The 56,622-nt window shown below is 67.9% G+C and carries 56 protein-coding genes and 2 pseudogenes (2 of these 58 only partly in view); 25 read left to right on the top strand and 33 right to left on the bottom strand.

All coding sequences use genetic code 11. The features are described 5' to 3' along the window. The 3 genes from ACWDUN_RS13825 to ACWDUN_RS13815 form a co-directional block, all read right to left on the bottom strand. Positions 1-78, bottom strand: the 5' portion of a protein-coding gene (locus tag ACWDUN_RS13825; protein ID WP_449929434.1) for a DUF3159 domain-containing protein. The gene continues 537 nt to the left of window position 1, outside the view; the window shows 78 of its 615 coding nt (coding positions 1-78); the start codon lies at positions 76-78; the stop codon falls past the left edge of the window. Between the two features lie 33 nt (positions 79-111). Further along, positions 112-462 carry a hypothetical protein gene (locus tag ACWDUN_RS13820; RefSeq protein WP_449929432.1) on the bottom strand — a complete coding sequence of 117 codons (351 nt, stop codon included), beginning with the start codon at positions 460-462 and terminating at the stop codon, positions 112-114. 82 nt (positions 463-544) lie between these two features. Next, on the bottom strand, positions 545-970 hold the full coding sequence (locus ACWDUN_RS13815; protein ID WP_449929430.1) for a hypothetical protein: 426 nt from the start codon (positions 968-970) through the stop codon (positions 545-547). A gap of 291 nt (positions 971-1,261) precedes the next feature. Between ACWDUN_RS13815 and ACWDUN_RS13810 the strand changes: the two genes are divergently transcribed. The 4 genes from ACWDUN_RS13810 to ACWDUN_RS13795 all read left to right on the top strand — a co-directional run bounded on the left by ACWDUN_RS13810 (position 1,262) and on the right by ACWDUN_RS13795 (position 6,325). Next, positions 1,262-2,281: a magnesium transporter CorA family protein gene (locus tag ACWDUN_RS13810; RefSeq protein ID WP_449929428.1), complete on the top strand. Its 1,020-nt coding sequence runs from the start codon at positions 1,262-1,264 to the stop codon at positions 2,279-2,281. A 135-nt stretch (positions 2,282-2,416) separates the two neighbouring features. Further along, entirely contained in the window at positions 2,417-3,940 is a 1,524-nt protein-coding gene (locus tag ACWDUN_RS13805) for a Re/Si-specific NAD(P)(+) transhydrogenase subunit alpha (RefSeq protein WP_449929426.1), read from the top strand. Positions 3,941-3,981: 41 nt separating this feature from the next. After that, complete coding sequence (pntB, locus tag ACWDUN_RS13800; RefSeq protein ID WP_449929424.1) at positions 3,982-5,403, top strand: Re/Si-specific NAD(P)(+) transhydrogenase subunit beta; 1,422 nt, start codon at positions 3,982-3,984, stop codon at positions 5,401-5,403. A gap of 70 nt (positions 5,404-5,473) precedes the next feature. Further along, positions 5,474-6,325, top strand: coding sequence for an EamA family transporter (locus ACWDUN_RS13795; protein WP_449929422.1), 852 nt, complete (start codon positions 5,474-5,476; stop codon positions 6,323-6,325). On the opposite strand, the gene ACWDUN_RS13790 is transcribed toward ACWDUN_RS13795, so the two are convergent. Then, positions 6,322-6,906 (bottom strand): TetR/AcrR family transcriptional regulator, encoded by a 585-nt coding sequence (locus ACWDUN_RS13790; RefSeq protein WP_449929420.1) that lies wholly within the window; start codon positions 6,904-6,906, stop codon positions 6,322-6,324. The two genes, ACWDUN_RS13795 and ACWDUN_RS13790, sit on opposite strands and share 4 nt — an antisense overlap. 89 nt (positions 6,907-6,995) lie before the next feature. Between ACWDUN_RS13790 and ACWDUN_RS13785 the strand changes: the two genes are divergently transcribed. The 3 genes from ACWDUN_RS13785 (at position 6,996) to ACWDUN_RS13775 (ending at position 10,586) form a co-directional block, all read left to right on the top strand. Continuing rightward, a complete protein-coding gene (locus tag ACWDUN_RS13785) occupies positions 6,996-8,135 on the top strand; it encodes an acyl-CoA dehydrogenase family protein (protein WP_449929418.1) in 1,140 nt (379 codons plus the stop codon). A gap of 272 nt (positions 8,136-8,407) precedes the next feature. Further along, entirely contained in the window at positions 8,408-9,289 is an 882-nt protein-coding gene (locus ACWDUN_RS13780; RefSeq protein WP_449929416.1) for a LysR family transcriptional regulator, read from the top strand. Positions 9,290-9,335: 46 nt separating this feature from the next. After that, positions 9,336-10,586, top strand: coding sequence for an MFS transporter (locus ACWDUN_RS13775; protein ID WP_449929414.1), 1,251 nt, complete (start codon positions 9,336-9,338; stop codon positions 10,584-10,586). Here ACWDUN_RS13775 and ACWDUN_RS13770 read toward each other — a convergent pair. Continuing rightward, positions 10,513-10,974 (bottom strand): nuclear transport factor 2 family protein, encoded by a 462-nt coding sequence (locus ACWDUN_RS13770; protein WP_449929412.1) that lies wholly within the window; start codon positions 10,972-10,974, stop codon positions 10,513-10,515. The genes ACWDUN_RS13775 and ACWDUN_RS13770 overlap by 74 nt on opposite strands. A gap of 101 nt (positions 10,975-11,075) precedes the next feature. Here ACWDUN_RS13770 and ACWDUN_RS13765 point away from each other — a divergent pair, with 101 nt between their 5' ends. Both ACWDUN_RS13765 and ACWDUN_RS13760 read left to right on the top strand, forming a co-directional pair. Next, positions 11,076-12,290, top strand: a complete 1,215-nt coding sequence (locus ACWDUN_RS13765; RefSeq protein ID WP_449929554.1) for an acyl-CoA dehydrogenase family protein — start codon at positions 11,076-11,078, stop codon at positions 12,288-12,290. Positions 12,291-12,295: 5 nt separating this feature from the next. Next, positions 12,296-13,081, top strand: a complete 786-nt coding sequence (locus ACWDUN_RS13760) for a tyrosine-protein phosphatase (protein WP_449929410.1) — start codon at positions 12,296-12,298, stop codon at positions 13,079-13,081. Between the two features lie 13 nt (positions 13,082-13,094). Here the strand turns inward: ACWDUN_RS13760 and ACWDUN_RS13755 are convergent, their stop codons facing one another. Then, positions 13,095-13,331, bottom strand: coding sequence for a hypothetical protein (locus tag ACWDUN_RS13755; protein ID WP_449929564.1), 237 nt, complete (start codon positions 13,329-13,331; stop codon positions 13,095-13,097). Between ACWDUN_RS13755 and ACWDUN_RS13750 the strand changes: the two are divergent. Next, positions 13,261-13,506, top strand: a pseudogene (locus ACWDUN_RS13750) (hypothetical protein); the annotation flags it as partial. The gene ACWDUN_RS13755 and the pseudogene ACWDUN_RS13750 sit on opposite strands and share 71 nt — an antisense overlap. Here the strand turns inward: ACWDUN_RS13750 and ACWDUN_RS13745 are convergent. From ACWDUN_RS13745 to ACWDUN_RS13710, 8 genes and pseudogenes are all read right to left on the bottom strand, one after another. After that, positions 13,407-14,303, bottom strand: a pseudogene (locus ACWDUN_RS13745) (cation-translocating P-type ATPase); the annotation flags it as partial. The pseudogenes ACWDUN_RS13750 and ACWDUN_RS13745 overlap by 100 nt on opposite strands. Positions 14,304-14,513: 210 nt before the next feature. After that, positions 14,514-14,996, bottom strand: a complete 483-nt coding sequence (locus tag ACWDUN_RS13740; RefSeq protein ID WP_449929408.1) for a DUF456 domain-containing protein — start codon at positions 14,994-14,996, stop codon at positions 14,514-14,516. 123 nt (positions 14,997-15,119) lie between these two features. Beyond that, positions 15,120-16,082, bottom strand: coding sequence for an NADPH:quinone oxidoreductase family protein (locus ACWDUN_RS13735; protein ID WP_449929407.1), 963 nt, complete (start codon positions 16,080-16,082; stop codon positions 15,120-15,122). Continuing rightward, positions 16,079-16,942: an SDR family oxidoreductase gene (locus ACWDUN_RS13730; protein ID WP_449929405.1), complete on the bottom strand. Its 864-nt coding sequence runs from the start codon at positions 16,940-16,942 to the stop codon at positions 16,079-16,081. The genes ACWDUN_RS13735 and ACWDUN_RS13730 overlap by 4 nt, the downstream gene beginning before the upstream one ends. 97 nt (positions 16,943-17,039) lie before the next feature. Next, complete coding sequence (locus ACWDUN_RS13725; protein ID WP_449929403.1) at positions 17,040-18,443, bottom strand: aldehyde dehydrogenase family protein; 1,404 nt, start codon at positions 18,441-18,443, stop codon at positions 17,040-17,042. 91 nt (positions 18,444-18,534) lie between these two features. Further along, entirely contained in the window at positions 18,535-19,476 is a 942-nt protein-coding gene (locus ACWDUN_RS13720) for a class I SAM-dependent methyltransferase (protein WP_449929401.1), read from the bottom strand. A 61-nt stretch (positions 19,477-19,537) separates the two neighbouring features. Beyond that, positions 19,538-20,173: a TetR/AcrR family transcriptional regulator gene (locus ACWDUN_RS13715; protein ID WP_449929399.1), complete on the bottom strand. Its 636-nt coding sequence runs from the start codon at positions 20,171-20,173 to the stop codon at positions 19,538-19,540. Positions 20,174-20,255: 82 nt separating this feature from the next. After that, positions 20,256-21,227, bottom strand: a complete 972-nt coding sequence (locus ACWDUN_RS13710) for a pirin family protein (protein WP_449929397.1) — start codon at positions 21,225-21,227, stop codon at positions 20,256-20,258. A gap of 105 nt (positions 21,228-21,332) precedes the next feature. On the opposite strand from ACWDUN_RS13710, the gene ACWDUN_RS13705 reads away from it, so the two are divergent. Further along, positions 21,333-21,500: a hypothetical protein gene (locus ACWDUN_RS13705; protein ID WP_449929562.1), complete on the top strand. Its 168-nt coding sequence runs from the start codon at positions 21,333-21,335 to the stop codon at positions 21,498-21,500. A gap of 64 nt (positions 21,501-21,564) precedes the next feature. Here the strand turns inward: ACWDUN_RS13705 and ACWDUN_RS13700 are convergent, their stop codons facing one another. Further along, positions 21,565-23,307, bottom strand: a complete 1,743-nt coding sequence (locus ACWDUN_RS13700) for a phosphoenolpyruvate--protein phosphotransferase (RefSeq protein WP_449929395.1) — start codon at positions 23,305-23,307, stop codon at positions 21,565-21,567. 36 nt (positions 23,308-23,343) lie between these two features. Here ACWDUN_RS13700 and ACWDUN_RS13695 point away from each other — a divergent pair, with 36 nt between their 5' ends. From ACWDUN_RS13695 to ACWDUN_RS13660, 8 genes are all read left to right on the top strand, one after another. Beyond that, on the top strand, positions 23,344-24,123 hold the full coding sequence (locus ACWDUN_RS13695) for a DeoR/GlpR family DNA-binding transcription regulator (protein ID WP_449929393.1): 780 nt from the start codon (positions 23,344-23,346) through the stop codon (positions 24,121-24,123). Beyond that, positions 24,120-25,097 carry a 1-phosphofructokinase family hexose kinase gene (locus ACWDUN_RS13690; protein WP_449929391.1) on the top strand — a complete coding sequence of 326 codons (978 nt, stop codon included), beginning with the start codon at positions 24,120-24,122 and terminating at the stop codon, positions 25,095-25,097. Before ACWDUN_RS13695 ends, ACWDUN_RS13690 begins: the two co-directional genes overlap by 4 nt. Positions 25,098-25,118: 21 nt before the next feature. Next, positions 25,119-27,095, top strand: coding sequence for a PTS fructose transporter subunit IIABC (locus tag ACWDUN_RS13685; RefSeq protein WP_449929389.1), 1,977 nt, complete (start codon positions 25,119-25,121; stop codon positions 27,093-27,095). A gap of 37 nt (positions 27,096-27,132) precedes the next feature. Beyond that, entirely contained in the window at positions 27,133-27,390 is a 258-nt protein-coding gene (locus ACWDUN_RS13680) for an HPr family phosphocarrier protein (RefSeq protein ID WP_449929387.1), read from the top strand. Between the two features lie 171 nt (positions 27,391-27,561). Then, positions 27,562-28,935, top strand: coding sequence for a type VII secretion-associated serine protease mycosin (gene mycP, locus ACWDUN_RS13675; protein ID WP_449929386.1), 1,374 nt, complete (start codon positions 27,562-27,564; stop codon positions 28,933-28,935). Further along, the gene (gene eccE / locus ACWDUN_RS13670; protein WP_449929384.1) at positions 28,932-30,335 is read left to right on the top strand and encodes a type VII secretion protein EccE; all 1,404 of its coding nucleotides are present in this window, start codon (positions 28,932-28,934) and stop codon (positions 30,333-30,335) included. The genes mycP and eccE overlap by 4 nt, the downstream gene beginning before the upstream one ends. Next, positions 30,332-31,936 (top strand): PPE domain-containing protein, encoded by a 1,605-nt coding sequence (locus ACWDUN_RS13665; RefSeq protein WP_449929382.1) that lies wholly within the window; start codon positions 30,332-30,334, stop codon positions 31,934-31,936. The genes eccE and ACWDUN_RS13665 overlap by 4 nt, the downstream gene beginning before the upstream one ends. After that, entirely contained in the window at positions 31,933-32,256 is a 324-nt protein-coding gene (locus ACWDUN_RS13660; protein ID WP_449929380.1) for a YbaB/EbfC family nucleoid-associated protein, read from the top strand. Before ACWDUN_RS13665 ends, ACWDUN_RS13660 begins: the two co-directional genes overlap by 4 nt. Here ACWDUN_RS13660 and eccD read toward each other — a convergent pair. From eccD to ACWDUN_RS13600, 12 genes are all read right to left on the bottom strand, one after another. Beyond that, positions 32,253-33,791: a type VII secretion integral membrane protein EccD gene (gene eccD, locus ACWDUN_RS13655; protein WP_449929378.1), complete on the bottom strand. Its 1,539-nt coding sequence runs from the start codon at positions 33,789-33,791 to the stop codon at positions 32,253-32,255. The genes ACWDUN_RS13660 and eccD overlap by 4 nt on opposite strands. Beyond that, positions 33,788-35,212, bottom strand: coding sequence for a MinD/ParA family ATP-binding protein (locus ACWDUN_RS13650; protein WP_449929376.1), 1,425 nt, complete (start codon positions 35,210-35,212; stop codon positions 33,788-33,790). Before ACWDUN_RS13650 ends, eccD begins: the two co-directional genes overlap by 4 nt. An 89-nt stretch (positions 35,213-35,301) precedes the next feature. Further along, a complete protein-coding gene (locus ACWDUN_RS13645) occupies positions 35,302-35,589 on the bottom strand; it encodes a WXG100 family type VII secretion target (protein WP_449929374.1) in 288 nt (95 codons plus the stop codon). A gap of 29 nt (positions 35,590-35,618) precedes the next feature. After that, the gene (locus ACWDUN_RS13640) at positions 35,619-35,921 is read right to left on the bottom strand and encodes a WXG100 family type VII secretion target (protein ID WP_019512279.1); all 303 of its coding nucleotides are present in this window, start codon (positions 35,919-35,921) and stop codon (positions 35,619-35,621) included. A gap of 92 nt (positions 35,922-36,013) precedes the next feature. After that, complete coding sequence (locus tag ACWDUN_RS13635) at positions 36,014-37,354, bottom strand: PPE family protein (protein WP_449929371.1); 1,341 nt, start codon at positions 37,352-37,354, stop codon at positions 36,014-36,016. Positions 37,355-37,400: 46 nt separating this feature from the next. Then, entirely contained in the window at positions 37,401-37,688 is a 288-nt protein-coding gene (locus ACWDUN_RS13630) for a PE domain-containing protein (protein ID WP_449929369.1), read from the bottom strand. Between the two features lie 157 nt (positions 37,689-37,845). Then, positions 37,846-39,627: a type VII secretion protein EccCb gene (gene eccCb, locus ACWDUN_RS13625; RefSeq protein WP_449929367.1), complete on the bottom strand. Its 1,782-nt coding sequence runs from the start codon at positions 39,625-39,627 to the stop codon at positions 37,846-37,848. Continuing rightward, positions 39,624-41,858 carry a type VII secretion protein EccCa gene (eccCa, locus tag ACWDUN_RS13620; protein ID WP_449929365.1) on the bottom strand — a complete coding sequence of 745 codons (2,235 nt, stop codon included), beginning with the start codon at positions 41,856-41,858 and terminating at the stop codon, positions 39,624-39,626. Before eccCa ends, eccCb begins: the two co-directional genes overlap by 4 nt. Next, a complete protein-coding gene (gene eccB, locus ACWDUN_RS13615; RefSeq protein WP_449929363.1) occupies positions 41,855-43,399 on the bottom strand; it encodes a type VII secretion protein EccB in 1,545 nt (514 codons plus the stop codon). The genes eccCa and eccB overlap by 4 nt, the downstream gene beginning before the upstream one ends. Positions 43,400-43,412: 13 nt before the next feature. Beyond that, complete coding sequence (gene eccA, locus ACWDUN_RS13610) at positions 43,413-45,134, bottom strand: type VII secretion AAA-ATPase EccA (RefSeq protein WP_449929361.1); 1,722 nt, start codon at positions 45,132-45,134, stop codon at positions 43,413-43,415. Next, on the bottom strand, positions 45,127-45,630 hold the full coding sequence (locus ACWDUN_RS13605; RefSeq protein WP_449929360.1) for a hypothetical protein: 504 nt from the start codon (positions 45,628-45,630) through the stop codon (positions 45,127-45,129). The genes eccA and ACWDUN_RS13605 overlap by 8 nt, the downstream gene beginning before the upstream one ends. Positions 45,631-45,638: 8 nt before the next feature. Then, positions 45,639-46,493 (bottom strand): ESX secretion-associated protein EspG, encoded by an 855-nt coding sequence (locus tag ACWDUN_RS13600; RefSeq protein WP_449929358.1) that lies wholly within the window; start codon positions 46,491-46,493, stop codon positions 45,639-45,641. A 213-nt stretch (positions 46,494-46,706) separates the two neighbouring features. On the opposite strand from ACWDUN_RS13600, the gene ACWDUN_RS13595 reads away from it, so the two are divergent. Next, complete coding sequence (locus ACWDUN_RS13595) at positions 46,707-47,954, top strand: MinD/ParA family ATP-binding protein (protein WP_449929356.1); 1,248 nt, start codon at positions 46,707-46,709, stop codon at positions 47,952-47,954. A gap of 6 nt (positions 47,955-47,960) precedes the next feature. Here ACWDUN_RS13595 and ACWDUN_RS13590 read toward each other — a convergent pair whose 3' ends face one another. Further along, positions 47,961-48,647: a transcriptional regulator gene (locus ACWDUN_RS13590; RefSeq protein ID WP_449929552.1), complete on the bottom strand. Its 687-nt coding sequence runs from the start codon at positions 48,645-48,647 to the stop codon at positions 47,961-47,963. Between the two features lie 351 nt (positions 48,648-48,998). Between ACWDUN_RS13590 and ACWDUN_RS13585 the strand changes: the two genes are divergently transcribed. Beyond that, a complete protein-coding gene (locus tag ACWDUN_RS13585) occupies positions 48,999-49,289 on the top strand; it encodes a WhiB family transcriptional regulator (RefSeq protein WP_449929354.1) in 291 nt (96 codons plus the stop codon). A gap of 73 nt (positions 49,290-49,362) precedes the next feature. On the opposite strand, the gene ACWDUN_RS13580 is transcribed toward ACWDUN_RS13585, so the two are convergent. Then, positions 49,363-49,833, bottom strand: coding sequence for a hypothetical protein (locus ACWDUN_RS13580; protein WP_449929352.1), 471 nt, complete (start codon positions 49,831-49,833; stop codon positions 49,363-49,365). Between the two features lie 245 nt (positions 49,834-50,078). Here ACWDUN_RS13580 and ACWDUN_RS13575 point away from each other — a divergent pair, with 245 nt between their 5' ends. Next, positions 50,079-51,038, top strand: coding sequence for a pirin family protein (locus ACWDUN_RS13575; RefSeq protein ID WP_449929350.1), 960 nt, complete (start codon positions 50,079-50,081; stop codon positions 51,036-51,038). After that, the gene (locus ACWDUN_RS13570; protein ID WP_449929348.1) at positions 51,028-51,294 is read left to right on the top strand and encodes a GNAT family N-acetyltransferase; all 267 of its coding nucleotides are present in this window, start codon (positions 51,028-51,030) and stop codon (positions 51,292-51,294) included. The genes ACWDUN_RS13575 and ACWDUN_RS13570 overlap by 11 nt, the downstream gene beginning before the upstream one ends. Before the next feature lie 69 nt (positions 51,295-51,363). Here ACWDUN_RS13570 and ACWDUN_RS13565 read toward each other — a convergent pair whose 3' ends face one another. Continuing rightward, positions 51,364-51,864 (bottom strand): pyridoxamine 5'-phosphate oxidase family protein, encoded by a 501-nt coding sequence (locus tag ACWDUN_RS13565; protein WP_449929346.1) that lies wholly within the window; start codon positions 51,862-51,864, stop codon positions 51,364-51,366. Positions 51,865-51,876: 12 nt separating this feature from the next. After that, positions 51,877-54,111, bottom strand: a complete 2,235-nt coding sequence (locus tag ACWDUN_RS13560) for a molybdopterin-dependent oxidoreductase (protein ID WP_449929344.1) — start codon at positions 54,109-54,111, stop codon at positions 51,877-51,879. A gap of 131 nt (positions 54,112-54,242) precedes the next feature. Here ACWDUN_RS13560 and ACWDUN_RS13555 point away from each other — a divergent pair, with 131 nt between their 5' ends. Then, entirely contained in the window at positions 54,243-54,767 is a 525-nt protein-coding gene (locus tag ACWDUN_RS13555; RefSeq protein WP_449929342.1) for a helix-turn-helix domain-containing protein, read from the top strand. Here the strand turns inward: ACWDUN_RS13555 and ACWDUN_RS13550 are convergent. Together ACWDUN_RS13550 and ACWDUN_RS13545 are read right to left on the bottom strand one after the other, a co-directional pair. Beyond that, the gene (locus ACWDUN_RS13550; protein WP_449929340.1) at positions 54,742-55,410 is read right to left on the bottom strand and encodes an enoyl-CoA hydratase-related protein; all 669 of its coding nucleotides are present in this window, start codon (positions 55,408-55,410) and stop codon (positions 54,742-54,744) included. The two genes, ACWDUN_RS13555 and ACWDUN_RS13550, sit on opposite strands and share 26 nt — an antisense overlap. Beyond that, a complete protein-coding gene (locus ACWDUN_RS13545; protein WP_449929338.1) occupies positions 55,410-56,015 on the bottom strand; it encodes a TetR/AcrR family transcriptional regulator in 606 nt (201 codons plus the stop codon). Before ACWDUN_RS13545 ends, ACWDUN_RS13550 begins: the two co-directional genes overlap by 1 nt. A 93-nt stretch (positions 56,016-56,108) precedes the next feature. On the opposite strand from ACWDUN_RS13545, the gene ACWDUN_RS13540 reads away from it, so the two are divergent. Continuing rightward, on the top strand, positions 56,109-56,622 hold the 5' portion of the coding sequence (locus ACWDUN_RS13540) for a DUF808 domain-containing protein (RefSeq protein ID WP_449929336.1). It continues 422 nt past the right edge of the window; only the first 514 of its 936 coding nucleotides appear in the window; its start codon is at positions 56,109-56,111; its stop codon lies off the right edge, out of view.

Here is a 56,622-nt window from a genome sequence, read left to right as displayed (position 1 = left end):
GACCGGCAGCCCCGAATAGATCAATCCGCGGACGCCACCCGCGCGAGCCAGCAGACCATCGAGCGGAGCATCCGTCATGCCCGCCGAGGGTACCGAACGAAAACGCCCCGATCAGACGACGGATTCGGCCGGGGCGGCATCCCGGCGCCGCGCCCGCAGCCCCTGCCAAGCCCCGGCCGCCGAGCCCGACAGCGCCAGCGACCGTGCTCGGGCGGCCGCCATACCGGCCCGCAGCCGTTCTGACAATGGCACTCCCGGCTGCCTTTCGACGGGCACCCAGTCGTCGACGAGGACGGGCAGATTCGGCGCTGCCACGCCGAGCTTCTCGCGGTATCGCTGTCCGCAACCGTCGCAGTGCACCTCATAGCGCACCAGATCGCGTTCCCGTTCGATGAAGCGGTAGTCGGCCACGGCCACACAGAAGGGGCACCGAGCCTTGCCGCGTTCGATCACCATCTCCATGCAGAACATGGTCGGTCCGTCCGACACCTCAGGGGACCCGTCGTCCCATGTCGATACGTGTTCGCTGCGCAACCGAGACCGCCTAACGAGGGTTCTCGACGCGTCGGGGCGGCTCGTTGATCACCTGCCGGTCGGGCTCGTCATCACCTCGATCGCGCTTGCGCGTCTTGACGTCCGGGTCGATGCGGTCGATGTGTTGGCGGCGCTTGTCGAGATCCTCCTGGTGCTCGGCCACCGTCTGCTGATGCGAGGTGGCCCGCTCGGCGAGGCGACGCGCCTCGGCCGCCTTGGCCTCCGCCTCGGCGGCCGCCGCCCGCGCACGGGCGTCGGTCTCGTCGGCCAGCGCCTGCCGCTTGGCGACTTGTTCGCGCTCGCCTTCCAGCTCGGTCCGCATCTTCTGCGCCTCGACCCGGCGCCGCTTCTTGCGCGCGACGAGGGCCAGGCCCACGACGATCGCGGCGACGACCACCACCGCGATGATGATCCATAGTGTGCTGGTGTCAGACATCTTCGCTCCTTGCTGAGAACGGATCCACGCTTATCGACGCGTGCGCTAATTGCGAGTTCCCAGCCGAACGGAGACCGAAACCCCCAGGCTCAGCGGCGGTACCTGTCGCGCCCCTTGGGCGCTGTCGCGATCAATGTCACGACGACCGCGACGGCAACAAGCGCCGCGATGATGACGACCATGGTCTCGATATCGGACATGCCACTCCTTCGTCAGGCGTGTACCCCGAAATCATGTGACATCAGCCTGTCTGTTTCCTGAAGGCCGCCTGCCCGGGTGAATGATGGCCGGGTGACCAAGGTGACCGGCCGGCTGTGGCGCAACGGCGAACCCCGCGACGACGAGTTCACCTTCGACGGCATCTCGGAGTGTCTGGCCGCCGACGACCAGTTGGTCTGGGCCGATATCTACGATCCCGACCACGACGCGCTCAAGGCGCTGGCCGCCGAGCTGCATCTCGATATCTGGGCCGTCGAGGACGCGGTGGCGCCGATGGAGCGGACCAAGGCGACCGTGTACCGCACCCACACCTTCTTCACCGTATACGCGGTCGACATCCTGGGGTCCGCACAGGACGACGCGCTGGCCTCGACGCTGGTGAAGCACCGCATCTCGGCCTTCGTGTTACCGCGCGGGCTGATCACCGTGCGGCTGCCCTCGGTCAGCAGTGTCCGCAACGGCACCCACTTCGACATCGGTACCGTCTCGGAGCGCTTCGATGAGCTCGGCGGCCAGCAGCACGGCGTCGGCGCGCTGGTGCACGCCCTGCTCGACGTGGTCGTCGACGGGCATTTCGACGCGGTGCAGACACTCGACGACTCGATCGAGGACCTGGAGGACGAGCTGTTCGACGACCGCGGTCCACATAAGGGACTGCAGCGCAGGACATTCCGGCTGCGCAAGGAATTGGTCGAATTGCGCCGAGTGGTGCTGCCCATGCGTGAGGTCGTCGGCGCCATCCAGCATCGCAGGCTCGACGCCAGGACCTCTCCCGAGCTCGACCCGCTCTACGCCGACCTGTACGACCACGTACTCCGGGCCTCGGAATGGACCGAGTCGTTGCGCGACATGGTGACCACGGTGTTCGAGACGAACCTGTCGCTGCAGGACGCCCGGTTGAACGCTGTGATGAAGAAGCTGACCAGCTGGGCGGCGATCATCGCCGTACCGACCGCCATCACCGGCTTCTACGGCCAGAACGTGCTTTACCCGGGTATCGAGACCGCAGCCGGCTTCATCACCAGCACGGCGCTGATCGTCGTGCTGGTGGCCATCCTGTACGTGGTGTTCCGCCGTCGAGACTGGCTGTAGCGCCGCGAAGAGTGTGAGGTAGCGCACGCAGCGACGCCGATTCTCGTGTGTTTCCCGACGTTGGGCGATGTAAGCAGACCGCTCACCGTCCGAGGGGCACGCACACAATTTCCGGGCAAATGCGAGACTCTTCCGATGATCATCGGGATTCCGCGCGAAACTCACGCGGGCGAGACGCGGGTGGCGGCCACGCCGGCGACCGTCGGCCAAATCATCAAGCTGGGCTATTCAGTCGTCGTCGAATCCGGCGCCGGCGAGGCCTCCAGCTTCTCGGATACCGCCTATGTAGAAGCCGGCGCACAGATAGGTGCTCCCTGGTCGGCCGACGTGGTACTCAAGGTCAACGCCCCTGATGACACCGAGATCGCCGCGCTGAAAGACGGCGCGACGCTGGTCAGCCTGATCTCCCCGGCGCTGAAGCCCGAACTGGTCGAGAAGCTGTCCGCCCGGCCGATCACCGTGCTGGCCATGGATGCGGTACCGCGTATCTCGCGGGCCCAGTCACTGGACGTGCTGTCCTCGATGGCCAATATCGCCGGCTACCGCGCCGTGGTCGAGGCCGCGCACAGCTTCGGTCGGTTCTTCACCGGCCAGGTCACCGCGGCGGGCAAGGTGCCCCCGGCCAAGGTGCTCGTCGTCGGCGCCGGTGTGGCGGGGCTGGCCGCCATCGGTGCCGCCGGCAGTCTGGGCGCGGTGGTCAAGGCCACCGACCCTCGGCCCGAGGTCGCCGATCAGGTCAAGTCACTGGGCGGCGAGTACGTGTCGGTGGACCCGAACGCCGGCGAGGTGTCGGCCACCGGCTACGCCAAGGAGATGGGCGAGGACTACAAGGCCCGCGAGGCCGCGCTGTATGCCGAGTTGGCCCGAGACGTCGACATCATCATCACCACCGCGCTGATCCCGGGTAAGCCCGCCCCGCGCATCATCACCGCCGAGATGGTGGCCTCGATGAAGCCCGGCAGCGTCATCGTCGACATGGCCGCGTCGAACGGCGGCAACGTCGAGGGCACCGTCAAGGATCAGGCCGTCGTCACCGCCAACGGGGTGACGATCATCGGCTACACCGATCTGGCCGGCCGCCTGCCCGCCACCGCATCGCAGCTGTACGGCACCAATCTGGTCAACCTGCTCAAATTGGTGACCCCGGGCAAGGACGGTCAGCTGACCCTCGACTGGGATGACGTGGTGCAGCGTTCGGTGACCGTGGTGCGCGACGGTGAGACCACCTGGCCGCCGCCACCGGTGCAGGTGTCCGCGGCGCCGGCCGCCGCCAAGGCCGCCCCGGTCGAGAAGCCCGCGCCCAAGGCGCCGATGTCGGCCCAGCGCCGACTGGGGCTGACCTTCGCCGCCGCGGCCGCGTTGTTCGCATTGATCGCGATCTCGCCGGCCGCGCTGCAGGTGCACCTGGTGGTGTTCGCACTGGCGATCGTGATCGGCTACTACGTGATCAGCGGTGTGCACCACGCGCTGCACACCCCGCTGATGTCGGTGACCAACGCCATTTCGGGAATCATCGTCGTCGGCGCGCTGCTGCAGATCGGCCAGGGTGATCTGGCCATCACGGTGCTGGCATGTGTGGCGATCCTGGTGGCCAGCATCAACGTCTTCGGCGGCTTCGCCGTGACCCGCCGCATGCTCGCGATGTTCTCCCGCAGCTAGAGCTGCCCCCACTTTCACGACTTTCTCCGAACGGATCCCCCATGCTTTCTCTGGAAACCGCGGCCACCGCGGCCTATGTGGTCGCGGCGCTGCTGTTCATCCTGGCCCTGGCGGGCCTGTCCAAACACGAAACGTCCAAGGCCGGCAACACCTTCGGCATCGCGGGCATGGCGGTGGCGCTGATCGCCACCGTGGTGCTGGCCATCGGGCGCGGTATCGAACCGCTCGGCCTCGCGCTGCTGGTCGGTGCCATGGCCATCGGTGCGGCAATCGGCCTGTGGCGGGCCAAGATCGTCGAGATGACCGGCATGCCCGAGCTGATCGCGTTGCTGCACAGCTTCGTCGGCCTTGCCGCGGTGCTGGTCGGCTGGAACGGCTACCTGCATGTGGAGGCCCACCTCGACGGTGCCGAGGCCGCACATCTGGCCGCCGAGGGCATGCTCGGCATCCACTCCGCCGAGGTGTTCATCGGCGTCTTCATCGGCGCGGTCACCTTCACCGGGTCGATCGTGGCGAACCTGAAGCTGTCTGCGCGCATGAAGTCCGCACCGCTGATGCTGCCCGGTAAGAACTTCCTCAATGTCGGTGCACTGTTGGTGTTCTTCGCGCTGACGGTGTGGTTCGTGATCGACCCGCAGCTGTGGTTGCTGATCGCGGTCACCGTGCTGGCGCTGCTGCTGGGCTGGCATCTGGTCGCGTCCATCGGCGGCGGCGACATGCCGGTGGTGGTGTCGATGCTCAACAGCTACTCCGGCTGGGCGGCCGCGGCGTCGGGCTTCCTGCTGGGCAACGATCTGCTGATCATCACCGGTGCCCTCGTCGGCTCCTCGGGTGCGTTCCTGTCCTACATCATGTGCAAGGCGATGAACCGCTCCTTCATCTCGGTAATAGCTGGAGGCTTCGGCATCGAGGCCGGCCCCGCCGAGGACAAGGACTACGGCGAGCACCGCGAGATCACCGCCGACGGCGCGGCCGAACTGCTGTCGAACGCGAGCTCGGTGATCATCACCCCCGGGTACGGCATGGCCGTGGCCCAGGCCCAATACGGCGTCGCCGATCTGACCCGCAAGCTGAGAGACCGCGGTGTGCAGGTGCGCTTCGGCATCCACCCCGTCGCCGGGCGGCTGCCCGGGCACATGAACGTGCTGCTGGCCGAGGCCAAGGTGCCCTACGACATCGTGCTGGAGATGGACGAGATCAACGACGACTTCGACGGCACCACCGTCGTGCTCGTCATCGGCGCCAACGACACCGTCAACCCCGCGGCGTCCGAGGACCCCGGTTCCCCCATCGCGGGTATGCCGGTGCTCACGGTGTGGAACGCCGACAACGTCATCGTGTTCAAGCGCTCCATGGCGTCGGGCTACGCCGGTGTGCAGAACCCGCTGTTCTTCCGGGAAAACACCCAGATGCTGTTCGGCGACGCCAAGGACCGCGTCGACGCCATCAACGCCGCGCTGTAATCCGCACCGGAGACGGCCGCTGCGGGCACCCGCGGCGGCCATCTCGCGTTTCGGGGCATAGGTTTTGGCGGTGGTCCCGCTGTTCTTCATCGCCGGTGCGATATCGCAGTACATCGGCGCGGCGGTGGGCGTCTTTCTCTTCCAGACGACCGATCCCGCCGCCGTCGCGTGGTTGCGCGCCGCCGCGGCGGCGCTGGTGCTCATCGCATGGCGCCGGCCATGGCGACAGACGTGGACGCGCCGCGGTATCGCAGTGGCCAGCGGGTTCGGGATCGTGACGGTGGCCATGAATGTCGCGTTCTTCGCGGCGATCGCGCGCATTCCGCTGGGCACCGCGGTCGCCATCGAGTTCCTGGGACCGGTGGCGGTGGCGACGCTCGGGTCGCGGAGGGCACGCGACATCCTGGCGGTCGTCATGGTCGCCGGTGGTGTGGTGCTGCTGGCCGGGGTGCAGGTCGACGCCGACCTGCCCGGTGTCGGATTCGCGCTACTTGCGGCGGCGTTGTGGGCCGGTTACATCCTGCTCGGTAAGCGGGTCGCCGACGCAGGTGCCGGGCTGGACTCGCTGGCAGTCGGGATGGGCGTGGCGGCGGTGGTGTTGGCGCTGCCGCTGCTGTCCGGGCAATTGCTGTCGGACGCCACGGTTTTCGCCGAGCCGCGGACGTGGCTGTTCGGGCTCGGGGTGGGCGTGCTGTCCACGGCGGTGCCCTATGCGCTCGACCAGTTCGTGTTGACGAGGATCAGCCGGGCCCGTTTCGCATTGCTGCTTGCCCTGCTGCCGGCGACGGCGGCGCTGGTCGGTGCGGTGATGCTGCGGCAGGTGCCGACGGCGGCGGAGATCGCCGGAATTGTGCTCGTCATGGCGGCTCTGGTCGTCAGCGCGGGCGGGCAGCAACCGGCGCCCGGACCGGTCGGAGGCTAGGTACGCAGGCCGTTGGTCAGCAGTGTCGCCAATTCGGTATAGGCCTCGGCATCGCTCAGGCCGGTCGCCCCGGTGACCTCGCGCTGCTGAATGCGCACCATCATGGTGGCGATCAGGTGGCCGGCGAAGGCGGCGTTGACATCACGGAACGTGCCCGCGGCGACACCCTCCTCGATCAGTTGCCGCACGCGCGCGGCGGCCGCAGCGGTATTGGCTTCGTAGACCTCGCGGGCCGGCGCGAACGCGTTCATGTCCGCCATGAAAGCCTCGGATGCGACGGACAACTCGGTCCCGACCGCGGTGAGATACGCCGCAACGCGATCCCTCGCGGTCGCGGTGTCGGCGAGGGTCGCCTCCACCGCGGCGGTGGCGCGTTTGAAGAAGTGCACGGTGACCCGCCGGACCAGCTCGTCCTTGCTGGACGCCAGGGCGTACAGCGTGGACTTCGAGCAACGCAGGCGGGCCGCGATCTCGTCAAGGGTCAACCGGCTGAAGCCGTCGGCCAGGAACAACACCAGCAGATCATCGAATAATTTGGTCTGCCGCCGGGTGGCGAAACCACCGTCTACCAGCTCGGACATTCAGCAATAGTACTGCAGGCGATCCTCCAGTACCCTTTGGACGATACTGCGACTCCGTCATGAGTACTGCTTTGCGAGAGGTGACACCAGTGCCCGTCGACCGCCTGCTCCCCACCGAGGACGCCGCCGAACTGATCGCCCTGACCCGTGATATCGCGGACAAGGTGCTCGACCCGATCGTCGACCAGCACGAGAAGGCCGAGACCTACCCCGAGGGGGTCTTCGCTCAGCTCGGCGCCGCGGGATTGATGAGCCTGCCCCAGCCCGAGCAATGGGGCGGCGGCAGCCAGCCCTACGAGGTGTACCTGCAGGTGCTCGAGGAGATCGCGGCCCGGTGGGCCGCGGTCGCGGTGGCCGTCAGCGTGCACAGCCTGTCCTCGCATCCGCTGTTGGCGTTCGGCTCCGAGGAGCAGAAGGCCCGATGGTTGCCGGGCATGCTCTCCGGCGAGCAGATCGGCGCGTACAGCCTGTCCGAGCCGCAGGCCGGTTCCGATGCGGCCGCGCTCCGCTGCGCCGCGGTTGCCGATGGTGACGCCTACGTGCTCAACGGCTCCAAGGCCTGGATCACTCACGGTGGGGTCGCCGACTTCTACACGCTGTTCGCGCGTACCGGCGAGGGGTCGAAGGGCATCTCCTGCTTCCTGGTTCCCGGCGATCTCGACGGACTGAGCTTCGGCAAGCCCGAGGAGAAGATGGGCCTGCACGCCGTGCCCACCACCGCCGCGTTCTACGACAACGCCCGCCTGGACTCCGACCGCCTGATCGGCACTGAGGGACAAGGGCTTTCGATCGCCTTCTCGGCGCTGGACTCAGGCCGCCTCGGCATTGCCGCCGTGGCCGTCGGCATCGCCCAGGCCGCCCTCGACGAGGCGACACGGTATGCCCACGAGCGAACGACGTTCGGCCGCAAGATCATCGACCATCAGGGACTGGGCTTCGTGCTGGCCGATATGGCTGCCGCGGTGGTGAGCGCACGCGCCACGTATCTGGATGCCGCGCGGCGCCGCGACCTCGGGCTGCCGTACTCGACCCAGGCGTCGGTGGCCAAACTGGTGGCCACCGACGCCGCCATGAAGGTGACCACCGATGCCGTGCAGGTGCTCGGCGGGGTCGGCTACACCCGCGACCTCCGGGTGGAGCGGTACATGCGGGAAGCCAAGATCACGCAGATCTTCGAGGGCACCAACCAGATTCAACGGTTGGTCATCGCCCGTGGACTCACCGCGTAGCCACGCCACGCGATCTCGGCAGCCGCGGCCCGGCCAGGGTTCACTGTGTAGTTTGCAAGGTGCACTGAGGCTTGGGTTACGCGGCGGCCGGTAGGTCGGTCATGGTGCGGCGGGCATGCGAGCGCAGGTGCGCTGGTTCGGGTCCGGTCGGGTCGTGTGGTGGGATGAACCAGGGATGCCGATCGGGGCCGAGGTAAACCTGCCAGCCGCCGTGGTGGATCTGGGTGTGGTGGTAGCGGCACAGCAGGAGCCAACCAATTTAGAATCCCGGTATGGACCTCGACGAGCTGCACTGGTTCGTCGTCCTCGCCGAGACCGAGCATGTCACCGACGCCGCCGCCGAACTGGGCATCAGCCAGCCCACCCTGTCACGCGCACTGAGCCGGCTGGAGGCGCGCGTCGGCGCACCGCTGTTCGACCGCGTCAACCGTCGACTCCAGCTGAACAGCTACGGCGCCATCCTGCTCGAGCACGCGCGTCGCAGCATCGGCGAGATCACCAGCGCCACCGAACGCATTGCGGCGCTGCGCAACCCGGACACCGGCACAGTACGACTGGCCTTCCTGCACTCACAGGCCGGTGGCTTTGTGCCCGAACTGCTGCGCCGCTTCCGCGCCGAGGCGCCGAGCGTGCAGTTCGAGTTGTTCCAGGGCGCGACACTCGACATCCTGGATCGACTGAGCGGCGGGCATGTGGACCTCGCGATCACGTCACCGCGCCCCACCGGGTATCCCTGGCGGGTGCTGTACGTGGAACGGCTGTGCCTGGCCGTACCCGGCGACCACCGGTTCGCCACCCGCAGCCGGATCCGCCTCGCCGACGCCGGCAACGAGCCGTTCGTCGCCCTGCGCCCCGGCTTCGGCCTACGACAGCTCACCGACGAACTGTGCGCGACCGCGGGTATCAGCCCGTCGGTAGTGTTCGAGGCGATGGAGATCCCGACGGTGGAGGGTCTGGTGGCGGCCGGATTCGGCGTCGCGGTGGTACCGATTCCCCATCCGGACCGCGCCGACACCGGTGCGGCCTATGTCCCGCTGACCGAACAGTCGGCCAAACGTCAGCTCGGCCTGACCTGGAACCCGGAGCGGGAACTGTCGCCCGCGGCGGCGCGCATGGCCGACTTCGTCATGCATAATCTTCATGAACTGACGTAACTCCATACATTGGACGAATCGCAACCGCAGTCCTAACCTCGTCCGGGTGACCACGACCCTGACCCCCACGAACTGGCCGGGGCATTCGCGTGGCTCAGCCGAATACCGGCGTCTGCTGGCCGCGCTGTTCTTCGGCGGCGTCGCGACATTCGCCCAGCTGTACTCACCGCAAGCCGTACTGCCGATGATCGCCACCGACCTGGGCACCGGTGCCGCACACGCAGCCCTGCTGGTATCGGCCGCGACCGTGGGCCTGGCCATCGGCGTCATCCCGTGGGCCTCGCTCGCGGACCGCATCGGTCGCGTCCAGGCGATGACGCTATCCATCACGGCCGCAACATTTCTCGGATTGCTCGTACCGCTGGCCTCGACGTCCGAGCTGCTGCTCGCGGGCCGCTTCCTTGAGGGCTTGATGCTCGGCGGGGTCCCGGCCATCGCCATCGCCTACCTGTCCGAGGAGATCGATCCCGGCCACGCTGCCCGGGCCGCGGGCAGCTACGTGGCCGGCAGCACCATCGGCGGGTTGACCGGACGCTTGATCACCGGTCCGGTCGCCGAGTTCGCCGGTTGGCGCGTCGGTGTCGTGACCGTCGCCGTGCTCTGCGGCCTGTCGGCCTTCGCCTTCGTCAAACTGGCCCCGCCGGCGCGCGGCTTCCGTCCCGCCCGCGCGAGCGGCCTGGGCCGACGCCTGCTGGAGAATCTGCGCTCACCCCGCCAACTGGTGCTCTACAGCCAGGCCTTCCTGCTGATGGGCGGTTTCGTGGCGATCTACAACTTCCTGGGTTTCCGGTTGTCCGCCGCGCCGTTCGACCTGCCGCAGACCACGGTCAGCCTCGTCTTCCTGGCCTACCTGGCCGGAACCTGGGCCTCGGCCAGGGCCGGCGCCGAGGCGGGCCGGTTCGGACGCAAACCGGTGCTGCTGGCATCGATCACCACCATGGTCGTCGGCACCGCGCTGACCATCAGCTCACAGCTCATGGTGGTGCTCGTCGGCCTGCTGATCGCCACCGCAGGTTTCTTCGGTGCACACGCCGTCGCGTCGGGCTGGGTCGGTGCCGCCGCGGGTGCCAACAAGGCGCAGGCCTCGGCGCTGTACAACCTGTTCTATTACGCGGGATCGAGCGCCGTCGGTTGGTTCGGCGGCGTCGCCTTCGACGCGGCGGGCTGGACCGCGGTGGCCGGCGTCGTCATCGGGCTCGCCGTACTGGCCGGAACGCTGGCCCTCACCAGACTGGGAAATCCGTGCCGCGATCAGCATCGGTCCGCGGACCGAACAGTCGCCGCTGCGACTCGGTGATCGGCACGTCGTTGATGCTCGCCTCACGGCGCGCCATCAGTCCCTCGCCGGTGAACTCCCATAGTTCGTTGCCGTAACTGCGGAACCACTGCCCGGCGGCGTCGTGCCACTCGTAATGGAACCGCACCGCGATCCGGTTGTCGCTGAATGACCAGAGGCCTTTGCGCAGTACGTAGTTCTGTTCGCGCTCCCATTTGGCGGTCAGGAAGGCCACGATCTGCTCGCGGCCGATGATGTGCTGGTCACGGTTGCGCCACACCGAATCGTGCGTGTACGCGAGGCTGACCCGGTGCGGGTCGCGGGTGTTCCAGGCGTCCTCGGCGGCCTGGACCTTCTGCACCGCAGTCTCGTGGGTGAACGGGGGCGCGGGCGGACGGCTTTCGGTCATGACGTGTCAGACGCGGACGGCCCGAGGATTGTTCCGGCACCCGAGGCCGGGGTTTCAGTTATCTAACTTAGTGGCATATCGTGGCCGTCATGGACTTCGCGATGTCGGCCAAAGCAGCTGAGTACCACAAGCGCCTCTCGGACTTCATGGTCGAGAACGTCTTCCCGGCCGAGGAGTCCTACCACGCCTACCGCGAGCAGAAGGGCCCGAAGGACCACACGGTGCCGCCGGTGGTCGAGGAACTCAAGGCCAAGGCCAAGGCCGCCGGCCTGTGGAACCTCTTCCTGCCCTCGGAGTCCGGGCTGTCCAACCTGGAGTACTCCCCGTTGGCGGAGTTGACCGGTTGGAGCATGGAGATCGCTCCCGAGGTGTTCAACTGCGCCGCCCCCGACACCGGCAACATGGAGACCCTGCACCTGTTCGCCACCGAGGCGCAGCGGAAGCAGTGGCTCGAACCGCTGCTGAACGGCGAGATCCGCAGCGCCTTCGCCATGACAGAGCCCGCGGTGGCCTCCAGCGACGCCCGCAATATCGAGACCACCATGCTGCGCGACGGCGCGGACTACGTGATCAACGGACGCAAGTGGTGGATCACCGGCGCGGCCGACCCCCGCTGCAAGATCCTGATCGTGATGGGCCGGACCAATCCGGACGCCGCGTCGCACCAGCAGCAGTCGATGATCCTGGTCCCAGCCGACACCCCCGGCGTCGACATCCAGCGTTCGCTGCCGGTCTTCGGTTGGCAGGACCAGCACGGCCACTGCGAGATCGTCTTCGACAACGTCCGCGTGCCTGTGGAGAACCTGCTGCACGAAGAGGGCAGCGGTTTCGCCATCGCCCAGGCGCGGCTGGGCCCGGGCCGCATCCACCACTGCATGCGCGCCCTCGGCGCCGCCGAGCGGGCGCTGGCCCTCATGGTCGACCGCGTGCAGAAGCGCATCGCGTTCGGTAAGCCGCTGGCCGAACAAGGTGTGGTGCGCGAGCAGATCGCCAAGTCGCGCAACGAGATCGACCAGGCCCGCCTGCTGTGCGAAAAGGCCGCGTGGACCATCGACCAGAACGGCAACAAGGCGGCGCACCTGCTGGTGTCGCAGATCAAGTCGGTGGCCCCGCAGATCGCCTGCAACGTGATCGACCGCGCCATCCAGGTACACGGCGGCGCCGGCGTCAGCGACGACTTCCCACTGGCCCGCCTCTACGCATGGCACCGCGCCATGCGATTGTTCGACGGTCCCGACGAGGTGCACATGCGCACCATCGCCCGTGCCGAACTCGGCAGGGAGAAATCGGCCCTCGCCGCTGCTGTGACACAGTAGAGACCGTGGAGCTGACAGGAGCCTGGAACTTTCGCGACGTCGCCGAATCCGCCGGCATCCGACCGGGGCTGCTGTTCCGCTCCAGTGAGCTGAGCCGGCTCACCGACGAGGGGCGTGCAGCGCTGCTCGAACTCGGCATCAACGATGTGGCCGATCTGCGGTCGCGCCGTGAACTCGACCGTCGTGGACCAGGACAGGTGCCGCCTACCGTGGCCCTGCACCACCTCCCGTTCCATTTCGAGGACGATTCCGCCCAGGACGCACCGCACGAGGCGACGTTTCAGCGGGTGATGTCGGAGTCCCCCGAGGGCGAGGACGTCACCGAGTCGGCCAAGCGGTACATGACCGAGGTCTACGAGGAGTTCCCCTCGCTCACCGGCGCGCAGGTCGCGGTCCGCCAGGTCATCTCACTGCTCGCCGACGGCAAGCCCGTCATCGCACACTGCTTCGCGGGCAAGGACCGCACCGGATTCACCGTCGCCACCGTGCTCGAGGCCGTGGGAGTGTCCCGCGAGGCGATCCTGACCGACTTCCTGCGCAGCAACGACGCCATCGGCCCGTTGCGGATGAGCATCATGGAATCGGTGAAGGCCCGGGCCGGGGAGACGCCGGAGGTGCTGACGTTCGCCGAGGCCCGACTGACCGATGCGGTGCTCGGCGTGCACGAGGACTACCTGCAGGCCGCCTGGCGGCGCGTCGACGAGATCTACGGATCGCCGAGCGGATTCCTGCAGGCGTCTGCCGTCTCGGACGACGAGCTGAGCCGGCTGCGGTCCGTCCTCATCGGCTAGCAGAGATGTCCGGTCAGGCCTCTTCCAGCGCCTCGCCCACCTCTTCGGCCACCCGGCCGTGTTCGTTCTGCAGCAGCACGTGCCCGGCGCCGAGCACTAGCGCGATCGGCCATTCGATCACCCCGGTCGCCGCCAGCAGACCCAGCGTCCCGTAGTAGGCGAGCTGCTTGGGCCGAGGTATGCACACCTTACCCAGCACCGGTAGCGACACCGTGAAACCGCGGGCCCTGCCGCACTCTTTCGACGGCATCGCGGTGGCTGGTGTCCTGACGCAAATCTTCGGCCATCGGTTACCTCTCCGTCATGTCACTGTCGGTTGTTCGACGTCTCGGCTTCCCATCGTCGATGACGTGACCAGTTCCGGTGTTTCGGCGGATCCGTTGACCGACGTCGTGACGCGCTTCTTGGCCGTACCGTTGCGCGAGGTGTACGCGGTGTTGTGGCGTTGCGGCGTCGTCGAGATCGACGACTGATCCGACTGCAGCCTCTGCAGCACGCGTGGCGCCACGGCCGCCACGGCGGTGGCAGCACCTGCAGTGCCCAGTGCCGTCGCCCAGCCGAGTGGATCCAACGGTGTGCAGCCGAGCAGCTGACTGACCCCCGGGGTGCTGATCAGCGCCCCCAGCGTCACCAATGAGCCTGCCGCCGTGGCGATCACCAGCGGACTGTGCGAATCGATCAGGGTCTGCCCCAACTGCGTGGACACCAACGCGACCAGAGCCACCGTCGAGGCCCGGCGCGGTGCCAGCGTGTATCCGGCGGCCAGCCACGCCGCGCTGGCCGCACCGGCCGTGGTGGCGCCGCGGATGGTCACCGTCCGCCACAGCGCCGACCTGTCGGGGCCGTGCCCGGTGCCGCTGTAGGACCCGGTGGCCGGACTGACCGCCAGCGCCGCCGCCGGCAGCGCATCGGTCATCATGTTGACCAACAGCAGTTGCCGGGTGTTCAGCGGGGACTGCCCCGTCAGCGCGCTGCCGACGATCGAGAACACCACCTCTCCGGCATTGCCGCCCAGCAGGACCGCGACGGCTGCCTGGACCCGGCGCCACAGTTGGCGACCCTCGTCCAGCGCATCGACCAGGGAACCGATCCGGCCGTCGAGCAGTAGCACGTCGGCCGAACTGCGGGCGGGATCGCTGCCGCGTGAGGCCACACCGATACCCACGGTCGCCGCACGTATCGCCGCCGCGTCGTTGGCTCCGTCACCGACCATCGCGCACAGGGGTGGCGCGGGCCGCGCACGTCAAGACCTGTTCCCGCGGACGCTCCGGTGGCGGGTTCGACGTCGGAGACCTTGAGCCGGTTCTCGCTCAGGGTGCCGGTCTTGTCGAAGCACACCACATCGACGCGCGTGGGGAGTACCCGGTCACCTGAGCGCTTACACGCCCGTCAATCGACGATTCGGAACGTGCGTGTACCGCAATCGTTTTCGCTAACTGGCCACCACGCCGACCACCCAGGTGATCGTCGCCAGCAGCGCGCCGGCCAATTCCACGCCGACCGACAGGGCCACGCCCTTGAGCGCATGCACCGTCGACGCCCAGGCACGCGTCGGGTCACGGCGCAACGCCAGCTCGGCCAGGTACACGCCGAGCACGAACCCGATGAGCAGTCCGATGACGGGGATGACGAAGAACCCGACGATGCCGGCAATCGCGCCGAGCAGCAACACCGATGTGCGCACCTCGGCCCGCCGCATGCGCTGCACCGGCCAGGTGTACTTGATGACCTCGGCCGCCACGAACAACGCGGCCGCGATACCGAACGTCACCCACGAGGTGGTGGTGCCCACGACGTAGGCCCACACCCCGATCGCACCGATGACCAACAGCCCGCCGGGCAAGATCGGCACGATGATGCCGACCAGACCGACGGCGATGGCCAGCGCGACCAGGATGATCCCCAGGGTGCTCACGGCACGAATCTACGTGGTGCACGCCCGGTTGGCGGCGCCGCACGACACGCGAAAGACGCCTACCCGTTGCACGATGCCGCTACGACGCAACGGATACGCGTGTTTCGACGTGGTAAGCGCCGTCTAGGGCTCCAGGACGAGCTTGCCGTGGATCTTGCCGTCGGCGAGCGCCTGTAACGCGGCGGCGCCGTCGGCCAGCGGATACCGCACCGGTGGCGGTGGACGCAGACCCGCCCGGACCAGTTCGGCCAAACCCGCCGCCATCTCGGCACCGGCTCCCGGCGTCACCCGCGCGAACTCGCCCCAGCCGACGCCGACCACGCTGATATTGCGCAGCAGCAGCCGATTCACCTTGACGGTCGGGATGGCGCCGGCGGCGAACCCGATGACCAGGAGCCGGCCCTCGGGCGCCAATACCCGCACGGCCTCGTCGAACGGATCGCCACCGACGGGATCCACCACCATGTCAACCCCGCGGCCGCCGGTGGCTTCCAGCACCGCCTGCCGCCAGCCGTCGGCCAGCGGCAGCACCACGTCGGCACCCAGGCCCGCCACGAACTCCATGGCGTCGGGACGGTGCACCATGGCGACGACCGTGGCACCGAGGGCCTTGGCGATCTGGATGCTCGCCACCCCGATGCCGCCGGCGGAGCCGAGCACCAGTACCGTTTCGCCGGGCTGCAGCGCACCGCGGCGGGTCAGCGCGAAGTACATGGTGGTGTAGTTGCCCAGCAGGCACACCGCCGAGGCGTCGTCGATGCCCTCGGGCACCGGTTGCAGCGAATCCGGAGCCACGGCAACCTGTTCGGCGTAGCCGCCGATCATGGTGAACCCCGAAACCCGCTGCCCGACGCTGAACCCGGAGTCCGCGGGGGCGGACCGCACGGTGCCCGCAACCTCCAGGCCCGGGGTGAACGGCGGTTCCAGCCGCAACTGGTACTCGCCGCGGGTCAGCAGCAGGTCGGGGAAGCAGACGCCGGCCGCACCGACGTCGACGATCACCGCACCACCGGGTGCGGGAGCGTCGACGTCGGTGTAGACCAGTCCGGCCGGCCCTGAGAGATCCTGCGCTACAAGAGCTTTCATCCGAGCTTGAAGCTGGCCTGCTGCGCCGCCGACAGGTCGGTGATCTCGCCCCACTTGGCGGCCACCTCGTCGACCGAGGGCACCTCACCGAAGGTGACACCGTCGTTCTGGAACAGCGCGGTGCGCTGCACCTTGCCGCCGCCGACGATGAAGACCGAGTCGGTGTCGGCCAGTTCCTCGGTCATCAGGTAGGCCACGATCGGGGCGACGTACTCGGGCGTGAGCTTCTCGAAGACCTCCGGCGGCAGGATGTCCTGCGTCATCCGGGTCGCCGCGATCGGCGCGATGGCATTGGTCTTGATGTTGTATTTGGCACCCTCCTGGGCCAAGGTGTTGATCAATCCCACCAGCCCCAGCTTGGCCGCTCCGTAGTTGGCCTGGCCGAAGTTGCCGAACAGGCCGCTGGTCGAGGTGGCGACCACGACGCGTCCGAAACTCTGCTCACGAAAATGCGGCCAGGCCGCGCGGATGACGTTGTAGCCGCCGTAGAGATGCACCTTCAGCACGGCATCCCAGGCTTCGAAGGTCATCTTGTGGAAGGTGCCGTCGCGCAGGATTCCCGCGTTGCTGACCACGCCGTCGACCTTGCCGAACTCGTCGATCGCGGTCTTGATGATGTTCTCCGCGCCCTCGGATTCGGCGACGCTGTCGTAGTTGGCGACCGCGCGACCACCGGCGGCCTTGATCTCCTCGACCACCTGATCGGCCATGTTGTGTCCGGCACCGGTGCCGTCGCGGGCACCACCGAGGTCGTTGACCACGACGCTGGCGCCCTCGCGGGCCAGCGTCAGGGCGTACTCACGACCGAGTCCACCACCGGCACCGGTGACGACGACAACGCGATCCTGCACTCCGGGCATGGGATTCCTCTCTCAAAGACTGACAGGCATGACGTACCGAGACGTTCCATCTCTGTATACGTCGCGGGGCTGGGCCGTGGTGACCCGGGTCACCGACTCAGAACAGCTTGCGGGCCAGCTTCCACGCCTTCTGTGTGTACGGCGGGTAGATCAACTTGCCCAGGTCCGGACGAGTCGGCTTGGTCAGCACCGACTTTCGGTGGCTGAACTCCTCGAAACCATAACGGCCGTGGTAAGCGCCGATACCGGACGGTCCGACCCCGCCGAACGGCAGCTTGGTGGTGGCGAAGTGGAAGATCAAGTGGTTGACCACCATGCCACCGGCGGGCACCTCGCGGATCACCCGCTCGCGTACCGCCTTGGCCCTGGTGAACAGGTAGGCCGCCAGCGGCTTGGGTCGTGCGTTGACGAATTCGATTGCCTCATCGAGGTTTTGGACCGTGACGATGGGCAACACCGGACCGAAGATCTCGTCGGTCATCAGCGGCTCGTGCAACGACGGGTCGACGACGACCGTCGCGTCGAGTTCCAGCGCCGCCGGGTCCGAACCGCCGCCGATGACGACGTCGCCCTCGGTGGCGGCCACCGCGGATGCCAGCCGATCGAAGTGGCGACGGTTGACGATCCGCTTACCGCCGGTCGCCTCGGACTCGAACGTCTGCACGGCGGCCTTGATCTTGGTGACCAGTTCGTCGCGGATCGAGGCGTCGGCCAGCACATAGTCCGGCGCGATGCAGATCTGACCGGAGTTGATCAGCTTGGTCCAGGCGATGCGTTGTGCGGCGACGTCGATATCGGCGTCGGCGGCCACGATCACCGGGCTCTTCCCACCGAGTTCCAGCGTCACCGGGGTCAGGTGCGCCGCGGCGGCCTGGTACACCTTGCGGCCGATCTCGGTGCCGCCGGTGAAACAGATCTTGTCGAAGCCCTGATCGATGAGCTCCTGGCTGACCGCGCCATCGCCCTCGACGACCACCACGGCCTCCGGGTCCAGATACCTGGGCACCAGTTCGGCCATCAGGGCAGACGATGCAGGCGCCAATTCCGAGGGCTTGAGTGCCACCGTGTTGCCGGCGGCCAGAGCGCCCACGGCCGGACCAAGCGTCAGCGCGAACGGGAAATTCCAGGCGCCGATGACGAGCACGGTGCCATAGGGCTCGTATTCGACCCATCCCATGCCGGGCAACTGCGACAACTCCAGGAGTCGGTAGCGGCGTTTGGCCCACTTACCGATGTTCTTGGCGGCGTCGGCCGCCTCGGCCGCCGTGCTGGCGACGTCGGCCAGCCAGGCCTCGAACGGCTGGCGACCGAGATCGGACTTCAGCGCCGCGGCGATGGCGTCCTCGTTGTCGACGACGAGGCTTTCCAGCGCGCGTAGTTGGTGACGGCGCCAGTCGAGGTCACGGGTGCGGCCGCCGGCGTAGGCGGCGCGCAGCCCGGCGACGACCGTCGGGATATCGGTCCTTGCGGCTGACACGGGCACATCGGCGTGCATGGTCATCGGATCGTCCTTCCGAGGAGAGGAATCCTGATCCTAACCAGTTGGTCGGTCGAGCCGTAAGACCCGATTCCGACCGTCGACAAGCCCGCGGTCAACGTCGCGTGGCAGTCACGAACTGCGAGAAGGCGTCATCGTCGGGGGTGTCCGGGCCGTCCGGCAGCGCCCACCGGTCCAGCCTGCGCATCTCGTCGGCCGACTTCACACCGGCGCTATCCCAGCCGTGCTCGGCCAGCCAGGCGGCCAGATCGGCGCGGTCAGGGTCGTGGTACATCAGTTCGGCGACATCGACACTGTCGGGCAAACCGAACTTCTCGCGGATCTCCTCGAACCGCTCCTTCATCTGCCGGCGGCGTTCCTCGGCCTGCACCGGAGCGGTCTCCGCCGCGATGCGGCTGCCGGCAGCGCTCAGTGCGGTGATCTGTTCGAACAACCGGTCCTGCGCGTCGGCCGGTAGGTACATCAGCAGGCCCTCCGCCAGCCAGGCCGTCGGCTCTGACTCATCGAATCCGCTGTCACGCAAGGCAGTCGGCCAGTCCTGTCGCAGATCGACGGCCACCTCGCGACGGGTCGCGGTCGGCTGCACGGCGTGCTCGGTCAGCACCGTCTCCTTGAACTCCAGCACCTTGGGCTGGTCGATCTCGAACACCGTGGTGCCGACCGGCCAGTCCAACCGGTATGCGCGCGAATCCAAACCGGAGGCCAGAATGACCATCTGCCGGATGCCCGAGTCGGCGGCCGCGGTGAAGTAATCGTCGAAGAACTTGGTGCGCACCGCCTGGTAACTGCCCATGTGGGTGAAGATCAGCGCCGCCTCGGGGTCGATCTCGGTGGCCCGAGTGACGAATTCGTCGTCCATCATGAGGCTCCAGGGCCCGCCGCCGGCCGCGTCGACGAGGGTGCGCGCGTACGGATCGGAGATCAGCGGATCGGCCGCCGCGGTCTCGGCGGCGCGGGCCGCGGCCACCATGACCGCGGTGGTACCGACACTGGTGGCGATGTCCCAGCTGTCATCGTGCGTGCGCAATGAACTCATGACGCCATGCTACCGACTAGTTAGGTCGGCTATACGCCCCTCAACGGGCACTGCGGCCCAGTTACTCGGCCGGCTTCCACAACTTGTTTGCCAACAGCAATTCCAACTGAGCTATGACGGCCTGCAACTGGTCGTGCGTGCCGACATAACCGGCGTAGAAACCCATTCCCCACATCACCGCGACCAACATCTCGACCAAGATCTCGACATCGGTATCGGTGGTTAGCTCGCCGTTGTCGACGGCCTCCTTGACCGCCCAGCGGACGAACTCCCGGGAATTGGCCAACGAGTCATGGTCGTCCTGGCTGAGCTCAGGGTGCCGCTGGGCCTCCAGCACCGAGGTCACCAAAAAGGCCGCGACCGACCGATCCTTGCTGTCGGCTTGCACCGCGATCGAGAAGAACGCCGACAACCGCCGCAGCAGGGTGGGCTCCGACCTGGCCCGTTCGATACCGGCCTCGAGCACACCGGCATTGGTGTGCTCGACCACCTCTCGGTACAGCACGCGCTTGCTCGAGAAGTAGTGATTGATGGCCGGCCGGGTCAGGTCCGACCGGACGGCGATCGCCTGGAATGTTGCTGCGTCATAACCCAGTTCGCTGAACACCTCGCGGGCAGCCTGCAGGATCCGCTCACGGGTTTCGGCGGCCTTGGCGGCCGGCGGACGACCCGGACCCCTGCTGGCTATATGCGGCACAGTCAAATTGTGCCACAGATCACCGGGCCCACCATCACCGAATGGTTGCACACTGACCGTTCACGGCGACTTCAGCAAACACTCAGCGGACCCGGTGCGGCATCAACGCGTCCGGCGGGAGAGATCCGAAGCGGCCGGCATTGAAATCCTCCAGCGCCTGCAGGACCTCCGACTTGGAGTTCATCACGAAGGGTCCGTACTGCACGACCGGTTCCCTGATCGGCCGCCCGCCGAGCAGCAGCACCTCGAGTGCCGGCCGGTTGCCGTCCTGACCGGAGTCCGCACCGACGACAATGCGGTCCCCGGGTCCCAGCACGGCCAGCTGACCCTGCTGGATCGGGTGCCCGACCGGCCCGACGGCGCCACGGCCCGACAGCACGTACACCAGCGCGTTGAAGGTCCGGTCCCACGGCAGGCTCAGCCGAGCGCCTGGCTCGATGGTGCTGTGCGCCAACGTGATAGGCGTATGAGTGGCGCCGGGACCGACATGCCCGTCAAGATCCCCGGCGATGACGCGCACCAGCGCGCCGCCGTCGTCGGAGGACAGCAGCTTGGCCTCCGGCCCCTCGATCGACTGGTAGCGCGGCGTGGCGAACTTGTCTGTGCGCGGCAGGTTCACCCACAACTGCACGCCGTGGAACAGGCCGCCGCTCTCGACCAGTTCGGCAGGCGGTGTCTCGATGTGCAGGATGCCGGCACCGGCGGTCATCCACTGGGTGGCGCCGTCGGCGATCAATCCGCCACCGCCATGCGAATCCTGATGGGCGAAGCGGCCGTCCAGCATGTATGTCACCGTCTCGAAACCGCGATGCGGATGCCAGTCGGTGCCGCGGGGCTCACCGGGTTGGTATTCGATCTCGCCCATCTGGTCCATGTGGATGAACGGGTCGAGGTCGGTGGCGCTCACTCCGGCGAAGGCGCGTACGACGGGAAAGCCCTCACCCTCGTATCCGCGGGGGCCGGTGGTGATGGAACGGACGGGGCGGTCGGTGTCGGCCGGGCTCGGCCCGGCGATGCGGGGAAGGGTCAAGGTGTCGGCTGTGATGGCAGGCATGCCCCATGTAACCGGACTGCGGTCCGATTCATTCCGCGCTCGATTGTTTGAGGATTGACGGAACGGGCAATTCCCCCGTGCGTCAGCGCTTCTGCCCTACGACAGATGGAACTCACCATGATTGTGCTCGGCGTCATCTTGTTGATCATCGGCTACTTCACCAGCCTGTCGATCCTGTACACGATCGGGGGAATTCTGGTCGTGGTCGGCGTGGTGCTCTGGATTCTCGGCGCAGTCGGCCGCCCGGTCGGCGGCCGAAAAGCCTGGTACTAACCCCGGCATCACCCCTGCTCGCCGCGAGCCGTGTCACCCCACGCACGCTCGCGGCGAGCCTGCTTCAGCTCAGTACCGCGTTCGCCGCGGCCCGGGCGTCGGCCGCACTGGCGGTCGACAACACGGCCTGGGCTGCGGTCTGACATTCCTCCAGGGTCACTCCCGCCAGCGCCGCACCCACACCTGGGACCGCGGTCGCCGCGGCCGACAGCGAACTCACGCCCATACCCACCAGCACGCACGCCAGCAACGGATCGGCCGCGGCCTCACCGCACACGCCCACCGGCTTGCCTGCGGTGGCACCGGCCCGTGCGGTCAGATCCACCAGGCGCAGGACACCCGGCTGCCAGGGATCGGTGAGTGTCGCCAGTTCGGCCGACATGCGATCGGCGGCCATCGTGTACTGGGCGAGATCATTGGTCCCGATGGACAGGAAGTCGACGTGTTCCAGGATATGGCCGGCCAGCAGCGCGGCCGCCGGGATCTCGATCATGACCCCGGGCGTCAGACCGAGCGAACGCGCCTGATCGGCAAAGTTTTTCGCTTCATCGGGGGTGGCGATCATCGGTGCCATCACCCACGGGTCACTACCGGTCGCCTCGGCTGCGGCGGCGATGGATTCCAGCTGGCGGGTCATCAATCCGGGGTTACCGAAGGAGATCCGGACCCCGCGCACACCCAGCGCCGGGTTGGCCTCATCGGGATGCCCCGCGAACTTGAGCGGCTTGTCCGAGCCCGCGTCCAGTGTGCGGATGACCACCTTGCGGCCCTCGAAAGCCGTCAACACCTCGCCGTATATACGGGCCTGCTCCTCGACCGACGGCTCCGAATCGCGGTTCAGAAAGCACAATTCGGTGCGGAACAGACCGACGCCCTCGGCCGGGGTCTCCCGTGCCGCCCGCGCCGCGGCGCCGTCCTGCACATTGGCCAGCACCGCGACCACGTGACCGTCGGCGGTGGCACCGGGCCCCTTCCACCGCGCGACCCGTTGCGCCTCGGCACGCGAGGTCGCCACGGCGCGTTCGGCCTCGGCGGCATCCGGGGCGACGGTCACCGTGCCGCGCGCACCGTCGACCATGACCGGCACGCCGGCCGCCACATCGTCGAGTCCGTCGACGGCGACCACGCACGGAATCCCCAACTGCCGCGCGATGATCGCGGTGTGACTGGTCGGCCCGCCGAGGGTGGTGGCCAACGCGACGACCAGCGCCGGGTCCAGCCCGGCGGTGTCAGCCGGGGCCAGATCCTCGGCGCACAGCACCGAGGGCACGTCGGGCATCGGCACACCTGGTTCCGGAAGGCCGGCCAGTTGCGCGAGCACGCGGTCGCGGACATCGCGCAGATCGGTCACCCGCTCGGCCATCAGGTCACCGGCCTTGGCCAACGCATCAGCGATCTTGCCGATCGCCCCGCCGACGGCCTGCTGGGCCGGGCTACCCGCGGTGATGCGCTTCTCGGCGTCCTTGAGCCAGGCGCGGTCCTGGGCCAGTGCCGCGGTGGTCGCCAGCACCTCGGAGGCGACCCCGGTCGCGTGCGCGGCCCGGTCGCGCAGGCGCGAGGCGACGGTGGCCGCGGCGTCCTTCAGGCGCTCGACCTCGGCGGGCCGGTCAGCCTCGGCCACATCGACGGTGGCCTCTGCGGCGACCGTCGGCCGGGCGCCGGGGCGGATCACCGGTGCGTAGGCGACACCGGCGACCACCGGCACACCCGTCAGAACCTTCGAGTCAGTCACGGGAGAAGAACTCATGTGATTCAGATTACAGAAAAGCATTGACAAGTCAACAGAACCAGGCGTAAAACCACACATATCAACATTTCAGCAGCTCGTGCCGGACGGAGTGCGATGTACGCCGAGGAACGCCAGCATGCGATCGCCGCTTTGGTGATCCAGCAGGGACGCGCCTCGGTCGCAGAGTTGGCCACCGCCTATGACGTCACCACCGAAACCGTGCGCCGCGACCTGGCGGTGCTGCACAAGGCCGGCCTGGTGCGAAGGGTGCACGGTGGCGCGGTGCCCGCGCGCGCCCTGCATCTGGTCGAGCAGGACGTCGACGAACGCGACGCCACCCGCGCGGCCCACAAGGACGCCATCGCCGCGGCGTCGACCGAGTTCTTTCCCGTCGGCGGTGGCAGCGTGCTGCTCGACGCCGGCACCACCACCAGCCGCATCGCCGCGCTGCTCCCCACCGACCGCGATCTGGTGGTCGTCACCAACTCCATCCCGGTGGCCGGCCGACTGTCGACCGTACGGTCGGTGTCACTGCAGTTGCTCGGCGGTCGGGTACGTGGGCTCACCCAGGCATGCGTCGGTGAGCAGGCCCTGCAGACCCTGGAGAACCTGCGCGTCGACATCGCGTTCATCGGCACCAACGGAATGTCCGCCCGCCACGGCCTGTCCACCCCCGACGCCGATGAGGCCGCCATCAAGCGGGCCATGGTCAGATGCGCCAACTACGTTGTGGTGGTCGCAGATTCGACCAAGATGGGTCGCGAGGAGCTCCACAGCTTCGCACCGCTGTCCTGCGTCGACGCGCTGATCACCGACACCGAACTCGACACCGACGCCCGCGCCGAACTCACCGGCCTGGGCATCGACATCACCTGCGCAGGAGCCAACGCATGATCGTCACGGTCACCCCGAATCCCAGCATCGACCGCACCCTCACCCTGCCGGGGACGTTGACCCGTGGGGCGGTGCACCGGATCAATTCGGTGACCGACGAGCCCGGCGGCAAAGGTGTCAACGTCGCGCGTGCGCTCGGGCTGGCCGGGTTGCAGACCGTCGCCGTCCTACCCGCCGCCGACGACGACGCGATCCTGGCCGCGTTGCGATCTGCCGGGGTCCCCTTCACCGCGGTGCCCGTGTCCCATGCTGTGCGGACCAACCTCACCGTGACCGAACACGACGGCACCACAACCAAACTGAACGCTCCGGGCGCGCGGATGGACGCCGCCGCGCTGGAGGCGCTGGCCCGCACCGTCGTCGGCTCGGCGCGCACGGCATCCTGGGTGATCTTGTCGGGGTCGTTGCCGCCGGGCGTGCCCGACGGGTGGTACGCCGACGTCGTGGCCGAGTTGGCCGGCCTGGACTGTCGCGTCGCCGTGGACACCTCCGACGCCCCGCTGACCGCGTTGGCCGCCGCCTTCGGCACCGCGGCGCCCGATGTCATCAAACCCAATGCCGAGGAACTCGCCGGCCTGACCGGAACGTCCGGTCAGGAGCTCGAAGATGCTGTGGCACAAGGTGATCCAGGGCCTGTCGTGACCGCGGCCCAGCAACTTATCGAGCGCGGCGCCCGCAGCATCCTGGTCACCCTCGGCGCCGCCGGCGCCGTGCTCGTCGAACCGTCCGGGAGCTGGCTGGCAACCCCGCCGCCGATCACGCCGCGCAGCACCGTGGGTGCCGGCGACTCCTCGCTGGCCGGTTACGTACGGGCCGAACAGGCCGGTGCCGCCCCCGCCGACCGGCTGCGGATGGCCGTGGCCTATGGCAGCGCCGCGGCGGCGCTGCCCGGCTCCGCACTGCCCTCACCCGACCAGCTCGATCTCGATGCCGTTCCGGTGCGGGCCATTTCACCCGCACACACCGAATCCTGACCCGCACAGAAAGTCCACTCCATGTCCAGTTCATCCCCGGTGATCAGCACCGATCTGGTCCTGCTCGACGTCGACGCGGGCACCGACAAGGAGGCCGTGATCGGCCGGCTCGCCGGACTGCTCGCCGACGCCGGCCGAACCGCCGACGCCGACGGTTTGATCGCCGCCGCGATGAATCGCGAGGCACAGTCGGCGACCGGTCTGCCCGGCGGTATCGCCATTCCGCACTGCCGGTCCCCGCACGTGGACACGCCGACGATCGGCTTCGCCCGATTGGCGCCGGCCGTCGACTTCGGCGCACCGGACGGTCCGGCCGACCTGGTATTCCTCATCGCCGCACCGGAATCCGGCGGATCCGATCATCTGAAGCTGCTGTCCAGCCTGGCGCGTGCGCTGGTGCGCAAGGAGTTCGTGGAGCAGTTGCGCGCGGCGGGGACTCCCGAAGAACTCGTCGGGTTGGTCGACGGGGTGGTGAATCCGGCCCCGGCCGGGCCTGCGGCTGCACCGTCGGCGCCGGCGGCGCCCGCCGAGCCGGCCGGCAAGAAGAGCATCATCGCGATCACCGCCTGCCCGACCGGCATTGCCCACACCTACATGGCCGCCGATGCGCTCAAGCTGGCCGCCGAGCGCGCCGACGTCGACCTGGTGGTGGAGACTCAGGGGTCCTCGGGCAGCACACCGTTGCCTGCCAAGACCATCGCCGCCGCGGACGCCGTCATCTTCGCCACCGATGTCGGGGTCAAGGACCGCGGCCGGTTCGCCGGTAAGCCCGTCATCGCCTCCGGCGTCAAACGGGCCATCAACGAGCCCGACGTCATGATCTCCGAGGCCGTTGCCGCCGCCGACAATCCGACGGCGGCTCGGGTCGAGGGCAGCGGGCCGGCCGACGTTGCCACCGAAGGATCGTCGAATGTCGGTTGGGGCACGCGCACCCGGCAGATCCTGCTCACCGGCGTCAGCTACATGATCCCGTTCGTCGCGGCCGGTGGTCTGCTGATCGCCCTGGGCTTCCTGTTCGGCGGATATGAGATCTCCGATGTCGCCAACGACATCGCCTTGAACAACTCGTTGACCAACCTGCCCGACGGCGGACTGGCCCAGTACCTCGGCGCCATCCTGTTCAGCCTCGGTGGACTGGCATTCGGATTCCTGGTGCCGGCGCTGGCCGGCTACATATCCTTCGCGATCGCCGACCGGCCCGGTATCGCACCGGGTTTCACCGCGGGAGCGCTGGCGGTCTTCGTCGGCGGCGGTTTCATCGGCGGCATCGTCGGCGGTGTCATCGCCGGCTTCACCGCCCTGTGGATCAGCCGCCTCGACGTCCCGCGCTGGCTGCGCGGCCTGATGCCGGTCGTGATCATTCCGCTGGTGGCGTCCCTGGTCGTCGGTCTCATCATGTTCCTGCTCATCGGCCGGCCACTGGCCTTGATCAACACCGGCCTGACCGACTGGCTCAACGGATTGACCGGCACGTCGGCCATCCTGCTCGGCGTGATCTTGGGCCTGATGATGTGCTTCGACCTCGGCGGACCGGTGAACAAGGCGGCCTACGCCTTCGCCACCGCAGGCCTGGCGGCCGCCACCACGGCATCGTTCGAGGTGATGGCGACGGTGATGGCGGCGGGCATGGTGCCCCCGCTGGCCATGGCGCTGGCCACCACCGTCCGGCCGAGCCTGTTCAGCGAACCGGAGAAGGAGAACGGTCGCGCCGCCTGGTTGCTCGGTGCCGCCTTCATCTCCGAGGGCGCCATCCCGTTCGCCGCGGCCGACCCGCTGCGGGTGATCCCGTCGATGATGTTCGGCGGTGCGATCACCGGGGCGCTGTGCATGGCAACCGGTGTGACGCTGCGTGCACCGCATGGCGGCATCTTCGTGTTCTTCGCCATGGGCAACCTGGCCTGGTTCCTGATCTCGTTGGCCATCGGCACCGCGGCTGCCGCCGCCGCCGTCGTCGCCGCCAAACAGTTCGCCAAGCCGCGCCAGCCCGTCGCGGCCTGATCCTGCAGCACCCAACCCCAATAGAAGGAGACACCGAATGCCCGAGAAGACCGTCACCGTCGGATCCTCGATCGGACTGCATGCCCGCCCGGCCGCCATCATCGCCGAGGCCGTCGTCAACTCCGGCGCCGAAGTGACCCTGTCGATGGACGGGGGCGAACCCGTGGACGCCGGTTCGGCACTGATGATCATGACCCTCGGCGCAGGGAACGGTGCCCAGGTGACGGTCAGCTCCGATGACGAGGCCGCACTGGCGACCATCGCCGACCTGGTGACCCAGGATCTCGACGCCTGAGTCGCCGACAAGAAAGCGGAACGCACCCCGCCTACACCCCCGTAAACTTGCTCTGACGAAGGCCGACCTAGGCTGACGTGACACGATGCGTCGCCGAACGGCGGCCTTCGCTTTGCTGCAGGTGTGCCGGCACACCCGCACCCGGGGACTGCAAAGGGGAGTGAACAGACCGTGCGACGCATCGGTGTGCTGCTGGCCACGCTGACGCTGGTGTTGCTGACGGCACCGCCCGCAGTGCTGATCGTCGCGGCTCCGCCGGCGGCGGCGATCGAGCCGCCGGTCATCGATGCGGGGGCCGTACCCCCCGACGAGACAGGTCCGGACCAGCCCACCGAGCAACGTCGTCAGTGCTCGGCGCCGATCGTGTTCCCGAACTCGAACTTCACCGACAGGCCGTGGGCCAGCGAGTATCTGCGACTGGCCGATGCGCAGAAGTTCGCGACCGGCGCCGGGGTCACGGTGGCGGTCATCGACACCGGCGTGAACGGATCGCCCCGGGTGCCAGCCGAACCGGGCGGCGATTTCGTGGACAAGGCCGGCAACGGCATGTCCGACTGCGACTCGCACGGCACGCTGACCGCGGCGATCATCGCCGGTCGGCCGGCGCCCACCGATGCCTTCGTCGGCGTCGCGCCCGAGGCGCGGATCCTGTCGTTGCGCCAGACGTCGGACAACTTCCAGCCGGTGGGCGCGCGACAGGACCCGAACAACCCGAACACCACCCAGACCGCGGGATCGCTGCGCAGCCTTGCCCGTTCGATCGTGCACGCCGCCAATCTCGGCGCCCAGGTCATCAACATCAGCGAGGCGGCCTGCTACAAGGCGACCCGCCCGATCGATGAGGCCACCGTCGGGGCGGCCATCAACTTCGCGGTGAACATCAAGGGCGCCATCGTCATCGTCGCCGCCGGCAACACCGGTCAGGACTGTACGCAGAACCCGCCTCCGGAGGCCGACGAACCCGATGATCCGCGCGGTTGGCGTCAGGTCCAGACCATCGTGTCGCCGGCCTGGTACTCGCCGCTGGTTCTCACCGTCGGCGGGATCGGGCAGACCGGCCAGCCCAGCACGTTCTCCATGTCGGGTCCGTGGGTCGATGCCGCCGCGCCGGCGGAGAACATCACCGCGCTGGGTTATGACGGCAACCCGGTCAACGCCCTGGCCGGTGCAGACGGGCCCATCCCGATCGCCGGCACCTCGTTCGCCGCGGCTTACGTGTCCGGGCTGGCCGCCCTGCTCAAACAGCGTTTCCCGGAGCTGACCCCGGCGCAGATCATGCACCGGATCACGGCGACGGCACGCCATCCCGGCGGCGGTGTGGACAACTACGTCGGGGCCGGTGTCATCGACCCGGTCGCGGCACTGACCTGGGACGTGCCCGCCGGTCCGAAGGTCGCTCCCTACCGGGTGAAGCAGTTGCCGCCGCCGGTGGTGGTCGTGCCGCCGGACCGCGGACCGATCACCATGGTCGTGCTGGCCGGGGCCGGCCTTGCGCTGGTGCTGGGCATCGGGGCCGTGGCCAGGCGCGCGATGAGGCGTCGATGAAGGAGTTCCTCGGTCAGTTCGGATTTCGGTTCACCACCGGGCATCTGCTGTGGGCGGCGGTGCTCATCCCGGCGTTGATCGGAGTCTTCAACACCCTCGATCTACTGTGGGTGGGCATCACGCTGAGCGTCGTCCTGGCGATCGCGACGACGCTGACCGTCCGGGGCCGACGCTTCACCGGCTGGATCGCCGCCCTGTTCTCCTGGCGACGACGGTTGGCCACGCCGCCGGTACCGCCGTCGGAACCCGCAGTCGGTGCCACCGTGCTGCCCGGGGATCACGTCGCGGTGCGCTGGCAGGACGACTACCTGATCGCGCTGATCGAACTCGTCCCGCGGCCGTTCACACCGACCGTGCTCGTCGATGGTGAGGCGTTCACCGATGACGTGGTGGACACCCGAGTCGTCGAACAGTTGATCTCGGCGCATTGCCCGGAATTGGAGGCAGACGTCGTCGCTGCCGGATACCGGGTCGGCAAGACCGCGCCGGCCAACCTGGTGGCGCTCTACGACCAGGTGGTGGGCCCGTACCCGGCGCCGGCGAACCGGCGGACCTGGATCGTGCTGCGTGCCGACCCGGAGAAGACCCGTCGGCCTGCCCTGCGCCGCGATACCGGGGTGTCCGGTCTGGCCCGCTATCTGGTGTCCTCGGCCACCCGCATCGCAGATCAGTTGGCGGCCAACGGCGTCGACGCGCGATGCGGGCGTAGCTTCGACGACTTCGACCGGGCCACCGAGATCAGCTTCGAGCGCGAGTCCTGGTCGTCGATCAAGGGCCGCAGCAGCTTCACCGTTGCGTACGTCGCACCGGGCGGGCCCGACGTGTGGTGGTCGGCACGCGCCGATCACACCCTCACCCGGGTCCGCATCCGTCCCGGGCACGCACCCACCACCACGGTCCTGTTGACCACGCTTGCCAATCCGACGACCCCGCGCGGCTTCTCGTGTCTGTTCGGTGGGCAACGGGCGGCGCTGCTGGGCGAGAGTCCGGTGACCGACCGCCATTACGAGTTGCCCATCGGTTCGGCCGGCGTGCTGATCGGTGAGACCGCCGATCGGTATCCGGTGTACATGCCGTTCGACGATGTGGATGTCAGTATCAACCTCGGTGACGCCCGACTGTTCACCCAGTTCGTGATCCGGTCGGCGGCGGCGGGCGGCGTAGTGACGCTGAGTCCGCAATTCGGAGAGTTCACCGGCTTCGTCAACGGCCGCATCGGGCAGGTGGCCAAGGTCTCCTGGCCGAACTCCACGACCTACCTCGGCCCGCATCCTGGGGTCGGACGGGTTGTGCTGCGCAGCAACTTCATCGAGACCCCACGGCACAGTCAGTTGCCCATCCGGCTGATCAACCCGCGCGAGGAGAGTCGCTATCAGATGGCGTTGGAGGGGGTGTCATGACGGGGTCGTTGAATGTCGAACCCGCAGACCTGCGGGGTAAGGCCGCCACTCTCGACGTGCCGCTGCCGCCCGCCCCTGAGAACCCGCAACCGCCATGCGGTTTGGCCCTTGCCGGTGTCGCCGTCGCGCAGATCACTGCCGAGGGTGACGGGATGAAGGCCTTCATCGCAGCGGGCCAGCAGGAAGCACAGCTACTGTCGAAGGCGTTGGCCGGTGCCGCCGATGTCTACGAGCGAACTGATGAAGCCGGGCGCGCGGCGATCGAGGGCACCGCGGGGCAGATTGCGAACGTCGACATACCGGTGCCCGACATCTCGATCCCGCAACCACACATGCCCATAGGAGCCTGTCCGGCGCCGCCGGGATACCTCGACGTCGAGACGGCTGCGCAGCAGATCACCCAGCCGGACCAGGCCGCGACGCTGGATGCGGTCGCCCAGGAATGGAATGGCTACGGCGCCAAGCTGACCGAGCGTGCAGGGGATTTCGACCTCGACTCCGTGAACTGGGAGGGCACCGCCGCCGAGATGGCCGGTACCGCTTTGCGTCGCCACAAGGAGTGGCTGCAACAAATGGCTGCTGCCGCAACCGAGATCGCCGAGCACGCCCGCGACCTCGCCGAAGTACACCGCAAGGCGGTCGCCGAGCACCCGACCGTCGCCGAAGTTCAGGCAATCAGCGCGCAACTGCGCATGACCACCGACGCAGCGCAGATGTCGTTGTTGATGGCGGAGTATCAGAAGCTGCAGGCACGCTCCGAGGAGGTGCTCGGCGAGTACGCCGCGCAGTCGGCGATCAAGGCGGTCAATCCGCCGACACCGCCGATCCGAGAGGCGTTGAGTCCGCGAAAGGGTGACCGCGGCAAGAGTAAGAAGACATTCGACCGCGGGCCGGACGTCGAAGCGAACATGCTTGAGGAGCAGGGTCCGGGAACTGGTACTGATGGTGGATCCGGCGCCGGCGGGGGAACAGGTGGTCCCCCATCACAGCAGCCGACGGGTCTGCCACCGACTGCGCAGCCACAGCCCGATCCGGCCCAGTCCGGTGCCGGATCGCCGGCTGGGATGGGCGCTCCCTCGGGCGGCGCTCCCTCCGGTGGAGCACCATCCGGCGGTGGCAGCCCGGCCGGTGGCGGCAAGCCGGGCGGAGGCCTACCCGGCGGGGGCCTGCCCGGTGGAGGTCTGCCGGGCGGCTCACCCGAGACGGGCCTGCCCGACCTCGGCCTTGACGACCCCGGGGTGTCCCCGGCCGGTCTCGGCGGCGGTTCCGCAGGGGGTTCGGGCGGTGGTGGCGGCGGTGGTGTTCCGTCGATGCCGTTGCAGCCCAACGTCGGAGCCGAGACGGTTGCACCGGCGCCGGCAAACGGGGGCGCGCGCGCAGGCACCGGTTCCGGTGCCATCCCGGCCTCGGCCATGGGTGGCGGGATGGGTATGGGCGGTATGGGGGGCATGGGCCACGGCGGCGCCCAACAGGGCCAGCAGAAGCGCCGCGACCCGCGCTTCGCTCCCGATGAGGAGCTGTACACCGAGGACCGTCCCTATACCGAGCCGGTCATCGGTAACCGGCGGCGCAAGGACGTGCAGGACAAGGAGCCCAAGTGAGCGAGCAGATGCATCCGGAGGTGGCAGCCGTCCTGCGTCAAGCAGGTCGGCTTCAGGAACTGATGGATCAGCAGCTACACAAGATGGCTACCGAAAAATTCACCGCCACAGATGAATCCGACACCGTCGAGGTCACCCTGAACGGCCATCACCGCCTGGTCGACGTCTATCTGGCCGACGGCGTGTTGCGGCTCGGTTCACACACCGTGGAAGAACGCATCAACGAGGCGCTGCGCAACGCCACCGAGGTGGCCGCCGAATCGGTTGCCGCCGACCGTGATCGGCTCAACGATGCGGTCGCGGAGATCACTGCGGACTAGAAGCGCAGGTTGCGCAGCATGTCGTAGACGCCGGCGATCCATAGCAGCAACGGGATGACCGCGGCAATGGATGCCCCGTCGAGCAGCTCGAAGATCCGCTTGGTCACCGGCGACAGACGGTTGACATTGTCGGTGGCCCCCACCGTGATCAAGGCGACCGCGGCGAGCAGCACATAGATCGCCATCACCAGCCATGCCCGGTCCGGGTTCCACAGACACAACCGGATCATCACACCCGTCGGGACCGCCACCGTCACGCCCATCAACGCCCAGGCGCACCACCGTTCGGCGTACAGACGGGAACGGAAACCACAGATGACGGTGACCAGCCCGGCGACGATCATGCTGTGCACGAAGAAGTGGCCCTGCACGACCACGGTGACGGCACCGGCGGCCAGCACCACGGCGCCGGCAGTCAGGAATCCGATGAGCAGTTGCTTGGACAGCTGGCTGCGCTCGGTCAGTCGCGCAGCCGAATCGGGGACCGAGGCGATGATCGCCTGCCAGGTGGGGGTTTCCTCGTCTGCGATGTCCGGCCGCGAAATCGGGTCCAGTAGTTCGTCGTTCGCGACCGCTTCACCTGGGGCCGGGATCGGCGGTAGCGCGATGCGCGCGACCGCGACGGTCAGCTTGGCGGCATTGGTCACCACGATGAGTCCGAAGGCGATCGCACCGGCGGGAACCCACGCCTGGCCGCCGTAACCGAAAGCGACGGCCGCGGCGGTGATCGCCACGGTCATCACCGCGCCGAAGGCCGCGATGCTGGCCCGCCTCCGCGGACCGCCCCGCGTGGCCAGGATGTACAACAACGCCACCGCGGCGGCACCGGCAACCTGCGGCGCACCCAGGCCGTCGGCCTCGCGCGGCAACGGCACCGCCAGCGCCGCGGCACCGGCCAGCACGGGAAGCGCCGCCACCAACAGGCTTTCGGCCAACTGCACGTTCTGATATCGCGAGCGGGACACCAGACCGCCGGTCAACAGACCCAGGCCCAGCACCGCCAAGGCGACCGCCCACCACCAGGACTTGCCCGACTGCGTCCAGGCCACCAGGGACATCACGGTGGCGATGATCGATACCGCCGGGATGGCGAGGCCGACGAAGCGGTTCAGGGCGCGACGGTCGAACTCCGGAGATTCGTCGAGCACCGCGATGGCGTCGATGACGTCCTCGACCAGGGGGCGGTACCGCTCGGTGCGGCTCACCGACACCAGGGTCAGCAACGCGCCATCGACAACTCCGGCGTCGTCGAGGGATTCGCTCGCCTTCATCGGAGGTGCACCCGGACGCGCAAAGGCCCAGACGCCCTGGGCCTTGAAGTCGAAGCCCGCCAGCACATCTGGCGGTGAATCGTCCAGCAGTTCGGCCAGCACCGAGACCGTCTCATCGATATAGGTCTCGATCGGCGCCGATGCGGGCAGCACCAGATCGGTCATTCGACGTCCGGTCAGGATGGTGACCCGAGTGGTGGAAGGCCGCCCGGGTGTCACCGACGATGTACTTGTCGCCCCCGACGGCGCCGCGGTCGCGGTCAACGCCGTTCGAGCCGGTCGAAGTCGTCGGACAGCCCCGCGGCCAGTTCCAGGATCCGGCGCTGGAACGTCTTGCCGAGCAGGTCCAGCTGGATCTCGGTGCCTGCCGCGATGTGCTTGTCCCAGGGCAGCACCACGACGCGACCCGGTGGCACGTGCCGTTCGAACTGCTGCACCAGGTCCTCGACATCGATGTTGGTCTTGCCCGGGGTGACATGGTTGATCACCACGCAGGACCGACCGAGCAGGTCCTGGTAACCGTTCTGGCGCAACCAGTCCATCGTCACGGCGGCCTGCCGGGCACCGTCGATCGAGGCGCTGGCGACGATGACCATGCCCGAGACGGTGGCGAGCACACCGCGCGAGGCCGGCTGGAACAACCCGGCACCGCAGTCGGCCAGCACCAGGTTGTAGTACCGGGACACCACGCTGACGGCGCCCTTCCAGTCCTCTTCGTTGAATTCGCGACGAGCCGCGCTGTACTCCTCGGAGGACAGCACCTCCAGGTTCGCCGCGTTCATGCTGGTGTACGCGCGGATGTCGTTGTAGCGGGACAACTCCTTGTCCGACAACAGATCCGCGATGGTGGCCGCGGACTGCCGGCCGGCCCGATCGGCGAGGTTGCCGCAGTCCGGGTCGGCGTCGATGGCCAGGATGCGGTCACCGCGGACGCGGCTCAACGCCGATCCGAGAGCCACCGTCACCGCGGTCTTGCCGACGCCGCCCTTCAGACCGAAGACACCGATCTGGTACGAGTCGCGCGCATTGCGCCGCACGCGAGCTTGTAGGTCCATCTCGTAGAGCTCGTCGGGCGACGGGCCCATGTTGATGCGGGTGAACATGTAGAGCCAATGCCGCCAGCCGCGCTGGGAGGGCATCTTGACCGCGGTGCGGACACCCACGTGCGAGAGGGCGTCGATGGCGCGATGGTTGCCCATGGTGGCGGGCGATGTCGGAGCCGGCTGCCCGGTCGGCGCCGGCGCACTCGACGGCGTCCACGACACGTCCTGTGTCTCGTTGTAGTGCGCACTCGGCGCCGGTGCCGGCGCCGTGCGCGGCGCGGAAGCCGGCGGCGCGAACTTCTGCTCCTCATATCGAGCGCCGGTGGACTGACCGGCCTGCGGGCTGCGCATCATGCCGTTCTGCACGTGCTGCGGCCCGGTGACCGGAATCTGGCTGGTGATCTCGGAGGCGCGGGGCGGAGGTACCGCCGAGCCGGTCTGTGGCGGAGCCGCCGACGCCTGGGTTTGAGCGGGCGTGATCGGCATCGGTGGCGGCGTGCGATCACCGCCGTAACCCGAGCCGCCGGCGCCGGATGCGTTGACGGGCATCGGCGGAGCGCTGTCGCGGTGGGCCGCCGCGTCCTCATCGGCGGCATCAGACGCGCCGGAGGAGTGGAACAACCGGTCATAGTCGGCCGACATAAGCACCTCTCAAGGTCGTGCTGTTGCAGTAACGCACAGAGTGGGCGGACGCCCAAAGGCTAGTCCGCCCACCCGTTGGTGCGGTCGTTCTAGGCGAACATCCCGGTGACGCCGTGCTCGATCTGCTGCATGTGCTGACCGGAGTCGCTGATGGTCTGCGCGAGGTTCTGCAACGCGGCGTTCAGTTCGGCCGAGGTGCTGTCCCAACGCATCTGGACGGCCTGGTAGGCCTCCGAGCCCGAGCCGCCCCACACCGAGGCCAGCGAGGCGAGTGAGGCCTTGCCCTCGTCGAGCAGACCCTGGGTTACGCCGACTGCGCCGTGGATCTCACCGGCGGAGCCCTCGATTCCGCCGAACTGCCAAACCTGCTGTGACATGTCTTATCTCCGTTCTGTGGATTCTGGGGTCAGAGGTTCATTGCCGACGACAGGGTGCCGGCCTGGTCTTCGTCTGCCGTGGTGTACTGCATGCCGGAGGTCTGGATGTTCTGGGAGATGTCGTTGAGCTCCTGAACCTGACGCGCGGCGGCCTCGTGGAAGCGCAGCAGCGCGGCCTGGGCGGCGGTGCCTGCCTGGCCCACCATCTGCGCGGCCAGCGCGCCGCCGGTCGCCTCCACCTGGGAGATGACGCCCTTCAATTCACCGGAGATGCTCTCGAAGTGGGCTGCCTCCTTGGCGAGGACAGCGGCATCTGTATTCATCTGTGCCATGCTCGGTACTCTTTCTGTTTTCCTGTGTCCTCACCAGATGATGGCGAGTCTTCCAGCCCCCTCGGCCGGGAAGTCTTGTGACGGTTGACGATTCACCAATCGTCAACATCTTCTTCATCTTCACCCAGGTCGTGGGCCAGTGCTGCCGGCGCCGCGAGGCTCTGTCGGTGGGTGCCGCGCTTGGCGCCCTGCCCCATGCCGCCCATCGGACCACCGGCGCCCGATCCACCGACCGGTGCCAGTCCGGCACCGGCTCCGCCGGCCGCGGCACCGACCGGCCCCGCAGCACCGGCGGGCGTCTGTCCCAGCAGCCCACTCATCAGCGGGGTGCTGGCCAGCGTGCCGCCCGCACCGGGCAGCGACGCCGCCCGGACCAATCCCGCACCGGCTCCGGCACCCGTACCGCCGGCCAACGGATGATTCGAGAACGGGCTGGCGCCCACCAGACCGAACTGCGCTCCCTTGTTCAATCCCCCGCTGAGCTGGCCGAACATCGAGCTGACCTGTTGCAGCGGCGCCACGAGTTGCTGAACCGGCTGGGTCACCGACTGCAGCATCTGCTGAGGCGCCTGGGCGAGCATCGAACCGACCTGCGAGGCGACCTGCATCCCCATCTGCGCACCCTGCTGCACGCTGTTCATCAACTGCTCGGGTTCACCCTGGGCCTGCTGCGCGGTGTTCTCCGCCTTGCGCGCCTGAGTCTGCGCAGCAACCGAGGCTTGATTGCTCTGCGCGGCAGCCCGGCCGGCGTGCAAGGCAGCCGACTCGATGGTGGCCTGGGCGGTGACATGCGCAAAAGCGGCCTCACGCATCGCCGACCCCGGCAGCGTCGCGGCAATGCGCCCCGAGGCAAACCCGAGGGCGGCCTCTCCGACACCCGGCATGACGATCGGCTTCAACGGCGGTATCGGTTCGAACACCGTGTTCGCCGCGGTTTCCGCCTGGTAGCCGTGCATCGCGCCGGCCGCCTGGGTCCACATCCGGACGAAGTAATCGAACTCGTTGACGGCGATCGGCACGGCGTTGACGCCGAGGAAATTCGTCGCCTCCAGCACCGCGTGCGTGACGTGATTCGCCTCGATCTCGACCAGTGGCGGTGTGACGGCCATCGCCAGCAGATAGGTGTTCGCCTGCGCGATCGCCTGCATCGCCCGCTTCTGCGCCTGCAACGCACTGGTCCGCAGCCACACCACCATCGGAGTGGTCGCCTGCACCGCGCGCTCGCTGGCGCCGCCCTGCCAAGATCCGGCGAGCGCGGCCAGGCTGGCGGACAACTCCTCGGCCTGGGTCTCCAGGGCAATGGCCAGCGCCTCCCAGGCCGCGGCGGCCTGATACATCGGCGCCGCACCGGCACCGGCCATCAACCGGCCGGTGTTCACCTCCGGTGGGAGCGCGCCGTAGATCATCGGCACAATTGCGGGAACAGTGGTCATTGTTTGCTGGACTCAGTCTCGATAACGAAGCGTGTTTCGAATTCGGTCAGGACAACGTCGCCGCGGCCTGGCCGTCGGCGGTGGTGTAGATGCCGGTGGCTTCCAGGTACGCGGCCCCGGCCCGGGCCAATTCCTGCTGCGCGTACGCATTGAGAGCCGCCATCTGGGCGGCCTCGCTGGCGAACGACAGGACGGCTTGCACCGAAACTTCCTCCGCACCGGCCGGCAGCAGGGCTGCTGCCTCGGTCGTTGCGGCGGTACCGGTAGCCAGGCCCCGGGACCCATTTGCGATCACCTGGTTGCCGACACCGAGAACCCCAGGGTTGTGTGCCATCGGTTGCATTTGCGATTCCTCCTCACAGTTTCCGAAAAGCCTGGACGCTGAACCTGAGAAGGAGGACAGAAAAGTTGCTCTGTCGCATAAGAATCGTTCCCCCGACCCGTTTGCCAGCTAGCCGTCGTAAATTTTGCTGAGTGGCTACGAATCCATATTAACCGTGGTTTGGGGGTGCTCCGAACACTTCTTCTGCGGGGGGATCGATATAGGCGGCCTGGACGACCTCTTTCCCGTCCGGCGAGACCAGAAGTGCCTGGCCAGGAGGCCTGCGCTTGAGTTTGAACTCGCTCGTCGGGAACTCCGTCTTCTCGCCGGAGAGAAACAGCGTCGGCGAACCCGCGCCGTAGGCGGCGCCGACGAACTTGTCCATGGTGGCTCGATGCGCCTGGCTCATCTGGCACGTCACCACGATGTGCAAGCCGATATCGGCCGAGGCGGGCAACAGGGGCGCCAATGGGGCCATCGGCGGGATCATTCCGCCGGCAGCGACGATCATGTGCCAGTCGTCGACCAGCAACACCACATCAGGGCCGCTCCACCACGACCGGGACCGCAACTGCGCGGTGGTCAGATCGGGCGGCGGCAGCCGCTTCTTCAGATTGACCGCCAACGCCTTTATCGACTCGTCCAAGGAGGTGCTGTTGCGGTTGACCGCGCCGGCATCGAGCAGGTGGCTCTGGGGTACCGCATCCAGCAGGCCGGACCGGTAGTCGGCCAGCATGAACCGGACCTGCTGGGGGCTGTTGCGGGCGCAGATCGCCTGGGCGATGGCGTGGGCGATGGTCGTCTTACCGGATTTGGGCGCCCCGAAGATCAACATGTGCGGCGTGATCTGCATGTTGTTGTAGGCGACCGAAAGGTCGGACTCCCGGATCCCCACCGGGATGGTCCACCGCGACCGGTAGTCGGCGTCCGGCCCGGGCGGCGCCGGGTCCAGCTCGCGCAGATGGATGCGTTCGGGCAACACCCGGACCCGCGGGGCCTCGTCGGTGTGTAGCGACGCGATGTGGTCCACCGCGGCGGTGATCGCCGGCACGATGTCGGCGGCGCTGTGCACACCGTCCAGACGGGGCACACCCATCATCAGGTGGTGCTTCTCGCCCGAGATGGCCCGTCCCGGACGGTTGGTCGGGATATCGCGGGTCATCCGGTCGACCTGGGTCTCGTTCACATCGCCGAGCCGAAACTCGACCTTGGTGCCCAGATAATCGCGGACCCGAGATTTCAGCTCGGTCCAGCGTGGTGTCGAAATGATCGTGTGCACGCCGAAGGCCAGTCCCTGACCGGCGAGGTCCTGCACCACCGGCTCCAGATCGGGAAACTCCGCGACGAACGCCGGCCAGCCGTCGATGATCAGGAACACGTCACCGAACGGATCGGCCGACGCGGGGTGGTTGGGATCCTCGCGCATCTGCCGGTAGGTCGAGATGGACCCGACGCGGTACTGCTTGAACATCGCCTCCCGCTGACGCAGGACGGCCTTCATCTCCGCGACGGCGCGGTTGACCCGATCGGGCTCGGAACGGGTGGCCACCCCGCCAACATGCGGCAGATCCTCGAGATACATCAGGCCGCCGCCGCCGAGGTCGATGCAATAGAACTGCACCTGTCGCGGGGTGTGGGTGGCTGCCGCCGAGAGCACGAGCGTCTGCAGGAAGGTCGACTTGCCGGTCTGCGGGGCGCCGCCGATGGCGATATTGCCCGCCGCCGCCGACACATCGATCCCCCAAACTTCCTGGCGATGCCTGCGCGGCTCATCCATGATGCCGAGACCGAACCGTAGCGGCTGACGCTGGTCACGCTCGATGAGCTCGTTGACCGGTGTCGGATCGGTGAGCGGCGGCAGCCACATCTTGTAGGCACGGATTTCGCCGGTGGTCAGCTGATTGAGCACCACCTCGCGCAGTACGCGCGGTTCGGATTCGGTCGATGTCACTGTGTCACCCCCGAGGCATCCATCATCGGTGCGGCCGTGAACGGTTGGATCCGTAGCCGACTGGGCACCTGGATCCGCGGGGACGAGTCGCCGCCCGCGTTGATCGCCGAGGCGGGCACGTAGTTGTTGCCGGTGTACACGCTGCGGAACTTCACCGGGTCCTCCATGCCGACGCGCAGGAAGCCCACACCGCTCTCCTTGTTGGTGATGTACTGCGCCTCCGGCGTGCCGATCACCGCCTTCGACTCGGCAGAACTGGTGGTACGCAACGCAATCCGATAGGTGAGGTTGGGTTCGAGCTTGTCGATGCGGACCCCGCCGGTGTTCAGCGACTGGGTAGCCAGCAGCAGGTGCACCCGCAACGACCGCCCGACACGGCAGATCCGGTCGAACAGCGCGATGAAGTCGGGATGGTTCTGCAGCAGCTCGGCGAACTCGTCGACGACGACGAACAAGGTCGGCAACGGAGCCAGATCCGCACCGCGTTCGCGGTGTTTCTCGTATTCGGCCACGCCCGAGAGCGCCCCCGCTGCACCGACCTGGATACCGGCCTGGCGCAGGATGGATTGACGGCGGTCGAGCTCACCTGAGAGCACCTCGCCCATGCGGCTGACCAGCTCGGCCTCTTCCTCCATGTTGGTCACCACCGCCGCGGTGTGCGGCAGCTTCTCCATGCCGAGGAAGGTCGATCCACCCTTGAAGTCGGTGAGTAGCAGGTTGACCTGGTCGGGATGGTGGGTTGCGGCCAGCGACAGGATCAGCGTCCGCAGGAATTCCGACTTACCGGAGCCGGTCGTACCGATGAGCATGCCGTGCGGACCCGCGCCGAACTCGGCGCCCTCCTTGATGTCCAGGTACATGATGTCGCCGGTCTTGAGCTCGTGACCGAACGGGATCTTCAGCCGATCGCGGTCGGTATCGGTGAACATCCGCCAGCGCGCCGGGGTCACCTCCTCGACCGACTGCGCTCCCACCAGTTGGTGCCATTCGGTGGCGACCTTCTTGTGCACCCGGGTGCTTCTGTCGATGATGGTGCCGGTGATCGACCAACCCGCGAGCTTGCGGGCGACCCGTCCCGCCTGTCCGGGTGTCATCGCGTCGGCCGCGTTGGCCACCAGCCGGAACGTCTGGTTCGGCAGCCGGTCGTCGGCGCTGCCATCGGGATCCAGCCGGATGCGATAGGCCGACCCGCGGTGGTTGCCCAGCGTGATGACGGTGACGCCGGCTCGGCCGTCGACCGGGAAGCCGGCCTTACCACCGGTCAGGTCCACCACCACGACATACGGACCGGTGGGCGCGGCATCGGCGGTGTGCGGGCCACGCGCGGTCAGATCGGACAGTCCGTCTGGGCGGGTGAACACCAGTCGGGTCGATCCGGCGGCGTCGGTGTCGGTCTGATGCTGCACGTGCGGCAGCCACTTCAACCAGGACCAGTCCGGGTCCTCCGGGTTGTCGATGAGCACCCGGATCTGCAACAGGTCCGGCGGATGGAAGACCGCCAGATGGCAGACCATCGCGCGCAGCAGCGCAGCCGCGCGTTCGGTGTCGCCGCCGATCGCGATCGTCGGAAACGTGCGCAGCTGAACGAGTTTCGGGCAGTCATGGATGAGGCCGTGGGTACGCAGGAATTTGATCAACCACATGTGGCTGACCGGCTCCAGGTGCGGTTGCGGCGCGCCCGAGGGACCCGACAACTCACCGCCCACCGACGGCTTGAGCAGCCGGTCCACCGCGGGTTCGGAGCCGACGCCGATGCGGACGGCGGCGAAGAAATCGGCATTGGACTGACGCGACCACTGCCGGTTGGTGCCGAGTATCGACAGCAGATCCTCGGGATGCGGTGCGTGATAGTTGAAGAACGTCACCTGCGCGGCCGCCGATGTCGTCACGCGGGTCCGCAGACCGGCGAGATAGCGCAGGTATTCCTTGCGGTCGGCGTTGATCTCGGGCACCCGCTTGCCGCCCGGTCCGCCGCCGGCCATGAATCCGACCGTCGCCATGATCATCATCAGCGGCATCATCAGCATGTACGGCGAGAGCTGCCGGATGCCGGTGAAGATCATGATGGCGATCATGCCCAGCATGCCGCCACCCATCACCCACGGCAGCGCCTTCTGGATGCCCGACGGCGGGATGTCGATGCCGAGGTCATCCGGTGCGGCGATGTTGATCTCGCCCGGCGTGAGGCGGGGGCCGCGTTTGATGATCGGGGTGAATTTCTTGGTGGTCATCCACCTGCTCCTTCTGGGGGCAGCGGTGATCCCGGCGCCGGGGCGGGCAGATTGCCGCCCGGCGCGGGTGCCGGTGCGCCGGGCGCCGGTGCGGCAGCGCCGGCCGCCAACTCGTCGTTGACCTTGCGCGGGTTCGGGCTCGGCGGCAGCGTGTCGTGCTCCAGCAGGGCCGCCTGCTTGGACAGCACCGGACCGTCGATCAGCCAGCTGACCACCTGCCAGGGCGCGGTCAGCGGTCCGCTGAGACCCAGCGACGCGGCGGTGTCCTCGTTCGGGAGTCCGTAGCGCACGCCCTGCGGGTCGATGTAGTAGAGGCTTTCGCCGTAGCGGGGGTCCGGTGATTGCAACCGGATGTACTGCCCGCCGTTGATGAAGACCGTCACCTCACCGGAGATCTGGTCGATCCCACCGTTCATCCGATCGGCGGGGACGGGTAGATGACGACCGCTGATCACGGTCTGGCGCGGCCCCTGGTCGCCGGGATCGCGCTGCCACGACCAGCACAGCGTGGGTGCGTCCTGACGCAACCGCATGTCCATCGGCTCATCCGGCAGCGGCGAGACGAACACCTGCTCGCGGATGTTGGCGACATCGCTGGCCTCCACCGACGGAGGAGTGATCAGGCCGAAGCTGTTCGTCGCGCGCAGCGCAGCCGACGTGGTGCCGTTGACCTTCGCGACACCGTCGGGCAACACCACGTACCGCTGCTCGACGTCATTGTTGAGGGTGCGGAACACCGAGCCGATCACCAGGTTCGGCGGCAACCCGAGCGTGTTCGGCGCACCCGCGCCGGGCACCGCCGGTAGCTTCCACGGCCCGACGTTGGGCAACGCGTTGAACAGCGCCTCCGAGATCGGCGTGGCCCGCGCCGTGACGGGGATACCCACCGCTGAAGTCACTGCGCGGTCGGCAAGGTCGATGGCATGCCTGCCGTCCTTGGTCACCAACCAGGTCAGGTCCTTGAAGGTGACCAGCACCCCCTGGTTGTCCCGCATCGGCCCGACGGAGGCGTCCACCGCCAACGGCATCACCAGCGCCGAGGTCTGGACTTCCGGTGCCACGCTGTCCGGCTTGATCACGTTGTCGCACAACGTCCATGTCGAACTCGGCGCACCCACCGGCGTCGCGTACGGGGCACCCGGGATGCCGATCGGCTGCCCCTTGGGCATTTGGTTCAGTTCCTCGGATTTGACCGCCGAGGGGTTGGCCGGGTTGCCCAGTACCAACCGGGCCGAGGTCAGGTTGTACACCGGTCGGATACCGTCCGAACCCGGCACCACCACGTAGAGCTGATTGGTGGTGCGGTCCACCAACAGCGTGTCGGAGCCGCGCTTACCCAGCGGCTTGAAATAGGCCAGCAGGGCGGCGCCGAGGCAGATGACGACCGCGATCACGACACCGCACATCACCGCACGGCTGTAGAACTGCAACGGGTCGTCGAACATCCGGGTGTCCCGGCGCACGATGGCGTGCTCGACGCGGCGCAGCAGGAAGCGCCAACCGCTGACCTGAACCTTGGTGGTGAGCCGGAAACCTGCCATCCTCGCCCCTGGCCTATCCGCCGATGTTCAGCCGGCTGTGCACGGCGTCGATCGCCGCGGTCATGTCCTCACCACTGATCTCACTGAGCTGTTCGACCCCCAAGCTCTCGAAATCAAGCGAGCGCGCGAGGCGCATGTCCCGGCTCTGTTCGCCTGCCTCCACCAATTGCCGTGCGTATCTACCGTTTCCGGCGATGTCGAGGGCAGGCTTGCCGCCCAGCGACCGGTCGTGCAGCAGCGTCGCGGCCTCCAGCACGCGCTTGGCGGCCTCCTCGCTCAGCTGGGAATCGTTGGCCTGGGCGATCACTTTCGCGATCTCGACGATCTCATCGGGCGAATAGGAGTCGAACTCGATCCGGGTCGAGAACCGGGACCGCAGACCGTCATTCGTCTCCAACAACCGGTCGATGTCACTGCTGTAGCCGGCGATGATCACGACCAACCGATCACGATCGTTCTCCATGCGGGCCAGCAGCGTGTCCAGCGCCTCGGTGCCGAACGGGTCGGCCCGGCCGTCGCGCTCCTGCACCAGGGTGTAGGCCTCATCGATGAACAGCACGCCGCCGACGGCGCGGTCGATGGTGCGTGATGTCTTGACCGAGGACTGGCCCTCATACTCGGCGACGAAGTCCTTGCGGGAGGTTTCGACCAGTTTGGGCTCGGCGATCACGCCCAATCCGGCCAGGATGTTGGCGACCACGCGGGCGATGGTGGTCTTGCCGGTGCCGGGCGGGCCGGTGAAGATCATGTGCTTGGACTGTTGGGCGACCTTCATGCCGCGGGCGGCCCTGACCTTGGCCATCTGGGTTGCCGCACGGTACTTCTCGATCTGTTCCTTGACCCGGCTCAGCCCGATCTGACGGTCCAGTTCGGCTTGCGCGTCGGCAAGCAACTTGTCCCGCCCCGAGGTATCGGCCACCACACTGCCCGGATCCCAGGGATCGGTGCGCTGGGCGATCTTCTCGGCCGTCGTGGTCACCAACCGGTAAGCCGGATCGCGAAGTGCCGCAGTGACCTTGGGTGACGGGTGGGTGGCCTGCAGCCATTCCAGAAGGGCCATCGCGGCATCCTCGTTGCCCTGACTTCGGCGTGCCATCGCCAGATACCAGGCGATGGCCGGAGCACAGGCCTCACCAGCCGGCGAGGAGTTCGACTCGGTGAGTCGGCGCTCGGCCTCGGTGAACAATCCGAGGTTGGTCACCGCGACACCGTGGGCCACGCCGGCCGCGGCGGCCAGGAACTTGTCGGGCCAGTTGCCCGCGCCGCGGACCTCGTCGATGACGTCGGTCCAGCGCTCGGCGGCCCCGTAGATGACCGCTCGGATCCAGGACACCAGGTACTCGCCGCCCATGGCCGGGGCGTCGTCGAGCGCCTCCATCGCGTCGGCGTGGTTGCCCTCGGCCGCCTCGCGGACGGCGAAGGCCATGGTGATGGCCAGCGGGGAGTTCACCGGATAGGTGATGTCACCGAAGAGCCCACCGATCGGGATGCGTGCACCGAGGCTGTTCATCGAGATCTCGGCCGCACCGGCCAGCTGACCGAAGTTGTTCCGCGAGAACCACGCTCGGAACAACGTCGCCCGGTCGGAATCACCGCACCGGATTCGGCCGACCCAGGCATCACAGGCCGTTTCGTCGGCCGCGGTGATCTCGGTGAACAATTCCAGGGACCGGGCCGGTGCGCTGGGCAGCATGCCGACCGCCGATCCGAACAGAGCCGCCAGATGATCAGTCATGCCCACCTGCATACCTTGTGGAGAAGACGCGTGCCTGAGCCTCCCGGGCCTGCTCCGGTGAGGGCAGACCGACACTGCGGGTCAGGAAGTCACGCGTGTCGACGCTGTCATGGCCGTGGCTCTGCATGCCCTCGAGCATGTATGAGAACTGTGCGGAGCGCGCCTGCTGGGTGGCCAGATCGGCGATCACCACGATCTCGGCGGCCAACTCACCCTCGGTCTCGACGGTGGTGGTCGCCTCGGGTGACAGTTCGACGCGGTGGACCCGGCCGTCGAGCAGTGCCGAAACCGTGACGGTTCCCGGTGGATTGGTCACCGTGTACAGCGGCTCCTCGGGGTGGTCCTCGGCGACAACGCCAGGGTCGGCGAAAGCGTCGAGGTACGACGGCCCGTCACCGTTCGGTACGTCGAAGATGGCGTCGAACGCGGCGAGATCGCTGCCCAGGTCCGCCGGGTCGACCTCGTCGTCATCGTCGAAGGGCTCGTTGCCCACCATGGAAGTGCTCAGTCCCCGTCGTCGTAGTAGGTGGGTTCCGGCTTGGCCTCGAACCAGGCGCCCGCGGGCAGGAAGGACACCAGCCCGTCCAACGCCCGCTGCAGGTTGTCTTGCGTACCTGCCAAGAAGCTGCCGTACAACTCGCCGTTGACCTTGCGCGGTATCGAGACGATGCGGCCCTGCGCTGAATCCAGCACGCCGGCGGCGACGTCGGTCTGGGTGAAGGTGCCGCCGGAATGACGCTCGGACGCGGTGATCTCCACCCAGCTGTTCGGATTGCCTGTCGCCTCGGCGTAGGTGCGCGCCGATGCGGGCGTGATACCGAACTGCGCCAACTGGTTCGGCGTGCGCGACTCGGCCAGCCGGGTGGACACGGCGGTCATCGGTTCGACGTCGGCGGGCTCGGCCGGACCCAGCACCGCGGTCACCATGCCGGCCAGTCCCACCTGCGGGGCCACCCGCTGCAGGACCAGCAGATCGCCGTCACGCGCCGCGATCACGTGCCGGTCACCCTTGCGGCACACCGCGAATCGCACCATCTTGCCGCCGATGTCGCGGCGCCACCACCGTCCCTCCAGCGTGCGGTCCGGACGCGACAGGGTGTCGGTCATCGCGGCCACCTCGGGATGCGGCGTGCCGAACGCGTCCAGCACGCCCTGCTCGGTGAGGTCGCGCGCGACCTGGTCCCAGACCTTGTCCCGCAGTTCCGGCTGCGGGATGTTGGGGCGGATCCCGAGCGAGGGCGGAAACTCCTCGAGCTGCAGACGGTCGGCTATCACCAACATGCCGTCGATGGTCACCTCGACGGCGACCACATCGTCATAGTGCGTGGGCTCGCCGTGACTGGCGAACGAACTGGTCATCGGCTGCAACCCCTCCCCCTGGAAAGTTCATCGTCGCTTCGCGGCGGGCCGCGCGGGCCGATTCGCCGGAAAATTCCCAGATGACATTAACAGCGCCTGCAGTACCGCAGATGCACCAATTTCGGCAGGCCACACCGTTTGCCGACGGGTGAGCTCATGCAACGCCACGGCGGCCGTGGTTGATACTGGGGTGACATTCGCAAGGAGGACGCGTTGACCGACCGCGATGACGCACTGCGCCGCGAGCTGGGCTGGACCGGCCCGGAGGATTCCGACTACGAGCCCGCCGCGAAGCCGGGGATGCCACCCGCGCCGCAAGGAGCAGGGCCCGGCCTGGACACCGGGCCGATCCCGGCGCGGCAGCCGCAGCCACCGCAGCCACCGTGGACCCCGCAGCCCCGGCCAACCGCCCCGCCGACCCGTCCGCCCGGACAGCCGCAGCAGCCCTATCCGCAGCAGCCGTGGTCGCAGCAAGGTCCGCCACCGGGACGAGTCACCCCGCCGGCGCCGCCGGCCTCCTACGCCGACCGGATTCCGGTCCACGACCTCGTACCTGCCCGACGCACCCCGCCGGGGCGCGGGTGGCGCCGGCTGTTGTTCCGGGCGTCGTTCGGGCTGATCAATCTGGGCCCGTCGCCGGATGAGGTGCACCAGGCCGATCTGGAGGCGGGCATCCGGGGTGCACTGCGCGGGCATTACAAGATCGGTGTGCTCGGCAAAGGTGGGGTCGGCAAGACCACCGTGTCGGCCTGTGTCGGTTCGGTGCTCGCCGAGTTGCGTCAGGACGACCGGGTGGTCGCCATCGACGCCGACACCGCCTTCGGCAAACTGGGCAGCCGGGTGGATCCCAGGGCCATCGGCTCGTACTGGGAGCTGGCAGCTGACCAGCACCTGGAGACGTTCGCCGATATCCGCAGCCGAGTCGGCAACAACGCCGCGGGGCTGTTCGTCCTGGCCGGGGAGGGCACTCCGGCGCGGCGCCGGGTGCTGGACCCCGCGATCTATCGCGAGGCCACCGCACGACTGGATCGGCATTTCACCATCTCCATCGTCGACTGCAGTTCCACCATGGACAGTCCGGTCACCCAGGAGGTGCTGCGTGACCTCGACGCGCTGATCGTGGTGTCCTCACCGTGGGTGGACGGAGCGGCCGCAGCCGGGCAGACGATGGACTGGCTGGCGGCGCGCGGGCTGACCAGCCTGCTGCAACGCACCGTCGTGGTGCTCAACGATTCCGACGGGCACGCCGACAAGCGCACCCGCGGGATCCTGGCACAGCAGTTCGCGGGTCAGGGTCAGGCGGTCGTGGAGGTGCCCTTCGACGGTCAGCTGCGTCCCGGTGGCGTCATCGCCGGCACCGGCGTGATGTCCGAACCGACACGTCGGAAGTTCATCGAGATCGCGGCCGCGCTGGCGGCGCACTTCCCCACCCATGACGATCGCCACCGGGAACGGTTCTGAGCGGCTTCAGCTCCAGTCGATCTGTTTGACCACCGCTTCGACGGCCTCGGCATCGGCCGCGGTCAACGGTTGCTCGGATTCGGCACCGGTGATGATGTCCTCGCCGACCCCGGCGACCTGCGCCGTCTCGCCGACGGTCAGGTTGGCACGCCGCCGCGCGGCATAGAGCCGCTGCCCGAGCGTCGCTGTCGGCGCATCGGCCGCGCGCAGCGTCAGCTCGTCGATGCGGCCGCGGACCGTGCTGAGCGCGCGGATGAGTTCCGGTGTCACCTGGATCCGCGCGGCCCTGGCCGCCACCGCCTCGAGCTGACGCAGATCGGCCAGGATGCCGGTGGCGCGGGTGGTGAAGCCCGGATCGCCGATCGGGGGCAACGCCTCGATGGTGGCCGTGAACGTGTTGGCCGCCGCCACCACCGCCTGGGCGATGAGCGGGACCTCTTCGGGCGCTGCGGCGGGCGGGCGCGGAGGTGCGGGCGCGACGGCGGGCTCTCCGCGACGGATCCGCTCGATGGTGCCCGGCGGCCATTGCAGCACCGACTCCAGTTTCGTCCGGGTGCTCAGCCGCGGCCAGCTGCGGCCCTTCTCGAACGCGATCAGCGCTCCGGCGTTGATGATGCCGTCCGCGGCGAGGCGACGCTGGCTGACATTCAGTTCGCGGCGACGGGCGGCGGCCGCGGCACCGGCACGCACCATGCCGGGGTCGTCAGCGGAGTCGCTGCCGGTCTCGACCACGCCATGTCCCTTCCGTGCCCGAACTGGGTCCGCCGATCGTAACGAAACCTGGAGCAGTGCTATGGATTGGGGTCTCGAAGTCGCTGCACTGCAATCGGGAGAACCGTATCAATGCAATGGCAAAACCGTTGCAGCGAATCGCCAAGGATCGCAGTCTGCGCTGATAAACGACGCTGCACAGCACTTACGCCCGTGTCCGCCACCCACCCACCGCAGTGTCGGATCACGCATAACTGTTGCATCGCTACGGTTTGTGCTCTACATTCGTCTGCAATGCGGCAGTTGAGCCGCCGCCGTACGAGGAGACACATCATGAACGCATTGGGCCTGGACGGACTGCCGGTCGGCGAATGCACCCGCGATCCCGAGCGCTGGACCAGCACCGCCGACGAAGAGGCCAAGGCGATCTGCCGGATGTGCCCGCGCCGGTGGGCTTGCGCTAGGGAAGCCTGTGAACTCCCCCGCGCCGAGGGCCTGTGGGCCGGGATCGTCATTCCCGAGGCGGGCCGCGGACGCACCTTCGCCCTCAAGCAACTGCGCTCGCTGGCCGAACGCAACGGTTATCCGGTGCGGCTGCGTCGACTCTTTCTGGAGTCCGCCTAGAACGGTCCGCTCCCGCTGCCGTTTTCGAGGGGCCGGCAGCGGGAGCGGCACCTCAACCTCTGCCGAAGGTCCGTCAGACCTCGGCGATGAAGTCCGAGGTATAGACCTCGGTAGGCAACTGCGAATAGGGGTCGGGACGTTCGACCGACACCCACACACCGGTGGTGTCGGCGTTGATCGGTGTGGTGACCGTTGCGGTCACGGCCCCGACGGCATCGGTGCGCACACCGATCGGTGCGACACCGCAATCCGCCGAACCACGCGGCATCTGGAAGACCTTCACGTAATAGTTCGTGTTGGGCAGCGCCGTCTGCAGTTGCACGTCGATGGAGATTGCATCGGCCGTCGCCGGGTGCACGAACGCGACGGCGCGGGCGTTGCCCGTGCGCCAGGTGTGTGGGGACACGCTGTAATCGCAGGCCCGCACGATGCTCGTCATCGGCATGACGGCCGCCCCCGCAGGTGCCGCGGCGGCGACACCGCCACTGACAGCCAGCGCAGCCAACGCCGCCACCAGTATTTTTGCGCCCCGACGCGCCCTCATCGCTACACCCTTCGCAAGTTACTCGTCGGTACGACACTAGCTTCCGGAACGTCAATTTTGACGTGCCGCCGGGGTGAGACTGATCACCCCGCCCCACGCGGAATAGCGTGGGCTCGAAATGGTGTTGAAGGTTCCGACGGTGCCGGACATGCCCCGGGTACCACTTAGTAATCCGTCGCTTCGAGCGACCACTTGCCGAGAGGCGACATGCCGGCACCGTCCCCAAATCCGACTAAACTCAACCGGTGAGCAACGACGAGTCTGCGCCTGACGAAGTCGCTTGCGGTGCATCCAATTTGGCCACCGGTGTGCTGCATTCACGGGTGGTACCGCTGGGTGGACCGCGGGCCATGCCGGTGCGGCGCACGCTGCCGTCGCGTGAACGGTCCATGATCGGCGCTTGGTGCTTCGCTGACCACTACGGTCCGCACGATGTGCGCGAACAGGCCGGGATGGACGTCCCGCCGCACCCGCACACCGGACTACAAACCGTCAGTTGGCTTTTCAGCGGCGAGATCGAGCACCGCGACAGCGGCGGTGTCCATACGCTGGTCCGTCCCGGCGAGCTCAATCTGATGACGGCCGGCGCCGGTATCTGCCATTCCGAGGTGTCCACCGCGGCGACGCGGACACTGCACGGAGTCCAGCTCTGGGTGGCGCTGCCCGGCAGTGATCGCCACACCGCTCGCGATTTCGCGCACTTCGTGCCGCGGCCCCGCCGCTTCGACGGCGCGACGGTGCGGGTATTCCTCGGCGAGTTGGCGGGTGAGCGTTCGTCCGTGCACACCTTCACCCCACTGCTGGGGGCCCAGCTGGATCTGGCGCCGCACGCGCGCGTGGACCTCGAGGTGGACCCGACCTTCGAACACGGAGTGCTGCTCGACAGTGGCAGCGTCGATGTCGGTGCGCACACGCCGGCGCGGGCGGATCTGGCCTATCAGGGCACCGGATGCGATCGGTTGACGATCGTGAATCGGGCGGACCAGCCCGCCCGGATGATCGTGCTGGGCGGACCGCCGTTCGACGAGGCGCTGTTGATGTGGTGGAACTTCGTCGGCCGCAACCACGACGAGATCGTCGCCTACCGGCAGGCGTGGCAGGACGGCACCGATCAGTTCGGGAACGTCGTCGGCTACCGCGGGGCGGTCGACCGACTCCCGGCCCCGGGCATGCCCGGCACTAGACTCAAACCTCGTGAGCGCTGAACAGAGTGCGGCCGTGGTGACACCCGGCGAGAATCGCTTCACCATCGCGCTGGACGGCCGACAGGTCGGGTTGATCGACTTTCACGACCGCGATGGCGTGCGGGTGTTCACCCACACCGAGATCGATCCCGAATTCGGCGGCCGCGGTCTGGGCACCCAGCTCGTCGCCGAGACCGTCGCGGCCACCCGCGCCGCGGGTCTGCAGATCCAGTCCTACTGCTCGATGGTCACCCAGTACCTGGCGAAGAACCCCTAGCGCGCCGAGATCGACGTTCGGGTGGCGTCGTCTCGCACTTTGGCGCCCGTATGTTCGTTTGGGCGGTGATCAGCCGAGATACTGGGCGGTGCTGCCGCCGAGCGGGACCGCGGGCATGCCGAGCTTGCGGTGATCCCAGCTGCGGGTCCGGCTCGGGATCACGCGGACGCAGACGCGGTTGTTCATCATCTGGTCGACGAACGGTTTCATGTCCGCGCTGTAGGGACCGGTGTAGCGCTCCCACACGCTGATCCCGACCCGCAGATTGGTCTCCGGGTCGTCGATGATCTCGGCGGTGCCGTCGATGGACACGCCGCGCAGGGTGTCATAGGTGTGACCGTCCTCGATCATGACCGTGATGGTCGGATCGCGTCGGAGGTTCACCGCCTTCTGCGATTTCGCCTTGGTCTCGAACCAGATCTCGCCGTCGAGGACGGCGTACCACATGGCCACCAGGTGCGGCCGGCCGTTCGGCAGCACCGTGGCCATCGTGGCGGTGCGGCTGCGTGCGATGAACTCGGCGATCTCGTCGTCGGCCATGACGATGTTGGCGCGCTGATTGGTTCCCATGATCAATCCTTATCAGGATGCCGCGGCGGTGACGGTCACCGGGATGCCGTTCAGCGCGCCGTTGCCCGACGGCTCGTCTAGGAACGTCGGCGGGGACAGGATGTTGGTGTTCACCCCCGGTGACCGGTTGGCCACCGCCATCCGGGTGCCGGGCACTCCGTGGCCCCACCCGTGCGGCATCGACACCACACCGGCGCGGATCGTCTCGGTCACCTCCACCGGTACCCGCAGCCGCCCCGCTTCGGACGAAACCTCGACCACGGTGCCGTCGACGATGCCGCAGCGCTGCGCGTCGGACGGGTGCATGAGCAATGTGCAGCGGTCGCGCCCCTTCATCAACGGCCCGACATTGTGCAGCCAGGAGTTGTTGGAGCGCAGATGCCGTCGGCTCACCAGGACCAGTTCGTCCGGGGCGCGATCCAACCGCGCCGCCAGCCGCGGCAGGTCATCGAGCAGATACTGTGGCGCCAAACGGATTTTGGAATCCGTGGTGCCGAGTACATCGGGTAGCCGTGGCTGCATCGGACCGTAGTTGATGCCGTTTGGTTGGTCCTTCAGCTTCGCCAGGGTGAGCCCGTCCGGGTTCTCGCCGTAGCGGTCGCCGAACGGACCGGTGCGCAACGTCAGATCGAGCACCCGTTCGGGGCCGCCATGGGTGTACCGCTTCCTGATCTCGGCGCCGTCGAGACCCTGGGTGAAGGCGAGGTAGTCGAAGAAACCGTCGTCGATGGCGGCGACGTCGACGTCCTGCGCCGGTGTGCCGGTGCACAATCCGGTCAGCCGGATCAGGATCTCCCACTCCTGCGGACGGTCCTCGGCAGCGAAGACCGGTGCGGAGTAGTTCGCGATGCTGTTGACGGCGAAGTTGAGGATGAGGTCGTCATGGTGTGGCTGCTCCAGCGGGGACAGGCCGGGCAGGATGACGTCGGCATGGCGCGTTGTCTCGTTGAGCCACAGGTCAACCGAGATCATGGCGTCCAGTCCGGGCAGTGCCTCGTCGAGGCGGTGTCCGCCCGGAGTGGACAGCACCGGGTTGCCGGCCACCGTGATGAGCGCGCGGATCTGCCCGTCGCCGGGCGTGCTGATCTCCTCCGCCAGACACGACACCGGCACCTGCCCCAGGACCTCCTTCGCGCCGCGGACCCGGGTGCGGTACCGGCCGAATTCCGGTGCCCCGTCCTCCAGTCCGGGCAATGGCTGGGTGGTGATGGACCACGCCGTCGGCTGCGGGAACATCAGGCCACCTCGGGTGTCGAAGTGCCCGCTGAGTATGTTGACCACGTCTACCAGCCAGCTCGCCAGGCTGCCGAATTCCTGATTGCACAGGCCGATTCGGCCATAGACCACGGCGCGCGGTGTGGCCGCCAGCTCGCGGGCCAGGGCACGGATGCGCTCGGCTCCGATTCCGGTCACCCCGGCCACCCGTTCGGGTGCCCACTCGGTGGCGACCTTGCGCATGACGTCGAGACCGTGCAGATGTGCGCCGACGGCGCCGGTGTTCACCAGGTCTTCGTCGAACAGCGTGTGCACCACACCGAGCAGCAGTGCCGCGTCGGTGCCCGGGGTGATGGCCAGCCATTCGTCGGCGCGCGCCGCGGTCATGGTACGCACCGGGTCGATGACGATCACCCTGCCGCGGTTGCGGATACCGTCGATCAAGCCCATCACATTCGGTGCGGCCATCAGCGACCCCTGCGATGCCGCCGGGTTGGCGCCCATCACGACGAAAAGGTCGGTGTGCTCGATATCCGGAACCGGGATCGACCACCAACCGCCGTACATCAGATGACTGGTCAGGTTCTTGGGCCACTGGTCGACGGTGCCCGGGGAGTACGTCAACGGTATCCCCGACATACCCAGCAGGATGGCGGCATAGCGGGCCAGCGAGAACGAGTGCGCGAGTGGATTACCGGTGTAGGCGGTGACGGCACCGATGCCGTGTTCGGCGATGATCGGAGCCAGCAGTTCGGTGCAGCGCGCAAAGGCCTTGTCCCAGTCGACCTCGCGCCAGTCCCCGTCGACCTTGATCATGGGCCTGCGGATGCGATCGGGGTCCTCGTGCACAGCGCCGAGGGTCGCGCCCTTGGGACAGATGTGCCCGCGACTCCAGGTGTCGTCGGGATTACCGCGGATACCGGCGACCTTGCCGCCTTCGACATGAATGTCCAAGCCGCACATCGCCTCACACAGCGGGCAGGTGTAGAGGTGATGACCGTCCGCCCCGACCGGGGCCAGTTCGAGATCCATGAAACGCCTCCCGCCGGACTTTGTTGTGACAGACTGTAACGACAATTCTGGATCGGGAGGTCGAAATCGACGAGACCGCACCGCGCCACCGCAGGCAGGGATCGCGCCGCGACCCGGCCATCGATACCGCCGTGCTCGCCTCCGCCCGTGCGCTACTGGTCGAGCGGGGCTATGCAGCGACCACGATCGACCTGATCGCGTCGACCGCAGGTGTCAGCCGCCCGGCCGTCTACCGGCGCTGGCGCTCCAAGGCCCAGTTGGTGCACGAGGCCGTCTTTCCCGATCTCGGCCCCGACGCGCCGGCGGACGAGTTCACCGCCGAGATCATCCGGTTGTGCCGGGGCGCGATCCGGATGTACGGCGATCCCGTTGTCCGGGAATCGATTCCGGGACTGCTGGCCGACCTGCGCAATGATCGCGACATGCGGCGCGTGATCAGCGACCGGCTGGAGGCGACGGCGCGTGCGCAGTTGGCCGGTCGGCTGTCGGCCGCCGTTGCCGACGGTGCGGCCGCCGACGTCGACGCCGACACGCTGATGGACGTCATCGCCGGCGGCGCCTGGTATGCCGTGTGTGTGCGTCGGGTCGCCGATGTCGACACGGCCGCCGATCAGCTGGCCGCACTGGTGCTCAACGGGGTGCTGCGGCGGCCCTGAGCGCCTCGGCCGCCGGCCCGAACATCGTCGTCTTGATGGCCCCCAGGGTGCCGGGATCCTTGCCTGCCAACGGGCGCACCAGCTCAAGCGCGGTGTCGGTGACCGCCCCCTCGGCGGCCGTGGCGTCGACGATCCCGTATGCGAGCGCATCCTGGCCGCCGAACCGACGGCCGGTGGTCATCGACGCCACGGCGGCCTGCGGCGTCAGTTTGGCCTGGATCAACGCAGCCATCCCGTCGGTGAACGGGATGCGGATATCGGCCTCCGGGAAGCAGAAGTAACCCCGATCGGCGCGCATCACCCGGAAGTCGTGGGCGGCCGCCAGCATCGCGCCGGCGCCGAAGGCGTGCCCGACGATCGCGGCGACCGTCGGCACCGGCAGTGTCAGCACCCGCGCCAGCAGGTCCTGCACCTGGCCGACGTACCAGGCGGTGCGCTCACCGTTGGCCGCCAGCCAGTCCAGGTCCAATCCGTTGGTGAAGAACTTGCCCGTCGCCGTCGTCACCAGTCCCGTTGCCCCCTCGACGATCACGCGGTCCAACAGGCTGTGCACGGTCTCCAGAAGTTCTGGGGCGAACCGGTTCTCGTCATCGCCGAGGGTGAGCACGGCGATTCCGTCCACAGTGTCGAGAGTAGCCGTCATCATTGTCGTTCCTTCCGTAGTGGTGCGCCGATGTCGAGGACCGCGCGCACGGCGGCGCCGAGCTGGGCGCGGGCGGTCGGGTCGCCCAGCCGGTCGCGGTTGAGCAGGATTGCGGTCGGCAGGTCGACGACGCAGGTGGTGATGGTGTCCACCGCGGCGGCGTCACCGCGGCCCCACATTCCCTCGGCCAAGCCGATCAGCAGGGTGACCAGGCGCCGGTCGAGTCCGTGCAGTTGCGCGGTGAGCTCGTCGGACAGGCCGGGCCCGAGGATCTCCTCACGCCGCACGGTGAGCACCAGCCGAGCCGAATCGGGGTGCCGCTCGGCGAACAGCACGGGTGCGTACGCGGCGGCCACCACCGCCTCGCGGCCCGATGCGGACTCGGCGGCAGCACGCTGGATGGACAGAAACCGGGTGCCCGCACGCACCCAGGCTCGCCCGAGCAACTCGGCTCGCGACGAGAAGTTGTGGTACAGCGCGCCGTTGGACACCCCGGCCGCCGATGCGACGGCGCGCACGGTCACCGCTGCCGGGCCGGTTCGGACCGCGAGCGACTCCACGGTGTCGAGCACCGAGTCTAGGTCGTACACGCGGGGGCGCGGCATCGTCCAATGATAACAGAGCACTCGCTCTGTTATTGCTGCGAGTTTGCCGGCCGGGCATCGCATGGCGCGGGCCCAGCGGCTAGCCTTCGGTACATGAGCGCAGGCCTGTTCGGACTCCTCGACGATGTCGCTGCCCTGGCCCGCCTGGCCGCCGCATCGGTGGACGATATCGGTGCCGCCGCGGGTAAGGCCACCGCCAAGGCCGCCGGCGTCGTCATCGACGACACCGCGGTGACACCGCAGTACGTGCAGGGCATCACGGCCGATCGTGAACTGCCGATGATCAAGCGCATCGCCATCGGGTCGCTGCGCAACAAGCTGGTGTTCATCCTGCCCGCGGCGTTGCTGCTCAGCATCTTCGCGCCGTGGGCACTGCCCTATCTGCTGATGGCGGGTGCGACCTTCCTGTGTTTCGAGGGTGCGGAGAAGGTCTGGGGCTGGATCTCAGGTCACGACGCCCATGCCGCGCCCGCGGCCGTCGAGGGTCAGGACGCCGAGAAGACGATGACGGCCGGCGCCATCCGCACCGACTTCATCCTGTCCGCCGAGATCATGGTGATCGCGCTCAACGAGGTGGCCGAACAGACTTTCTGGATGCGACTGGCCA

It is taken from the genome of Mycobacterium sp. NPDC003323, from assembly GCF_053589535.1.
Note: the sequence above shows the minus strand (reverse complement) of the source record. Positions and strands in the feature narration are given on the sequence as shown.

Excerpts from the sequence above, each read along its gene's own strand:
- ACWDUN_RS13550 (WP_449929340.1), bottom strand. The coding sequence starts at position 55,410 with ATGACGGCTACTCTCGACACTGTGGACGGAATCGCCGTGCTCACCCTC.
- ACWDUN_RS13755 (WP_449929564.1), bottom strand. The coding sequence starts at position 13,331 with ATGCCGTCGAAAGAGTGCGGCAGGGCCCGCGGTTTCACGGTGTCGCTA.
- ACWDUN_RS13690 (WP_449929391.1), top strand. The coding sequence starts at position 24,120 with ATGATCGTCACGGTCACCCCGAATCCCAGCATCGACCGCACCCTCACC.
- ACWDUN_RS13710 (WP_449929397.1), bottom strand. The coding sequence starts at position 21,227 with ATGCCTGCCATCACAGCCGACACCTTGACCCTTCCCCGCATCGCCGGG.
- ACWDUN_RS13725 (WP_449929403.1), bottom strand. The coding sequence starts at position 18,443 with ATGACCATGCACGCCGATGTGCCCGTGTCAGCCGCAAGGACCGATATC.
- eccCa (WP_449929365.1), bottom strand. The coding sequence starts at position 41,858 with ATGACCACCAAGAAATTCACCCCGATCATCAAACGCGGCCCCCGCCTC.
- ACWDUN_RS13635 (WP_449929371.1), bottom strand. The coding sequence starts at position 37,354 with ATGACCACTGTTCCCGCAATTGTGCCGATGATCTACGGCGCGCTCCCA.
- ACWDUN_RS13735 (WP_449929407.1), bottom strand. The coding sequence starts at position 16,082 with ATGAAAGCTCTTGTAGCGCAGGATCTCTCAGGGCCGGCCGGACTGGTC.
- ACWDUN_RS13820 (WP_449929432.1), bottom strand. The coding sequence starts at position 462 with ATGGAGATGGTGATCGAACGCGGCAAGGCTCGGTGCCCCTTCTGTGTG.
- ACWDUN_RS13665 (WP_449929382.1), top strand. The coding sequence starts at position 30,332 with ATGACGGGGTCGTTGAATGTCGAACCCGCAGACCTGCGGGGTAAGGCC.
- ACWDUN_RS13815 (WP_449929430.1), bottom strand. The coding sequence starts at position 970 with ATGTCTGACACCAGCACACTATGGATCATCATCGCGGTGGTGGTCGTC.
- ACWDUN_RS13640 (WP_019512279.1), bottom strand. The coding sequence starts at position 35,921 with ATGGCACAGATGAATACAGATGCCGCTGTCCTCGCCAAGGAGGCAGCC.
- ACWDUN_RS13590 (WP_449929552.1), bottom strand. The coding sequence starts at position 48,647 with ATGGTGCGTGCCGGTGCCGCGGCCGCCGCCCGTCGCCGCGAACTGAAT.
- ACWDUN_RS13630 (WP_449929369.1), bottom strand. The coding sequence starts at position 37,688 with ATGGCACACAACCCTGGGGTTCTCGGTGTCGGCAACCAGGTGATCGCA.
- ACWDUN_RS13695 (WP_449929393.1), top strand. The coding sequence starts at position 23,344 with ATGTACGCCGAGGAACGCCAGCATGCGATCGCCGCTTTGGTGATCCAG.
- ACWDUN_RS13805 (WP_449929426.1), top strand. The coding sequence starts at position 2,417 with ATGATCATCGGGATTCCGCGCGAAACTCACGCGGGCGAGACGCGGGTG.
- ACWDUN_RS13580 (WP_449929352.1), bottom strand. The coding sequence starts at position 49,833 with ATGAGGGCGCGTCGGGGCGCAAAAATACTGGTGGCGGCGTTGGCTGCG.
- eccB (WP_449929363.1), bottom strand. The coding sequence starts at position 43,399 with ATGGCAGGTTTCCGGCTCACCACCAAGGTTCAGGTCAGCGGTTGGCGC.
- eccE (WP_449929384.1), top strand. The coding sequence starts at position 28,932 with ATGAAGGAGTTCCTCGGTCAGTTCGGATTTCGGTTCACCACCGGGCAT.
- ACWDUN_RS13730 (WP_449929405.1), bottom strand. The coding sequence starts at position 16,942 with ATGCCCGGAGTGCAGGATCGCGTTGTCGTCGTCACCGGTGCCGGTGGT.
- ACWDUN_RS13790 (WP_449929420.1), bottom strand. The coding sequence starts at position 6,906 with ATGTCCGAGCTGGTAGACGGTGGTTTCGCCACCCGGCGGCAGACCAAA.
- ACWDUN_RS13770 (WP_449929412.1), bottom strand. The coding sequence starts at position 10,974 with ATGACCGAAAGCCGTCCGCCCGCGCCCCCGTTCACCCACGAGACTGCG.
- ACWDUN_RS13565 (WP_449929346.1), bottom strand. The coding sequence starts at position 51,864 with ATGGGAACCAATCAGCGCGCCAACATCGTCATGGCCGACGACGAGATC.
- ACWDUN_RS13685 (WP_449929389.1), top strand. The coding sequence starts at position 25,119 with ATGTCCAGTTCATCCCCGGTGATCAGCACCGATCTGGTCCTGCTCGAC.
- ACWDUN_RS13680 (WP_449929387.1), top strand. The coding sequence starts at position 27,133 with ATGCCCGAGAAGACCGTCACCGTCGGATCCTCGATCGGACTGCATGCC.
- ACWDUN_RS13765 (WP_449929554.1), top strand. The coding sequence starts at position 11,076 with ATGTCGGCCAAAGCAGCTGAGTACCACAAGCGCCTCTCGGACTTCATG.
- ACWDUN_RS13605 (WP_449929360.1), bottom strand. The coding sequence starts at position 45,630 with ATGGTGGGCAACGAGCCCTTCGACGATGACGACGAGGTCGACCCGGCG.
- ACWDUN_RS13545 (WP_449929338.1), bottom strand. The coding sequence starts at position 56,015 with ATGCCGCGCCCCCGCGTGTACGACCTAGACTCGGTGCTCGACACCGTG.
- ACWDUN_RS13720 (WP_449929401.1), bottom strand. The coding sequence starts at position 19,476 with ATGAGTTCATTGCGCACGCACGATGACAGCTGGGACATCGCCACCAGT.
- ACWDUN_RS13645 (WP_449929374.1), bottom strand. The coding sequence starts at position 35,589 with ATGTCACAGCAGGTTTGGCAGTTCGGCGGAATCGAGGGCTCCGCCGGT.
- ACWDUN_RS13585 (WP_449929354.1), top strand. The coding sequence starts at position 48,999 with ATGAACGCATTGGGCCTGGACGGACTGCCGGTCGGCGAATGCACCCGC.
- ACWDUN_RS13600 (WP_449929358.1), bottom strand. The coding sequence starts at position 46,493 with ATGACCAGTTCGTTCGCCAGTCACGGCGAGCCCACGCACTATGACGAT.
- ACWDUN_RS13780 (WP_449929416.1), top strand. The coding sequence starts at position 8,408 with ATGGACCTCGACGAGCTGCACTGGTTCGTCGTCCTCGCCGAGACCGAG.
- ACWDUN_RS13650 (WP_449929376.1), bottom strand. The coding sequence starts at position 35,212 with ATGTCGGCCGACTATGACCGGTTGTTCCACTCCTCCGGCGCGTCTGAT.
- pntB (WP_449929424.1), top strand. The coding sequence starts at position 3,982 with ATGCTTTCTCTGGAAACCGCGGCCACCGCGGCCTATGTGGTCGCGGCG.
- ACWDUN_RS13705 (WP_449929562.1), top strand. The coding sequence starts at position 21,333 with ATGGAACTCACCATGATTGTGCTCGGCGTCATCTTGTTGATCATCGGC.
- ACWDUN_RS13560 (WP_449929344.1), bottom strand. The coding sequence starts at position 54,111 with ATGGATCTCGAACTGGCCCCGGTCGGGGCGGACGGTCATCACCTCTAC.
- ACWDUN_RS13700 (WP_449929395.1), bottom strand. The coding sequence starts at position 23,307 with ATGTGTGGTTTTACGCCTGGTTCTGTTGACTTGTCAATGCTTTTCTGT.
- eccA (WP_449929361.1), bottom strand. The coding sequence starts at position 45,134 with ATGACTGATCATCTGGCGGCTCTGTTCGGATCGGCGGTCGGCATGCTG.